This is a genomic window from Micromonospora salmantinae (assembly GCF_022230905.1).
GTDB lineage: Bacteria > Actinomycetota > Actinomycetes > Mycobacteriales > Micromonosporaceae > Micromonospora > Micromonospora salmantinae.
Map to the genome: position 1 here is coordinate 1 of NZ_JAKKFG010000019.1, position 55,393 is coordinate 55,393.

At 71.6% G+C, this 55,393-nt stretch carries 54 protein-coding genes and 1 pseudogene (1 of these 55 cut by a window edge); 26 read left to right on the top strand and 29 right to left on the bottom strand.

Annotated features, from left to right (window positions below):
- Positions 1 to 781: 781 nt before the first annotated feature.
- The gene (locus tag PSH03_RS15935; protein WP_210787521.1) at positions 782 to 1,201 is read left to right on the top strand and encodes a protein-tyrosine phosphatase family protein; all 420 of its coding nucleotides are present in this window, start codon (positions 782 to 784) and stop codon (positions 1,199 to 1,201) included.
- A gap of 204 nt (positions 1,202 to 1,405) precedes the next feature.
- On the opposite strand, the gene PSH03_RS15940 is transcribed toward PSH03_RS15935, so the two are convergent.
- Positions 1,406 to 3,700 (bottom strand): ATP-binding cassette domain-containing protein, encoded by a 2,295-nt coding sequence (locus PSH03_RS15940; protein WP_238689594.1) that lies wholly within the window; start codon positions 3,698 to 3,700, stop codon positions 1,406 to 1,408.
- 166 nt (positions 3,701 to 3,866) lie between these two features.
- Between PSH03_RS15940 and PSH03_RS15945 the strand changes: the two genes are divergently transcribed.
- The 3 genes from PSH03_RS15945 to PSH03_RS15955 all read left to right on the top strand — a co-directional run bounded on the left by PSH03_RS15945 (position 3,867) and on the right by PSH03_RS15955 (position 6,767).
- Positions 3,867 to 4,595: a MerR family transcriptional regulator gene (locus PSH03_RS15945; protein ID WP_210787519.1), complete on the top strand. Its 729-nt coding sequence runs from the start codon at positions 3,867 to 3,869 to the stop codon at positions 4,593 to 4,595.
- 47 nt (positions 4,596 to 4,642) lie between these two features.
- A complete protein-coding gene (locus tag PSH03_RS15950) occupies positions 4,643 to 5,851 on the top strand; it encodes a D-alanyl-D-alanine carboxypeptidase family protein (protein WP_238689595.1) in 1,209 nt (402 codons plus the stop codon).
- Positions 5,852 to 5,921: 70 nt separating this feature from the next.
- On the top strand, positions 5,922 to 6,767 hold the full coding sequence (locus PSH03_RS15955) for a peptidylprolyl isomerase (RefSeq protein ID WP_238689596.1): 846 nt from the start codon (positions 5,922 to 5,924) through the stop codon (positions 6,765 to 6,767).
- Positions 6,768 to 6,902: 135 nt separating this feature from the next.
- On the opposite strand, the gene PSH03_RS15960 is transcribed toward PSH03_RS15955, so the two are convergent.
- The gene (locus PSH03_RS15960; RefSeq protein WP_210787417.1) at positions 6,903 to 7,940 is read right to left on the bottom strand and encodes a LacI family DNA-binding transcriptional regulator; all 1,038 of its coding nucleotides are present in this window, start codon (positions 7,938 to 7,940) and stop codon (positions 6,903 to 6,905) included.
- 239 nt (positions 7,941 to 8,179) lie between these two features.
- Here PSH03_RS15960 and PSH03_RS15965 point away from each other — a divergent pair, with 239 nt between their 5' ends.
- Positions 8,180 to 9,013, top strand: a complete 834-nt coding sequence (locus PSH03_RS15965; protein WP_238689597.1) for a M15 family metallopeptidase — start codon at positions 8,180 to 8,182, stop codon at positions 9,011 to 9,013.
- Between the two features lie 18 nt (positions 9,014 to 9,031).
- Here PSH03_RS15965 and PSH03_RS15970 read toward each other — a convergent pair whose 3' ends face one another.
- Positions 9,032 to 10,219, bottom strand: coding sequence for a spore photoproduct lyase family protein (locus tag PSH03_RS15970; RefSeq protein ID WP_238689598.1), 1,188 nt, complete (start codon positions 10,217 to 10,219; stop codon positions 9,032 to 9,034).
- A 158-nt stretch (positions 10,220 to 10,377) separates the two neighbouring features.
- Here PSH03_RS15970 and PSH03_RS15975 point away from each other — a divergent pair, with 158 nt between their 5' ends.
- Entirely contained in the window at positions 10,378 to 11,685 is a 1,308-nt protein-coding gene (locus PSH03_RS15975) for an RICIN domain-containing protein (RefSeq protein ID WP_238689599.1), read from the top strand.
- Here the strand turns inward: PSH03_RS15975 and PSH03_RS15980 are convergent.
- Entirely contained in the window at positions 11,680 to 12,687 is a 1,008-nt protein-coding gene (locus PSH03_RS15980) for a helix-turn-helix transcriptional regulator (protein WP_238689600.1), read from the bottom strand. The genes PSH03_RS15975 and PSH03_RS15980 overlap by 6 nt on opposite strands.
- Before the next feature lie 109 nt (positions 12,688 to 12,796).
- Here PSH03_RS15980 and PSH03_RS32510 point away from each other — a divergent pair, with 109 nt between their 5' ends.
- Both PSH03_RS32510 and PSH03_RS15985 read left to right on the top strand, forming a co-directional pair.
- Positions 12,797 to 12,922, top strand: coding sequence for a hypothetical protein (locus PSH03_RS32510; protein WP_255750691.1), 126 nt, complete (start codon positions 12,797 to 12,799; stop codon positions 12,920 to 12,922).
- A 127-nt stretch (positions 12,923 to 13,049) separates the two neighbouring features.
- Positions 13,050 to 14,249 (top strand): RtcB family protein, encoded by a 1,200-nt coding sequence (locus PSH03_RS15985; RefSeq protein WP_238689601.1) that lies wholly within the window; start codon positions 13,050 to 13,052, stop codon positions 14,247 to 14,249.
- Positions 14,250 to 14,291: 42 nt separating this feature from the next.
- Here PSH03_RS15985 and PSH03_RS15990 read toward each other — a convergent pair whose 3' ends face one another.
- From PSH03_RS15990 to PSH03_RS16025, 8 genes are all read right to left on the bottom strand, one after another.
- The gene (locus PSH03_RS15990; protein WP_238689602.1) at positions 14,292 to 15,083 is read right to left on the bottom strand and encodes a maleylpyruvate isomerase family mycothiol-dependent enzyme; all 792 of its coding nucleotides are present in this window, start codon (positions 15,081 to 15,083) and stop codon (positions 14,292 to 14,294) included.
- 110 nt (positions 15,084 to 15,193) lie between these two features.
- On the bottom strand, positions 15,194 to 16,687 hold the full coding sequence (locus tag PSH03_RS15995; RefSeq protein WP_210786772.1) for an MFS transporter: 1,494 nt from the start codon (positions 16,685 to 16,687) through the stop codon (positions 15,194 to 15,196).
- Between the two features lie 33 nt (positions 16,688 to 16,720).
- Entirely contained in the window at positions 16,721 to 17,350 is a 630-nt protein-coding gene (locus PSH03_RS16000) for a TetR/AcrR family transcriptional regulator (RefSeq protein ID WP_210786774.1), read from the bottom strand.
- Positions 17,351 to 17,501: 151 nt separating this feature from the next.
- Positions 17,502 to 18,848 carry a glycosyltransferase gene (locus tag PSH03_RS16005; protein WP_210786776.1) on the bottom strand — a complete coding sequence of 449 codons (1,347 nt, stop codon included), beginning with the start codon at positions 18,846 to 18,848 and terminating at the stop codon, positions 17,502 to 17,504.
- A complete protein-coding gene (locus tag PSH03_RS16010; RefSeq protein ID WP_210786778.1) occupies positions 18,845 to 19,027 on the bottom strand; it encodes a hypothetical protein in 183 nt (60 codons plus the stop codon). Before PSH03_RS16010 ends, PSH03_RS16005 begins: the two co-directional genes overlap by 4 nt.
- A 380-nt stretch (positions 19,028 to 19,407) precedes the next feature.
- A complete protein-coding gene (locus tag PSH03_RS16015; RefSeq protein ID WP_238689603.1) occupies positions 19,408 to 20,307 on the bottom strand; it encodes a Gmad2 immunoglobulin-like domain-containing protein in 900 nt (299 codons plus the stop codon).
- Positions 20,304 to 21,707 carry a sensor histidine kinase gene (locus tag PSH03_RS16020; protein WP_210786782.1) on the bottom strand — a complete coding sequence of 468 codons (1,404 nt, stop codon included), beginning with the start codon at positions 21,705 to 21,707 and terminating at the stop codon, positions 20,304 to 20,306. The genes PSH03_RS16015 and PSH03_RS16020 overlap by 4 nt, the downstream gene beginning before the upstream one ends.
- 12 nt (positions 21,708 to 21,719) lie before the next feature.
- On the bottom strand, positions 21,720 to 22,400 hold the full coding sequence (locus PSH03_RS16025) for a response regulator (RefSeq protein ID WP_238689604.1): 681 nt from the start codon (positions 22,398 to 22,400) through the stop codon (positions 21,720 to 21,722).
- Between the two features lie 165 nt (positions 22,401 to 22,565).
- Here PSH03_RS16025 and PSH03_RS16030 point away from each other — a divergent pair, with 165 nt between their 5' ends.
- Both PSH03_RS16030 and PSH03_RS16035 read left to right on the top strand, forming a co-directional pair.
- Entirely contained in the window at positions 22,566 to 22,922 is a 357-nt protein-coding gene (locus tag PSH03_RS16030; RefSeq protein WP_238689605.1) for an L-rhamnose mutarotase, read from the top strand.
- Positions 22,923 to 23,143: 221 nt separating this feature from the next.
- Positions 23,144 to 23,971: a peptidoglycan-binding domain-containing protein gene (locus PSH03_RS16035; protein ID WP_238689606.1), complete on the top strand. Its 828-nt coding sequence runs from the start codon at positions 23,144 to 23,146 to the stop codon at positions 23,969 to 23,971.
- Between the two features lie 390 nt (positions 23,972 to 24,361).
- Here the strand turns inward: PSH03_RS16035 and PSH03_RS16040 are convergent, their stop codons facing one another.
- Positions 24,362 to 24,541: a hypothetical protein gene (locus PSH03_RS16040; RefSeq protein WP_238689607.1), complete on the bottom strand. Its 180-nt coding sequence runs from the start codon at positions 24,539 to 24,541 to the stop codon at positions 24,362 to 24,364.
- Between the two features lie 28 nt (positions 24,542 to 24,569).
- Here PSH03_RS16040 and PSH03_RS16045 point away from each other — a divergent pair, with 28 nt between their 5' ends.
- The 3 genes from PSH03_RS16045 to PSH03_RS16055 are packed head-to-tail and all read left to right on the top strand — an operon-like array spanning position 24,570 to position 26,718.
- A complete protein-coding gene (locus PSH03_RS16045; protein WP_112668588.1) occupies positions 24,570 to 24,923 on the top strand; it encodes a YciI family protein in 354 nt (117 codons plus the stop codon).
- Positions 24,924 to 24,943: 20 nt separating this feature from the next.
- Positions 24,944 to 26,143: an RNA polymerase sigma factor gene (locus tag PSH03_RS16050; protein ID WP_210786789.1), complete on the top strand. Its 1,200-nt coding sequence runs from the start codon at positions 24,944 to 24,946 to the stop codon at positions 26,141 to 26,143.
- The gene (locus tag PSH03_RS16055; RefSeq protein ID WP_210786791.1) at positions 26,140 to 26,718 is read left to right on the top strand and encodes a dihydrofolate reductase family protein; all 579 of its coding nucleotides are present in this window, start codon (positions 26,140 to 26,142) and stop codon (positions 26,716 to 26,718) included. The genes PSH03_RS16050 and PSH03_RS16055 overlap by 4 nt, the downstream gene beginning before the upstream one ends.
- A gap of 76 nt (positions 26,719 to 26,794) precedes the next feature.
- On the opposite strand, the gene PSH03_RS16060 is transcribed toward PSH03_RS16055, so the two are convergent.
- Positions 26,795 to 27,358 carry an AMIN-like domain-containing (lipo)protein gene (locus tag PSH03_RS16060; RefSeq protein WP_210786793.1) on the bottom strand — a complete coding sequence of 188 codons (564 nt, stop codon included), beginning with the start codon at positions 27,356 to 27,358 and terminating at the stop codon, positions 26,795 to 26,797.
- Positions 27,359 to 27,664: 306 nt separating this feature from the next.
- On the opposite strand from PSH03_RS16060, the gene PSH03_RS16065 reads away from it, so the two are divergent.
- Positions 27,665 to 28,780 carry a snapalysin family zinc-dependent metalloprotease gene (locus tag PSH03_RS16065; protein WP_372494780.1) on the top strand — a complete coding sequence of 372 codons (1,116 nt, stop codon included), beginning with the start codon at positions 27,665 to 27,667 and terminating at the stop codon, positions 28,778 to 28,780.
- Between the two features lie 126 nt (positions 28,781 to 28,906).
- Positions 28,907 to 29,557 (top strand): hypothetical protein, encoded by a 651-nt coding sequence (locus tag PSH03_RS16070; RefSeq protein ID WP_238689609.1) that lies wholly within the window; start codon positions 28,907 to 28,909, stop codon positions 29,555 to 29,557.
- 13 nt (positions 29,558 to 29,570) lie between these two features.
- Here PSH03_RS16070 and PSH03_RS16075 read toward each other — a convergent pair whose 3' ends face one another.
- Positions 29,571 to 30,401, bottom strand: coding sequence for a DUF3152 domain-containing protein (locus tag PSH03_RS16075; RefSeq protein WP_238689610.1), 831 nt, complete (start codon positions 30,399 to 30,401; stop codon positions 29,571 to 29,573).
- Between the two features lie 138 nt (positions 30,402 to 30,539).
- On the opposite strand from PSH03_RS16075, the gene PSH03_RS16080 reads away from it, so the two are divergent.
- Both PSH03_RS16080 and PSH03_RS16085 read left to right on the top strand, forming a co-directional pair.
- Entirely contained in the window at positions 30,540 to 31,040 is a 501-nt protein-coding gene (locus PSH03_RS16080) for a SigE family RNA polymerase sigma factor (RefSeq protein WP_210786799.1), read from the top strand.
- On the top strand, positions 31,037 to 31,795 hold the full coding sequence (locus tag PSH03_RS16085; protein ID WP_238689611.1) for a hypothetical protein: 759 nt from the start codon (positions 31,037 to 31,039) through the stop codon (positions 31,793 to 31,795). The genes PSH03_RS16080 and PSH03_RS16085 overlap by 4 nt, the downstream gene beginning before the upstream one ends.
- 14 nt (positions 31,796 to 31,809) lie before the next feature.
- On the opposite strand, the gene PSH03_RS16090 is transcribed toward PSH03_RS16085, so the two are convergent.
- Entirely contained in the window at positions 31,810 to 34,584 is a 2,775-nt protein-coding gene (locus PSH03_RS16090; RefSeq protein WP_238689612.1) for an ATP-binding protein, read from the bottom strand.
- A 203-nt stretch (positions 34,585 to 34,787) separates the two neighbouring features.
- On the opposite strand from PSH03_RS16090, the gene PSH03_RS16095 reads away from it, so the two are divergent.
- Positions 34,788 to 36,239 carry a M28 family peptidase gene (locus PSH03_RS16095; RefSeq protein WP_210787133.1) on the top strand — a complete coding sequence of 484 codons (1,452 nt, stop codon included), beginning with the start codon at positions 34,788 to 34,790 and terminating at the stop codon, positions 36,237 to 36,239.
- Between the two features lie 61 nt (positions 36,240 to 36,300).
- On the opposite strand, the gene PSH03_RS16100 is transcribed toward PSH03_RS16095, so the two are convergent.
- On the bottom strand, positions 36,301 to 36,999 hold the full coding sequence (locus PSH03_RS16100; RefSeq protein WP_210787131.1) for an SDR family oxidoreductase: 699 nt from the start codon (positions 36,997 to 36,999) through the stop codon (positions 36,301 to 36,303).
- 149 nt (positions 37,000 to 37,148) lie between these two features.
- Between PSH03_RS16100 and htpG the strand changes: the two genes are divergently transcribed.
- Positions 37,149 to 39,077, top strand: a complete 1,929-nt coding sequence (gene htpG / locus PSH03_RS16105; RefSeq protein ID WP_238689613.1) for a molecular chaperone HtpG — start codon at positions 37,149 to 37,151, stop codon at positions 39,075 to 39,077.
- Positions 39,078 to 39,179: 102 nt separating this feature from the next.
- Here htpG and PSH03_RS16110 read toward each other — a convergent pair whose 3' ends face one another.
- The 3 genes from PSH03_RS16110 to PSH03_RS16120 form a co-directional block, all read right to left on the bottom strand.
- Complete coding sequence (locus PSH03_RS16110) at positions 39,180 to 39,545, bottom strand: hypothetical protein (RefSeq protein WP_238689614.1); 366 nt, start codon at positions 39,543 to 39,545, stop codon at positions 39,180 to 39,182.
- Between the two features lie 122 nt (positions 39,546 to 39,667).
- Complete coding sequence (dinB, locus tag PSH03_RS16115) at positions 39,668 to 40,855, bottom strand: DNA polymerase IV (protein ID WP_210787125.1); 1,188 nt, start codon at positions 40,853 to 40,855, stop codon at positions 39,668 to 39,670.
- Between the two features lie 57 nt (positions 40,856 to 40,912).
- Positions 40,913 to 41,383, bottom strand: a complete 471-nt coding sequence (locus PSH03_RS16120; protein WP_210787118.1) for a VOC family protein — start codon at positions 41,381 to 41,383, stop codon at positions 40,913 to 40,915.
- A gap of 61 nt (positions 41,384 to 41,444) precedes the next feature.
- On the opposite strand from PSH03_RS16120, the gene PSH03_RS16125 reads away from it, so the two are divergent.
- Complete coding sequence (locus PSH03_RS16125) at positions 41,445 to 42,422, top strand: helix-turn-helix transcriptional regulator (RefSeq protein WP_238689615.1); 978 nt, start codon at positions 41,445 to 41,447, stop codon at positions 42,420 to 42,422.
- On the opposite strand, the gene PSH03_RS16130 is transcribed toward PSH03_RS16125, so the two are convergent.
- From PSH03_RS16130 to PSH03_RS16145, 4 genes are all read right to left on the bottom strand, one after another.
- The gene (locus PSH03_RS16130) at positions 42,314 to 42,910 is read right to left on the bottom strand and encodes a GNAT family N-acetyltransferase (protein WP_210787114.1); all 597 of its coding nucleotides are present in this window, start codon (positions 42,908 to 42,910) and stop codon (positions 42,314 to 42,316) included. The genes PSH03_RS16125 and PSH03_RS16130 overlap by 109 nt on opposite strands.
- Positions 42,907 to 43,431 (bottom strand): GNAT family N-acetyltransferase, encoded by a 525-nt coding sequence (locus tag PSH03_RS16135; RefSeq protein WP_238689616.1) that lies wholly within the window; start codon positions 43,429 to 43,431, stop codon positions 42,907 to 42,909. Before PSH03_RS16135 ends, PSH03_RS16130 begins: the two co-directional genes overlap by 4 nt.
- Before the next feature lie 479 nt (positions 43,432 to 43,910).
- The gene (locus PSH03_RS16140; RefSeq protein ID WP_238689617.1) at positions 43,911 to 45,485 is read right to left on the bottom strand and encodes an FMN-binding glutamate synthase family protein; all 1,575 of its coding nucleotides are present in this window, start codon (positions 45,483 to 45,485) and stop codon (positions 43,911 to 43,913) included.
- An 88-nt stretch (positions 45,486 to 45,573) separates the two neighbouring features.
- A complete protein-coding gene (locus PSH03_RS16145) occupies positions 45,574 to 46,683 on the bottom strand; it encodes a peptidoglycan recognition protein family protein (RefSeq protein ID WP_238689618.1) in 1,110 nt (369 codons plus the stop codon).
- A 207-nt stretch (positions 46,684 to 46,890) separates the two neighbouring features.
- Between PSH03_RS16145 and PSH03_RS16150 the strand changes: the two genes are divergently transcribed.
- The 3 genes from PSH03_RS16150 (at position 46,891) to PSH03_RS16160 (ending at position 50,203) form a co-directional block, all read left to right on the top strand.
- A complete protein-coding gene (locus PSH03_RS16150) occupies positions 46,891 to 47,361 on the top strand; it encodes a DIP1984 family protein (RefSeq protein WP_238689619.1) in 471 nt (156 codons plus the stop codon).
- Positions 47,362 to 47,719: 358 nt separating this feature from the next.
- Positions 47,720 to 48,613, top strand: a complete 894-nt coding sequence (locus PSH03_RS16155) for a mechanosensitive ion channel family protein (RefSeq protein WP_238689620.1) — start codon at positions 47,720 to 47,722, stop codon at positions 48,611 to 48,613.
- A 249-nt stretch (positions 48,614 to 48,862) separates the two neighbouring features.
- Positions 48,863 to 50,203 carry an MFS transporter gene (locus PSH03_RS16160; RefSeq protein WP_238689621.1) on the top strand — a complete coding sequence of 447 codons (1,341 nt, stop codon included), beginning with the start codon at positions 48,863 to 48,865 and terminating at the stop codon, positions 50,201 to 50,203.
- 46 nt (positions 50,204 to 50,249) lie between these two features.
- Here PSH03_RS16160 and PSH03_RS16165 read toward each other — a convergent pair whose 3' ends face one another.
- Positions 50,250 to 50,636 carry a VOC family protein gene (locus PSH03_RS16165; RefSeq protein ID WP_238689622.1) on the bottom strand — a complete coding sequence of 129 codons (387 nt, stop codon included), beginning with the start codon at positions 50,634 to 50,636 and terminating at the stop codon, positions 50,250 to 50,252.
- On the bottom strand, positions 50,633 to 51,049 hold the full coding sequence (locus tag PSH03_RS16170) for a hypothetical protein (protein ID WP_238689623.1): 417 nt from the start codon (positions 51,047 to 51,049) through the stop codon (positions 50,633 to 50,635). Before PSH03_RS16170 ends, PSH03_RS16165 begins: the two co-directional genes overlap by 4 nt.
- Positions 51,050 to 51,332: 283 nt before the next feature.
- Here PSH03_RS16170 and PSH03_RS16175 point away from each other — a divergent pair.
- The 3 genes and pseudogenes from PSH03_RS16175 (at position 51,333) to PSH03_RS32515 (ending at position 53,205) form a co-directional block, all read left to right on the top strand.
- Positions 51,333 to 51,800: pseudogene (locus PSH03_RS16175) on the top strand (recombinase family protein).
- On the top strand, positions 51,797 to 52,837 hold the full coding sequence (tnpB, locus tag PSH03_RS16180) for an IS607 family element RNA-guided endonuclease TnpB (RefSeq protein ID WP_308194386.1): 1,041 nt from the start codon (positions 51,797 to 51,799) through the stop codon (positions 52,835 to 52,837). Before PSH03_RS16175 ends, tnpB begins: the two are co-directional and overlap by 4 nt.
- A complete protein-coding gene (locus tag PSH03_RS32515; protein WP_255750694.1) occupies positions 52,768 to 53,205 on the top strand; it encodes an RNA-guided endonuclease TnpB family protein in 438 nt (145 codons plus the stop codon). Before tnpB ends, PSH03_RS32515 begins: the two co-directional genes overlap by 70 nt.
- 143 nt (positions 53,206 to 53,348) lie before the next feature.
- Here the strand turns inward: PSH03_RS32515 and PSH03_RS16185 are convergent, their stop codons facing one another.
- The 3 genes from PSH03_RS16185 to PSH03_RS16195 all read right to left on the bottom strand — a co-directional run.
- Complete coding sequence (locus PSH03_RS16185) at positions 53,349 to 53,765, bottom strand: YchJ family protein (protein ID WP_238689624.1); 417 nt, start codon at positions 53,763 to 53,765, stop codon at positions 53,349 to 53,351.
- 181 nt (positions 53,766 to 53,946) lie between these two features.
- Complete coding sequence (locus PSH03_RS16190; RefSeq protein ID WP_210787373.1) at positions 53,947 to 55,047, bottom strand: magnesium and cobalt transport protein CorA; 1,101 nt, start codon at positions 55,045 to 55,047, stop codon at positions 53,947 to 53,949.
- 102 nt (positions 55,048 to 55,149) lie between these two features.
- A protein-coding gene (locus PSH03_RS16195; protein WP_238689625.1) for a class F sortase crosses the window boundary here: on the bottom strand, positions 55,150 to 55,393 show its final stretch. It continues 368 nt past the right edge of the window; the window shows 244 of its 612 coding nt (coding positions 369–612); the start codon falls outside the window, past its right edge; the stop codon is at positions 55,150 to 55,152.

The window sequence follows — 55,393 nt, forward strand, 5'->3', positions numbered from 1 at the left end:
GCACGGCAAGACCACAGCACCACCGCACCGACCACTGGCCGGCACCCGCACTCGGGGTGCCGGCCAGTGGCACGTTCCGTTTCCGTGCGGCAGGCACATGCCGCTGGTCGCCGATGCCGCGACGCCGCGTGCCCGTCGGAAGCGGATGGCGCGGTCCGGTCGGTGGCTGCCAGCAGATCTTGGACATTTTCCGTCCGCCGCGCGTACGGATACGGAAAACGTCCAAGATCTCGTGGGTCATGGCCGAAGCGCGAGGCGATGGCGGGTGTCGTGGTCGTGAGGCGACCGGTGTTCAGCGATGGAACCCGTCGGCGCATCGGCCCGGCGAGCGGTGGGGCGTTGCGGCCGGCCGACCGCCGCCACCGGTGGCGCGGCGAGGCGTTGATGCCACCGCCCAATGCCGGCCACGGACGCCAGCGACGGCTGACGCCAGCCGGCGGTGCGGCGGGAGTAGGGCGGGCCTCGGCCCTCGGTGCGGTGCCACGGCGGTGCGGCGGGGCCGGGTGACCGCCACGTGGCGGGCTGCGGGGCGCCGATCGGATGGGTGGGCGGGGTGTGGGAACAACGGCGGCGGCGGGCTGGTTGTGGAGAGTGTCGGTGTGACTCAGTGTCCCCGGGCCTCACCTAATATCGCCCTCGCGGAATACCGTTTGGCTGGAGCCGCGTCGTGCCACTCGCCGAGAGGCGACCTGCACACCGACACCAGCGCCGCCCCCGGCCCACCGGCCGGGGGCGGCGCTGTCTGTGCTCACCCCTCAGAGCGTCGCGGCACAATGTCCGGATGACTGATGCGCAGCCGTGGTCCGAGCAGTCTGGCGTACTCGTACTCCCCAGTGGGGCGACGGTGCGCGGACGCCGCGTCGCTGCCGCGACCTCGCCCGCCGACTTCGCCGTGCTGCTGGCACCCGGCCCGGAGCCGGCCTGGCCGCACCGGCGGATCCGGTGGCCTGATTTCTGGGTGCCGCTCGACCGTGTCGAAGCCCTCGACGTCCTGCGGGAGGCCCTGCGACGCGCCCGTGACGGTGAACGTGTCGAGGTGGCCTGTCGGGGTGGAGTGGGTCGGACCGGAACGGCCCTGGCCGCGCTGGCGATCCTCGACGGTCTGCCGGTCGAGCGGGCGGTGCCGTGGGTGCGGGCCGGCTACCACCCGAAGGCGGTGGAGACCCCCTGGCAGCGGCGCTGGCTGCGCCGGGTCACCTGACACCGCCGCCGGGCCGCCGCCGGAGCGCTGCGGGAGCGCCGCCGCCGCCGTCGGCCGGAGCGATGCCGGCCAAACCACCGTCGCTCGTGCCGGCCACCCGTGACGCCGCGTCAGCCGACCGCCGCCGCTGGTACCGCCGGACCAGAGCCGCTCGTGCCGGCACCCGTCGCTACTGTGCTCCGGCCGGTAGCGGGGGCAGCGGTGTCAGCTCTGGCCGATCACCGCCGGGTTGTTGACGTACTCGCGGAGGTGCTTGGCGGTGAGGGTGTCGCCGGTGGCGACCAGCTCGGCCGGTGTGCCGGTGAAGACGATGCGGCCACCGTCGTGGCCGGCGCCGGGGCCGAGGTCGATGAGCCAGTCGGCGTGTGCCATGACCGCCTGGTGGTGCTCGATGACGATCACCGTGTTCCCGGCGTCGACCATCCGGTCGAGCAGGGCCAACAGTTGGTCCACGTCGGCCAGGTGCAGGCCCGTGGTCGGCTCGTCCAGGACGTACGTGGTGGTCTTCTCGGCCAGGTGGATGGCGAGCTTGAGTCGTTGCCGCTCCCCGCCGGACAGGGTGGTCAGTGGCTGGCCGAGGCTGAGGTAGCCCAGCCCGACGTCGACCAGCCGGCCGAGGATGAGGTGCGCTGCCCCGCTGGGGAAGAACGCGTACGCCTCGGTGACCGACATGGTCAGCACCTCGTGGATGTTCTTGCCGCGCAGCGTGTACGTGAGCACCTCGTCGGTGAAGCGTCGCCCCTCGCACCGTTCGCAGACGCTCGCGACGCCGGCCATCATCGCCAGGTCGGTGTAGATGAGGCCGATTCCCTTGCAGGTCGGGCAGGCGCCCTCGGAGTTGGCGCTGAACAGCGCGGCCTTGACCCCGTTGGCCTTGGCGAAGGCGGTGCGGATCGGGTCGAGCAGTCCGCTGTAGGTGGCCGGGTTGCTGCGTCGTGAGCCACGGATCGGGGACTGGTCGACGATGACGACCCCGGACCGGCCGCGCAGCGACCCGTGGATCAGTGAGCTCTTGCCGGAGCCGGCCACGCCGGTGACCACTGTGAGGACCCCGAGTGGGATGTCCACGTCCACGTCGTGCAGGTTGTGCAGGTCGGCCTGGCGGATGGCGAGCTGCCCGGTGGGTTGGCGTACCGCCTCCCGCACTGTCACCCGGTGGTCCAGGTGTCGGCCGGTGAGGGTGTCGGAGCGGCGCAGGCCGGGGATGTCGCCGGTGAAACAGATCCGACCACCGTCGGTGCCGGCGCCCGGTCCGAGGTCGACCACGTGGTCGGCGATGGCGATGGTCTCCGGTTTGTGTTCCACCACCAGCACGGTGTTGCCCTTGTCGCGCAGCCGCAGCAGCAGGTCGTTCATCCGGGCGATGTCGTGCGGGTGCAGGCCCACGGTGGGTTCGTCGAAGACGTAGGTGACGTCGGAGAGGCTGGAGCCGAGGTGCCGGACCATCTTCACCCGTTGCGCCTCGCCGCCGGAGAGGGTCGCCGACTCGCGGTCCAGGCTGAGGTAGCCCAGACCGATCTCGACCAGGGAGTCCAGCAGGTCGCGGAGGTTGGCGACGAGTGGCGCGGCCCCCGGGTCGTCAACGGTGCGGACGAACGCGGCCAGGTCGCTGATCTGCATGGCCGAGCAGTCGGCGATGTTGTGCCCGGCGATCCGTGATGACCGGGCCGCCGCGTTGAGTCGGGTGCCGCCGCAGTCGCCGCAGCTGGTGAAGGTGACCGCCCGGTCGACGAAGGCGCGGATGTGCGGTTGCATCGACTCGCGGTCCTTGGACAGGAGGAGCCGCTTGACCTTGACCGCCAGCCCCTCGTACGTCCAGTTGTTGCTGCCCACCTTGATCTTGGTGGCCGACTTGTGCAGGAAGTCCTCCCACTGTTGCGGGGTGAAGTCCTGGAGTTTGACGTCCGGGTCGAACAGGCCGGAGCCGACGATGGTCTGCCAGTACCAGGAGTCGACAGCGAAGTTGGGCACGGTGATCGCGCCGTCGTTGAGGGAGCGCTCGACGTCGACGAGTTCGTTGACGTCGAGGTCGGAGACCCGGCCCAGCCCTTCGCAGGTGGGGCACATGCCCTCGGGCAGGTTGAAGCTGAACGCCCCGGCGCCGCCGACGGACGGCTGGCCGAGGCGGCTGAAGAGGATCCGCAGCATGGCGTACGCGTCGGTGGCGGTGCCGACGGTGGACCGGGAGTTGACTCCCATCCGTTCCTGGTCGACGACGATGGCCGCGCTGAGGTTGCGCAGCGAGTCGACGTCCGGCCGGTTGAGGTTCGGCATGAACGACTGGAGGAACGCGCTGTAGGTCTCGTTGATCATGCGCTGGGACTCGGCGGCGATGGTGCCGAAGACCAGCGACGACTTGCCCGACCCGGAGACACCGGTGAAGACGGTCAGCCGGCGTTTGGGGATGTCGACCGAGACGTCGGCGAGGTTGTTCTCCCGCGCTCCGCGTACCTCGATCATGTCGTGGCTGTCGGCGGCGGACCATGCTGGCTGCGACATACGAACCCTTCACGGAATCGTGGCGGGACTTTGCCCCGCCGGGCACTGGCGGATTCCATTGTCTCATTCATCCTCATGTAGAGACTTTCGCCGAGATCCAAGCGCAGGCTTCAGCAGCATGCCCCGGAAAGTCTCAAATCACGTCGTAAGCGGTACGGTGGCTCGCGTGGACCTCGCCTCGAAGGATCGGCTGCGCGCTGTGGACCTGGCGGCCACCGTCGGGATCTCGGTGCAGCAGGTGCGCAACTACGTCGAGTTGGGGGTTCTCCCGCCGGTGCGCCGCACCGCCAGCGGCTACCGGATCTTCACCACCGAGCACGCCCGGGCGCTGACAGTGGCGCGGCGGTTGGCCGAGGGGCACGGCTGGAGCCGTACCCGGGAGATCATGGCGGCGGTGCACACCGGTGACCTGCCGGCGGCCCTGGCGGCGCTCGACGGCGGCCATGCCGAGCTGGACCGGGAACGCGCCGAGATCCGCCGGGTGCTCGGCGCCTTCGAGACCGTGCTGGCCGGCCCACCGGCGGCCCGGCCCGCGCCACGCCACGGCGCCCGCATCGGCGAGGTGGCCGCCCTGGTCGGGGTCCGGACCTCGCAGCTGCGGCTGTGGGAGGAGCGCAAGCTGCTACGGCCGGGCCGCACCCCGGGCACCAACTACCGGGTGTACGACGAGGCGGAGCTACGCGCGGCGCAGGTCATCGCGTTGCTGCGCCGGGGCGCGTACCCGTTCGAGATCATCGCCGCGGTGCTGGGCGAGCTGCGGACCACCGGCAGCGCTCAGCGGGTCCGCGCCGAGCTGGGCCGACGCGAGCAGGAGCTGCACACCCGCAGCCTGCGCCGGCTGCGGGGCACCGCCGCGCTGCACGACTACCTCCGCGGTCGCGGCGACGCGAGTTGACCGGCATCCCGTCCCACCGGGCGATCTTCCTGACTAGGGTCGGGCACATGAGAGCTGCGCTGCTGGCGGCCACGACGTCCGCCGTCCTGCTCGCTCCCGTGCCGGTCGGTACGACGGGAGCGTCCGCCGCGCCGACGGTGCGCTGCCCCCGGGTCCCGGCCCCAGCGGCGTCCCGCCCACCCCGGCCGTCGCCCCCGCCCGCCGTCGGTGAGCAACGGATGATCGGCGGCCCGGCGCTGGACACGGCCGGCCTGGTCGTGCCGGCCGGCGTCGCCGCGCCGCCGAGGGTCACCGCGACGTCGTGGCTGGTCGCCGACCTGGACAGCGGCCAGGTGCTCGGCGGCTGCGGCCCACACGAGTACGGCACACCGGCGAGCGTGCAGAAGCTCCTGCTGGCGGCGACAATGCTGCCCAAGCTCGACCCGAAGCAGACGGTCACCGTCACCGACGCGGACATGAACATCGAACCCGGCTCCTCGGCCGTGGGCCTGGTCGCGGGCGGCCGGTACACCATCGAGACCATCTGGCTCGGGTTGCTGCTCAACTCCGGCAACGAGGCCGCCAACGCGCTGGCCCGACTCGGCAGCGGAACGGACAGCGCCGCCGGCGTGCGCGCCATGAACGAGCAGGCGCACCACCTCGGCGCGCTCCAGACGCACGCGGTCACCCCGTCCGGGCTGGACGGCAAGGGGCAGTTCACCAGCGCGTACGACCTGGCGCTGATCGCCCGGGCCTGCTTCGCCGAGCCGACCTTCCGCCGGTACGCGCTGACCGAGCAGACGTCGATTCCGCCCCAGCCGGCGCAACGCACCAAGGGCTTCGAGATCCAGAACGAGAACCAGCTCATCTACCGGTACCCGGGGGCGCTCGGCGGCAAGACCGGCTTCACCGATCTGGCCCGGCACACCTACGTGGGGGCGGCGGAACGCGGCGGACGGCGGCTGGTGGTGACAGTGCTGGGCGCCGAATCGGCACCGGTACGCGGCTGGGAGCAGGGCGCGGCCCTCCTGGACTGGGGCTTCACGCTGCCCCGGGACGCCGCCGTGGGCCGGCTGGTCGAACCCGGCGAGCTGACCGCCACCCCGTCGGCGGCGCCGTCCGCGCTGGCGGCACCCGGCGCGCCCCGACCGGCGGCGGCCAGTGGGCCCGCGCGTACCGGCTCGGAGTGGCTCTGGTCGGTGACCGCGGTGAGCGGCGCGACGGTGGTGGCGTTGTTGGGCGGCCTGCTGTGGCGGCGTCGCCGCCGGATGCCCTGACGGATCGACATCGGGCGCTGCCATCCATAGACTCCGGTCTTTCTGGCACCACCAGTCCAGGAGGATCCCTGTGTCGAGTGAACTCGAACCGCGCCCCGCATTGGCGGCACCCCGCCGGCCGGTGCGCGCCCTGACCCGCCTCGCGGGGGTGACAGTGCTCGCCGGGGCGCTGGTCGTCGGCTCGTCCGCCACCGCGCTCGCCGCCCCGGGCCCGTCGGCCGACACGGTGCGCGTCTCCGCCGCGCCGCCCGCCGCTGTCGACACCGCCACCCGACCGCCGCGCACCACCCACGGTCCGTGCGCGTACACCGAGACTCCGGACGAACCAGCCGCCCGGCCGGTGACGCTGCCGCCCGACCCGCGACGAACCCCGGCCCGGGGCAGCGTCCGGGTGACCCTGGCGACCAATCATGGGCCTATCGGGTTGACAGTGGACCGGGCCGCCGCGCCGTGCACGGTGCAGAGCTTCCTGCACCTGGTGAACAAGCGGTTCTACGACCGCACCCCGTGCCACCGGCTCACCGCGTACCCGACGCTGAGCGTGCTGCAGTGCGGTGACCCGTCCGGCACCGGTGAGGGCGGTCCGGGCTACCGGTACCGCGACGAGTTGCCGACCGACCTGCCGCCCGCGCCCACCGACCCGACCGGGGAGCGCCGGGTGTACGCCCGGGGTGTGCTGGCCATGGCCAACGCCGGGCCGGACACCAACGGCAGCCAGTTCTTCCTGGTCTACGCCAACTCCGCGCTGCGCCCCAACTACACGATCTTCGGCGAGGTCGACGGTGCCGGCCTGGCCACGCTGGACCGGATCGCCGCCGGGGGAGTGGCGCCGACCGCCGAGGACCCGGCGCCGGTCGACGGCGCGCCCGCACTGCCGGTGACCATCCGCAAGGCCGTCCGCTGGCACCACCACTGACAGTGCGGCGCGGTGGGTGGCCGTCGGTCGCTCACCGCGCCGGCCGTGGGTGAATCTCGGTCGGGCGCGGCCTCGCCGGAATTTTCGGGAACGGACCGGAACGGGTCCAACCGGTTTCCGGCGCAGTTCCGGCCGTCACGTCGAGGCGGGCGACCCGGTCAGCGGGGCGGCGGTGCTGTCCCGAACGACCAACTCGGTGGCGAGTTCCACCCGGGGCGAGTCGATGCCCTCGCCCTGGGCCAGGCGCAGAACGGTCCGGGCCGCCAAGCGTCCCATCTCGACCAACGGTTGGCGCACTGTGGTCAGCGGCGGTGAAGCCCAGCGGGCTTCCGGTAGGTCGTCGAACCCCACCACGCTCACGTCGTCCGGCACGCGCAGCCCGCGGCGCCGGATGGCCTCGTAGACGCCGAAGGCCATCTGGTCGCTGGAGGCGAAGATGCCGGTCGGCGGGTCGGCGAGGTCGAGCAGCGCTGTCCCGCCGGCGAACCCGGAGGCGTGGTAGAAGTCGCCCGGGTAGATCAGCTTGTCGTCCACCGGCACCCCGGCGGCCTCCAGCCCGGCACGGTAGCCGTCGAGCCGGGCCCGGCTGCACAGCAGGTGCGTCGGCCCGGCCACGAAACCGATGCGCCGGTGCCCGATCGCGAGCAGGTGTTCGGTAGCGGCGAGCCCGCCGGCCCAGTTGGTGGCGCCGATCGTGGGCACGTCCATGGCCGGCACGCCGGCCGGGTCCACGACCACCACCGGCACGTTGAGGCGACGCAGCTGCGCGTGCAGCGGCGGGCTCAGGTGCGAGGTCACGAAGATGACGCCGTCGGTGGCCCGGGTGCGCAGGTTCTGCAACCACTGCCGGGCCGCTGTGGGCTGCCGGTGGATCGCGGAGACCACAGTGCCGACGCCCGCGCCGTGCCCGACATCCTCCACACCCCGGATGATTTCCACGGCCCAGGGGCTGTCCAGGTCGTTGAAGACCAGGTCGACGAGACCGGCACGGCGAACGCTGCGGCTGGTGCGACGCCGGTAGCCGTGGTGGCGCAACAACTCCTCGACCCGTTCCCGGGTGTCCGGGGCCACGTCGGAGCGCCCGTTGAGCACCCGTGACACGGTCGGCACCGACACCCCGGCCTCCCGTGCGATCGCGGTGATGGTCACCCTGCGTCCGTCGTCCGCGCCCACCCGCGTCTCCTTCACCGAGCCGGAGGAGCGACCATCAGGCGTCGCCCACCGTGTGTCCCGAAACGGCGTGCCCGTTCCACGCGTCATCTTGCCTCACCGGTAGGGGTTGACGACATGCCAGGCCGTTCGAAGCTTCGTTGGAGTTGCGGAAAAGTTCCGGAGTTTTTCCGGTTACTTTCGGTCGGCGGACCAACTGAATCCTGGGATGGTGACCCTGGTCGGGCTGATAGACAGGACTCGTGCGTCACCGCCTGGCCGTCGTGCTCGCGCTCGCCGGGCTGCTCGGCGGCTGCCCGCGGCCGGAGCCCCGCCCAGCGCCGCAGCCGACGTCGGCGAGCCCCACACCCGCGCCGACCCCGTCCACCTCGGCGGCAGCCCCGCTGCCGGGGTTCGTGGTGCTGACCGACCTCGACCCGCGCATCCACGCCGACATCCGGTACGCCACACCGCACAACTTCGTCGGCCGACCGATCACCGGCTACCGCGAGCCGCTGTGCCTGCTCACCCGGCAGGCGGCCGAGGCGTTGCGCCGCGTACAGGACGCCGCGCTGACCGGTGGGCACAGCCTCAAGGTGTACGACTGCTACCGCCCGCAACCGGCGGTGGACGACTTCGTCGCCTGGTCGAAGCGCCCCGATGAGCAGCAGACCAAGGCCGAGTTCTACCCGGACCTGGCCAAGAACCGGCTCTTCGCCGACGGTTACATCGGCGCGCCCACCGCGCACAGCCGCGGCAGCACCCTGGACCTGACACTGGTCGACGAGCCCGCCGCCAGCCAACCTCCGTACCGGGTGGGGCAACCGCTGGTCGCCTGCACCGCGCCGCGCGGGCAGCGCTTCGCGGACAACAGCATCGACATGGGTACGGGCTTCGACTGTTTCGACTCGCGGGCGCACACCGCCGACCCCAACATCACCGGGACGCCTCGGGAGAACCGCCGGTTGTTGCAGCGGCTGATGACCGACGCCGGGTTCGTCAACTACGACCGTGAGTGGTGGCACTACAGCCTGCGCGACGAGCCGTACCCGGACACGTTCTTCGCCGCCCCGGTAGCCCGCTCCTCGGTCGGCTGACCCGCCCGGGGCGCGAGGTCAGGTCCAGTAGAGGATCCGGCACCCTGGCACGCGGGCGGTCAGTTCGGCGGTGAACCAGTCGCGCAGCTCGGTCATCTGCTCAGGCGGGTAGACGTACTTCACCGCGCCGAACTTGCCGTGCTTGCGGGTGCGGGACTCCTCGTCCATCTCCAGCCGGGTACGCGGGTACCAGCCGAGCAGCACCTCCTTGCTGCCCGGCGTGAACCGGTGGGTGATCAGCTCGGCGGTCAGGTCCAGGTCCGGCACCCCGTCGACAGCCGCGCGGACCTGGTCGAGCAGTTCGCCGTAGCGCTCCCGCCAGTCCGGCAGCGCGATGATCGGCGCGATGGTCAGCCCGACCGGGTAGCCGTCGAGGGCGAGCCGGCGCAGCGCGGCCAGCCGGTCCGGCACCCGGGCGGTGCCACCCTCGAACCGTTCGCTTACCGGGGCGCAGTTGACGCTGAACCGGACCCGGGTCCGGCCGGCGTGCGGCAGCCCCACGAAGGTGTCCACGTCGGCGTACTTGGTGGTCCAGCGCAACTGCACGGGGGCGTCCCAGTCGGCGAAGTGCCGCACCGCGCGTCGCCAACTGCCGGTCAGGTGCTCCAGGGCGAGCGGGTCGGTGTAGCAGGACGCCTCGAAGGTGGTGCCTTCGTCGGCGCGCCGCGCGTTGCGGCTGGTCACCGTGCCGCGCCCGGCGTACGCGGCCAGCCCGGCCAGGATGTCGTCGAGGTCCGCGTACACCCGGGTCACCGGTGGGCCGGACAGGGATCCGGCGAGGTAGCAGTACTGGCAGTGCGCCGGGCAGCCCTCGGCCAGGTCGACCCGCCAGTCCGCGCTGGGCGCGATGGGTTGCAGCACGCGCCGCGAGGGTGGGCTCACCACGATCGCCATCGTCGACTTGGCCCGGTTGTAGGTCTCCCGGTCGGTCTGCCCGCGTACCCCGGTGAGCCGGTTGGCGCGCAGGTGTTCCACCTCGATGCCGAGTGCCCGCACCCGCTCGACGATCCGTTGGCCGTGCGGGTGGTCGAGGGCGGCGGGGGTGGCCACCACCCGGCTCGGGGTCCAGCGGCGTGCCGACCGGGCCGGCGGCGCGAGGCCGGCCAGGTCGCGGGTCGGCACCCACTCGCCGCTGGCGTCGTGCGGTGCGGCGGGTACGTCCTCGGCGAGCGGCTGGTCGACGTCGACGGCGTCCGGGCTGGTCATCCGGCCGGGGTACCCGTTGGCGCAGGAATCCCACCCGATCGGTCGCCCCGCGATTGACGCCGCCCAACCGGAGCGCATAATCTCTCATCTATCTGTAAACCTTGTGAACAGATGCACTTCGACGCGGCGGCGCGCGTCCCGACCGAAGGGACGATCAGGTGATCGCAGAACTCTCCTCCCGTACCAGACGGATCCTGTCGTTGTTCGTCGCCCTGGTCGTCGCGTTGACCGCCGGTCTCGCGGTCAACGCCTCGCGCAGTGCGCAGGCCGCGCCGACGTTCAAGGTCCTGGCCTTCTACAACGGCACCTGGGACGCCGCGCACATCGACTTCGTCAAGGACGCCCGCGCCTGGTTCCCGCAGGCCGCCGCCCAGCACGGTTTTTCCTGGGAGGCCACCAACAACTGGGGTCTGCTGAACACCGCCAACCTGGCCCAGTACAAGGTCGTCATGTTCCTGGACGACGCGCCGCCCACCGCGCAGCGCGCCGCGTTCCAGCAGTACATGCAGAGCGGCGGGGCGTGGTTTGGCTTCCACGTCAGCGCGTTCACCACCAACCCGTCGAGCTGGAGCTGGTACTACAACACCTTCCTCGGCACCGGCTCGTTCCAGACGAACACCTGGGGACCCACCCGGGTCACGATGCGCGCCGACAACCGCACCCACGCCGCCACCCGGAACCTCCCGGCGACGTTCCCGTCGTCGATCAGCGAGTGGTACTCCTGGAGCAACGACCTGCGGCAGAACCCCGACATCGACATCCTCGCCTCGGTCGACCCGTCCAGCTTCCCGGTCGGCACGGACCCCAACCAGTCCTGGTACGGCGGCTACTACCCGCTCGTCTGGAGCAACCGGCAGTACAAGATGCTCTACGCCAACTTCGGCCACAACGAGATGAACTACAGCACCAACACCGGGCTGTCGTCGACGTTCGACAGCGCGCAGCAGAACCAGTTGCTGATCGACGGGCTGCACTGGCTTGCCGGCGTCGGCACCGTCCCGCCGACCACGCCCCCGCCGTCCGACGGCATCTCGCCGACCGCCTGGCACACCGCTGTCAACCGGGCCAGCGGCAAGTGCGTGGACGCCCGCGCCGCGGCCAGCGCCAACGGCACGGCCATCCAGCAGTACGTGTGCAACAGCAGCACCGCGCAGCAGTACCAGTTCGTGCCGACCAGCGGCGGGTACCTGCGGGTCAACAACCGCAACAACAGCGCCCAGGTGCTCGACGTGACGAACCGGTCGACCGCCGACTCGGCGCCGATTCAGCTCTGGTCCTACAGCGGCGGCAACAACCAGCAGTGGCGGGCCGAGCCCGAGGGCGGCGGCTACTACCGCCTGGTCAACCGCTCCAGCGGCAAGTGTCTCGACGTGCCGGGTGCGTCCACAGCGGACAGCGTCCAGCTCATCCAGTACGCCTGCAACGGCACCGCGGCGCAGTCCTTCCGGCTGGTTCCGCAGTCATAGCTGCACTGCCGCGTCCGCGCCGGGGTGAACCGCGACTCGCCCCGGCGCGGGCCCGGCGGCGCGCACGAACCGGGCGGCGACGTCCCGGACGACGGTGCGCAGCTCCGGTGGGTCGAGCACGTCGAAGTCGACTGCCAGGGTGCCGAGGAAGGCGGCGAGATTGCCCAGCGACTCGCCGCCGGTGTGCAGCAGGCAGGTCCGCTCGTCGATCGCCTCCAGCAGGCCCGCCGTGGTGGGGATCCGTCGCGCCATCGCCTCGGCCGACGCGTGCAGGCGTACCCGGGCGGGGTGTGGCCAGGCCGCCGAGCCGACGCCGTGCAGCACGTGCGCGACCGCGTCGCCACCTGGCGGCTCCCGCGGCGCGAAGCGGGGGCCGGTCGGCACCCGGGGTTGGATCCGGTCGGCGCGGAACGTCCGCCAGTCCGCCCGGTCGGTGTCCCACCCCAGCAGATACCACCGCCGCCCGGTGTAGACCAGACGGTACGGCTCGACGTCGCGCACGCTGACCGTGCCGTCATGGCCGGCGTAGTCGAACCGCAGCCGCTCCCGACGGTGCGCGGCCGTGGAGACGGCGGTGAGAGTGTCGGCGTCCACTGTCGGGCCACCGCCCGCGGCGGAGACCGTCGCCGAGCGTAGGGCGTCCACCCGGTGCCGCAGCCGTGACGGCAATGACTGCTCCAGCTTGGCCAACGCCCGCAGCGAGGTTTCCTCGATGCCGGTCACCGAGCCGCCGGCCGCCGCCCGGAGCCCGACCGCCACCGCCACTGCCTCGTCGTCGTCGAGCAGCAGCGGTGGCAGCGCCGACCCGGCGCCGAGCCGGTAGCCGCCGGCGACCCCCGGGTGTGACTCGATCTGGTAGCCCAGCACCCGCAGCCGTTCCACGTCCGTGCGTACCGTGCGGGTGGTGACGGCGAGCCGTTCGGCCAACTCGGCGCCGGACCACTCTCGGCGCACCTGCAGGAGAGTCAGCAGCCGCAGCAGGCGCACGGAGGTCTCCACCATGCCCGCGAGTCTGCACTACGGCTAGCGGCGATATCCATTGCGGACGCGCCGCAGCCCTCCTACTGTCGTCGGTGCAAGGTCGACCGATCACACCCGAGGGGAGTACGCCATGTCGCGACGCGTCCGCACCGACGCCCGCCGGCGCCTGCTCTCCACCGGCACCCCTTTGCAGCTCACCGCCAATACCCGTGCCTACCGCCCGGCGCGGCGCAACGAGCCGGGGTGGCGCGACTGACGCCGACGCTGACGCGTCCGCCGGCCGCCCATCCCACCGGGATCGGGCGGCCCTTTCGTATCCGCGCACCGCCGCTGGCCGCCAAATACGATCATTAACGGTCACCGCACCACAGAAGGAGACCACGATGGGATTCACCCCCCTCGCCGGTACCCGGGCACCGGTCCGGGTCTGGACCGACCCGTACGCCATCGAGCCGCAGGCCGCCAAGCAGCTGCGCAACATCGGCGCGCTGCCCTGGGTGCAGGGTGTCGCCGTCATGCCCGACGTGCACTTCGGCAAGGGCGCCACGGTCGGCTCGGTGATCGCGATGCGGCAGGCCGTCTCGCCGGCCGCGGTCGGCGTCGACATCGGCTGCGGGATGTCGGCGGTCCGTACCTCGCTGACCGCCGCCGACCTGCCGGACGACCTGGCCGGGCTGCGTTCCGCGATCGAGGCCACCATTCCGGTCGGCTTCGCCCAGCGCAAGGACTCGGTCGACACGCGTCGGATCCGGGGCCTGGAGCAGGCCGGCTGGGACGACTTCTGGGGCCGGTTCGCCGGCCTGGACCGGCGGGTGGCGCAGCTGGAGACGCGGGCGCAGCGGCAGATCGGCACCCTCGGCGGGGGCAACCACTTCATCGAGGTCTGCCTGGAGCAGGGCGGCGCCGACGAGGGACGGGTCTGGCTGATGCTGCACTCCGGGTCCCGCAACATCGGCAAGGAGCTGGCCGAGCGGCACATCGGGGTAGCCCGAGGGCTGCCGCACAACGCCGACCTTCCGGACCGGGACCTGGCCGTGTTCCTCGCCGGGACGCCGGAGATGGACGCGTACCGGCGGGATCTCTGGTGGGCGCAGGAGTACGCGCGGCGCAACCGGGCGGTCATGCTGGCCCTGCTCTGCGGTGTGGTGCGTGAGCACTTCCCGCAGGTGTCCTTCCACGAGTCGATCTCGTGCCACCACAACTACGTCTCCGAGGAGAGCTACGACGGGGTGGACGTGCTGGTGACCCGCAAGGGCGCCATCCGGGCCGGCCGGGGTGACCTGGGCATCATCCCCGGGTCGATGGGCACCGGGTCGTACATCGTGCGGGGGCGGGGAAACACCGACGCGTACTGCTCGGCGTCGCACGGGGCGGGGCGTCGGATGTCTCGGGCGCAGGCCAAGCGGACGTTCAGCACGGAGGACCTGGCCGCGCAGACCGCCGGGGTGGAGTGCCGCAAGGACGCCGGGGTGGTCGACGAGATCCCCGGCGCGTACAAGGACATCACCGAGGTGATGGCCCAGCAGGAGGACCTGGTCGAGGTGGTCGCGCACCTCAAGCAGGTGGTCTGCGTGAAGGGCTGACGTGCCGTGCGGGCCGGGGAGACCGGCCCGCACGGCCGCTGGTCAGAAGCCGACGAAGACTCGGCGCAGGTCGTCGACTGTGACCGAGCCGGTCACCTGCACCCCGTCGGGAGTGTGCTGGGGGCCCAGCCGTCCGGTGGCCAGCCGCAGCCACGCCTCGGCCGGGGCCACCAGCTCCCCGTCGGGGCGCTCCGGCGCGTCGACGATCTCGACCTTCTCGCCCAGCCGCAGCCCGAACGTCCGCTCGGGCGCGTGCAGCCGGACCAGCAGCGTGGCCTCCCGGCCCGCCAGCTCCTGGGGTCGGCTGGTCCAGGCCAGCATGCCGCCGATCTGGTCGAGCAGCAGCGCCACCGCCCCCGGCGTCACCGCCGCGAACCTGTTGAACGCGACCTCGGCGTCCCACTGGTGCAGGGCGAACTCGCTGAGCCGGAACCGGGCCGCGGTGGCCACGTCGACCGGCTCCGGCAGGAAGCCGAGGTCGATCCGCATCGAGGCCCGGGTCTCGGCGTCCAGCGCCTCGTACGCCTCGACCAGCCGTTCGTTGGTGGCGAGGAACCCGGCGGCGTGCTCGGCCGGGGACATCGCGTCCCAGCGTGCCCAGACGCCACGGTTGAAGTCCCCGTCCGGGCCGGGCGCGCCGGAACGGGCGGCGTCCAGCGTCGCCAGGTTGATCTCGGCGCCGCTGCCCAGGTGGCTCAGCACCTGGGAGACCTGCCACTCGCTGGCCCCCGACGGCCGGAGCAGGTCGTCCTCCTTGAGGTCCCGTACGAGCGCGGCGAGCTCCTCGTGGCCCGCGCGCAGAGCCGTGATGATCTGGTCAGCAGGGGTCGACATGGATCTCCTCAAACGGATTTTCGGCTATGGTCCGGACGCTACCGGACGTGGCCGCCGGCGGGCCGGCCCCGGGGTCGGGCCGCTCCGGCCGTCGGCCACGTCGGTCAGGCTCAGCCCATGTGCACTGTGTTGCCGGTCGGGATGTCCTCCTTGCGGACCTTCACCAGGACCAGGGTGGCCAGTCCGGCGAGCACGATCAGCGCCGCGCCCCAGGCGAAGGCCACCCGGTAGCCGTGCACGAGCGCCTCGACCTGGTTGACCGGGTTCGGCGCCCGTCCGACCAGATAGGCGGCGACCGCGCTGGTGTAGAAGGTGTTCAGCAGCGCGGTGCCGAGCGAGCCACCGATCTGCTGGGTGGCGTTGAGCGTCGCGCTGGCCGCACCGGCGTCGTGCTCCGGCACCCCCACCAGGGCGAGGCTGGACAGCGGGACGAAGGTGAAGCCCAGCCCCAGGCCCAGCACGACCTGCGCGGGCAGCAGGTGGGTGAGGAACGAGGTGTCCACGTCGATCTGGGTCAGCACCAGCATGCCCAGGGCGGCGAGCGCCGAACCGGCGACCATCAGCGGCTTGGCACCCAACCGGGGCATGAGCTGGCTGGCCCCACCCGCGGCGATCAGCACGCCGACGGTGACCGGCAGGGACGCGAGACCGGCTTCGAGGGGCTTGTACTGCAGCACAACCTGGAAGTAGAAGGTCAGGAAGAGGAACGCCCCGAACAGGCCGGCGCCGATCAGCGTCGAGGTGAGGAACGCACCGCCCCGGTTGCGGTCCAGCAGGATCCGCAGCGGCAGCAGCGGGTGGCTGGAGCGCAGCTCGATCACCACGAAGACGGCGAGCAGCACCACGCCCGCGGCGATGAAACCGAGCGTCGCGGTGGCGTCCCAACCGTCCTCGGCGGCCTTGGTGAAGCCGTAGACCAGGGAGACCAGGCCGGCGGTCACCACGATCGCACCGGGTACGTCGTAGCGGGTGTTGCCGTGGGCCCGGCTCTCCGGCACCAGCGGCAGCGCGAAGGCGATGGCGATGGCGGCGACCGGGATGTTGACCAGCAGGCACCAGCGCCAGTCGGCGTACTCGGTGAGCACCCCGCCGAGCAGCAGGCCGACCGCGGACCCACCGCCGGCGATCGCGCCGTACACCGCGAAGGCCTTGGCCCGCTCGGTGGCCTCGGTGAACAGGACGGTGAGCAGCGCCAGCGCGGCCGGGGCGAGCAGCGCGCCGAAGGCGCCCTGCAACGCGCGGGCGGCGAAGAGCATCTCACCGGTGGTGGCCAGACCGCCCAGGGCGGAGGCGAGCGCGAAACCGGTCATGCCGACCAGGAAGGTGCGCTTGCGCCCCCAGTAGTCGGCGATGCGACCGCCGAGCAGCAGCAGACCACCGAAGGCCAGCGTGTACGCGGTGATCACCCACTGCCGGTTCGCGTCGGTGATCCCCAGGTCGGCCTGGGCCTGCGGCAGCGCGATGTTCACGATCGTGGCGTCCAGGACGACCATCAGCTGTGAGACCGCGATGACCGCCAGCGCGATCCAGCGCCGCGGGTGCGGTGCGCCTGTCGACGCCCCGGCGTTGGGCGCGCCGGGCGCGGTCGAGGTGGTTCCGGGCATGGTGAAGCCTTCCGTGTTGCGAATATCGGTGAATCAGGCCGGCGACGGACGGTCGTGCTGATAGCGGAGTACCGGGATCAGCACCTGGTCGACGACCTGGGTGAGGAACGCGTCATCGGCGGGTAGGCCGTGCGCGACGATGCGGGACATGGTGAGCGCGGGTGCCAGATCGTGGAACAGCTCCCGTTCGCCGGCCTCCGGCGGGATCTCCCCGCGGGCGGCGGCCCGGACCAGGATGGCGGTGCTTGCCACCCGCCCGGCCGGCAGCACCTGGTGACGCACCAGACGTTCCAGCTCGGGGTTGGTCCGCATGGCGAAGGTCAACGCCTGCATGAGGTCGCAGTCGGCCGTGCAGATCGCGGCCGTGGCCCGCAGCAACTCGATCAGGTCCCCGCGCAGGGAACCGGTGTCGGGCGGGTTGTGGACACCCACGTGCCGGTCGCGCAGGGCGGCGACGACCAGCTCGGCCTTGCCGTCCCAGCGTCGGTAGATGGTGGCCTTGCTGACGTGGGCGCGGGCGGCGACGGCGTCGATGGTCATCCGGTCGAAGCCGACCTCGCGCAGGGTGTCGATGACGACGGTGAACAGGTCGCCGTCCGTGCAGCGCGGGGCCCGGGCTGCCGGAACCCCGGCGCCCGCGCCCACCTGCTGACCACCCAGCATGCCGACCCCCCGCGAAACGATGTCGTACTGACCCTAGTTCGCGGTTGGCTGATCGTGCAGGGTTTCGTGAGTTGCCTCGCACCCAGCCGACGAAACGGTCACGTTTCACACGGCGTCATGCCAGGTGTCAGGTTCAGCACGGGTCGCGTGGTCAGGAACCCAGCGCCACTTCCACCTTCTTGCGGGTGCCCCAGCCGGTGCGCCAGCAGGTGGCGATGCCGTACCAGCGGATCGCTCGCAGCACGACCAGGGCGAACACCACAGCGACGGGCGTGAGGAGCCAGGTGCCCCACTGGTAGGCGGTCGACTGGTCCGATCGTCGCACCGTCATGTAGCGGAGCGCCTGCCCGTACCCGACGATCAACGGCACAGCCACCAGCCACGGAATCGCCCGCGGGTCGGGGTCGATGATCGGCGACAGGATCGCGACCGCCACGAACAGCACCGTCGCGACCACCGTGGCAGCCCAGCGCAGCAGATGCAGCCACCACGCGATCGACAGCAATGACAGGTACCGGACCCGCCACCAGGTCCTGATGAAGCTGCCGCGCATCCAGCGCAGGAACATCCGGCAGAAGTGCCCGGTGTTCTCCGGCATGAGGGAGAACGCGAACGCCGACGGCTGCTGTACGGTGCGTCCCCGGACCATCGCGAAGAGGGTGAGGAGGGAGTCGTCGGAGAAGGGCACCCGCTGGCCGAAGAACGTCTCCGTCAGATACGCGCCGAGGTTGTCGCGAACCACCTCCGCGCGGTAGGCGGCGATCGGGCCCGAGTTCACCCACACGCACCCGAACACCGACAGCGACGACCGGTCGGTGAGCTGCCCGGTCACCAGCCACAGGTCGGTGAACCGGGTGAGGAAGCTGCTGCGCACATTCGCGGCCATCACCACCCCCGCGACGGACTGCACCGCCGGATCGGCGAAGGGCTTCAACAACTCCCTGAGGGCGTTCGGGTCCGAGATGGTGTCCGAGTCCACCGTCCAGTAGACGTCGGCTGCCGGTGTCGACCGCACCGCGGCGGCCTGGGCGTGCCGTTTCCCGGCATTGGGCTGAATGTGCCAGGCGGCGATGATCCCGTGGACGGGGGCGACGTCGAGAAACCACCGCTTGATCGGCTGGTAGCCCTCGGTCAGCTTCGACCCGTCGTCCACCACGTAAATGGTGTCCGGTTTGCGGGTTTGGAAGATCATGGATTCGAGGCAGGCCCGCAGCGCGCCCGGATCCTCGTTGTACGCCGGCACGATGCCCACCACGTGCAGAGCGTCTAGGTGCCCCTGCATCCGGTCGGTGACCACTGCGGGCTTCTCCAGATAGGAGGTGCCGAGCTGCCAGATCAGCAGCAGGAACATGGCGGCGTACGCGAAGGTGAAGCGGTGACCGCCTCCGTTGATGGCGCCGATCACGGCGAGGACGTGATGGGCGCTCCACGCCGCCGCGGCGGCCAGGACGACCGCCGCGGCGAACAGGACACGACCTTTCGTGACGCTAGCGGTCACTGGCCGACCGACTGCTTACGACGGAACGTCATCCGGATCATGATGAAGCCGATGAGGACGGCGGTCGCTCCGGTGAGGGCGATGGTGAGCGGCAGGGGAAGTGCGTAGCTGCCGATACCGGCCGCGCCGCCGATCGTGACGACGCCCATACCGGTACGGGGAAGGCTGCCACCGGACATGATGTATCTCCGCTCTGCGAGGGATGGTGAGGCTGTCGCGGCGACCGGTACGACTCCAGTGTGGCCCGGCCGTCACGGGGCTGAACAGCGAATATGACTGTGCGCAATGACGCGCTCACGTTGGCAAACATGTCCACCCAGGTCAATCTCGAAGGTCAGGGGAACGGTCGTCCGGCCAAGCCCGACGAGCCGTCCCGCTGCCGGCGTGTCGGAGACGTTCCCACCGGCTCCACGGCACCTGGCCTGCGCTTTCACCGCGTGGCCGCGCCAGCCCGGTGAATGCCGGCGAGGATCTGCGCTGTCGGGTAGACGTCAGCGCCGCGCGTCGCTGTCGACAAACGGATGACGCACCGGGTTAACACCCTCTTTGGGCGAGGCGGTCAGTCGCGGGGTGCGAGGACCACCGGCACCGCCATCGTTTTGATCCGCGCGCCGTTCTCGGCGGACACCTCGTACACCTCGACAGTGCCCTTCTGTTCGCGGACCGGGCGCCAGCCGACCACCACGCGGTACCCGCCCCGGCAGCCGCTGCCGCAACTGGCGGTGCCGAAACCGGTGGCCACCTCCCGGCCGGCGGCGTCCAGCACCCGGACGCTCACAGTGGCCTCGAACACGGTGGCGGTGCCGGTGACGACGAGCGGGGCGGACACGCGCTCGCCGGGGATCGGGCCGGTGACCACGATCGGTGGCAGCAGGTCCGCGTAGTCTGCCCGGTCGACCGGGGCCGCGCCGTCGAGGCGGACCTGACGCACGCTGGGGAACTGGGTGAGCGTCCACACCACCTGCGCCTCGCGCAGCCGCCGGGTGGACGGGTCGCCGACGGACGGCACCCGCAGCGTCGCCACCTCGTCGGCGATGCGGGTGACCTCGACGCCGGTCGGAAGGAGGGTGATCATCCCGGCGGCCGCCTCGGCCGAGCTCGGCCCGGCGGCCAGTTCGGTCAGCGCCAGCCGGGACGTCGCGACAGTGGCCGGCCGGGTGCGCCGGGTCGGCACGAGCAGCCCGGCGCGGACGTACCACAGCTCGATGGTCACCGGATCCGGTCGGCGCGTGCCGGTGGACGCCGCCGTCGGCGGACCCGGCGGCCGGTTCGGGGGTGGTGGCGTCGGTGCCGCGGCCCGGGTCGGCGTGCGCTCCGGGCGGTCGGTGGGTGCGACGCTGGGCGGCGGCGCCGTGGGCGCCGGGCCGAGGTCGCCGGAGCGGGGAGTGCCGCAGCCGCCGAGCAGGAGCGCCGCGACCAGCGCCGACACGCCCGGCCCGACCGCGCCACGGCCGGTCATCCCGCACCGCCCGGCGGGCCGGCGGGACCGGCAGTGGGCAACTCCAGCCGGAACCGGGTGCCCTCGCCCGGGTCGCTGCGCACGCTCAGCGCGCCGCCGAGCAGCTCGGCGTGCTCTTGGGCGATGGCCAGCCCGAGCCCACTGCCGGGCGCGGAGCGGGACGGATCGACCTGGTGGAACCGGTCGAACACGCGGGGCAGATGCTCGGCCGGGATGCCCGGCCCGTCGTCGATCACCTCGAAGACGACCAGTGATCCGGCGCCCGCCACGCTGGCAGTGATCTCGCCACCGCCGTGCTCGACCGCGTTGGCGACCAGGTTGGCCAGCACGCGCTCCAGCCGACGCCTGTCGGTGCGCGCCGCGACCGGATCACCGGTGACCCGCACGCGCGGCGACCAGCCGCGCGCGGCGACGATGCCGTGCAGCAGCGCCAACGCGTCGACCGGCCCGACAGCCACCTGCTCCCGCCCGGCGTCCAACCGGGAGATCTCCATCAGATCCTCGACCAACCGGCGCAGCCGGACCACGTCGCCGACCAGCAGCCGGGCCGCCGGCCGGGCGTCGTCGGGTAGTTGGTCGAGGTGCTCGCGCAGCAGCGACGCCGCGGCCACCAACGCGGTCACCGGGGTACGGAGCTCGTGCGCGACGTCGGCGGTGAACCGCCGCTCGCGGGCCTGCGCGGCCGACAGCGCCGCGATCTTCGACTCCAGTGCCTCGGCCATCTCGTTGAACGTCGCCGCCCAGACGCTGAACTCGTCGCGCCCGCGTACCGGCAGGCGGGTGGCGAGCAAACCCTCGGTGAGCGCTCGGGCGGCCCGGCTCGCCCGGCCCACCGGCTCCAACGTGCGGCGGGCCAACGCGTGACCCACCGCGGCGGCGAGCAACACCACGAGCACCCAGCCGGCCACCAGCGCGGTGCGTAGCTGACCCAGATCGGTGGCGACGTCGTCTTCCACGGTCAGGACGTACAGCTCGGCGGTCGAGCCGGGAATGCGCCCACCGATCACCAGCAGCCGAGGACGCTCCTTCGGCGCGGAGCGCTGATAGCCGAGCCGCCCGTCCGCGACGACGGCCCGCAACCGGGTGCCCAGCTCCGGGGCGTACGCGGGGTGCGATGCGCGGGTCGGGCCGTCGACGAGCAGCACGTGCCGACCGCTGGCCTCGAAGCTGGTGAGCAGTTCGGTGCTGCGTTGCTCGGTCAGCGGCAGGAACTGCCCAGCGAGAACGAGGTGGTAGCGGGCGTCGGCGGCGGCCTCGTGCAGCGACGCGTCCAACCAGGACTGCCGCAGCAGCAGCCCGGTCCCGCCGGCGAGCAGCCCGGCCGAGACGCCGGCGACCAGGACGAACGCGATCGTCAGCCGGCGTCGCAGGCGCCCGGGGAACACCGCGCGTCCGGCCATCGCCGCCCCCCGTCAGCCCGTCGAGAGTTTGTAGCCGGCACCGCGTACGGTCCGGATCAGCAGTGGCTGCGCCGGGTCGTCCTCGATCTTGGCCCGTAACCGCTGCACCGCCACGTCGACCAGTCGGGAGTCGCCGAGGAAGTCGTGGTTCCAGACCAGGTCCAGCAGCAGCTCCCGGGTGAAGACCTGACCGGGCCGGCGGGCCAGCTCCAGCAACAGGCGGAACTCGGTGGCGGTGAGCGCCACCTCCTGGCCGTGCCGGCGGACCACGAAGCCGCCCGGGTCGATCTCCAGGCCGCCGACCTCGATGACTGTCGAGGGGGCCGGCACGCTCACCCGGCGCAGCACCGAGCGGACCCGGGCCACCAGCTCGGGCAGGTCGAAGGGCTTGCGCAGATAGTCGTCCGCGCCGCACTCCAGCCCGACCACCACGTCGATGGTGTCGGTGCGCGCGGTCAGCATCAGGATCGGCACCTGGCTGGTCCGCCGGATCTCCCGGCAGACCTCCAGACCGTCCAGCCCCGGCAGCATGATGTCGAGCACGATGAGGTCGACCGGGTGGGCGCGGAACGCGGCCAGGGCCTGCCGCCCGTCGACCGCGGTGTCGACCCGGAAACCGGCGCGGCGCAGACCGAGGGCGGTGATCTCCCGGATCGAGAAGTCGTCCTCGACCACCAACACGCGGCCCTCCATCACCCGAGGGTAGACCTGGCGCCACGGTGCGTAGTCCTGGCGAAACGGCCGACATCGGTGGCCGGCTGGTCACCTCTGGGCACTGCCCAACCGCTACTTTCAGGTGCCTTCGGCACCCCTGAAACAGCTCACACGAAAGGGCACGACGTGAAACGTCATGGCTGCGTGATCCGACTCCGCCCCGAGCAGCGGGAGACCTACCTGCGGTTGCACGCCGCCGTCTGGCCGAGCGTGGAGAAGACGCTGCGCGAGGCAAACTTCCGCAACTACACCATCTTCCTCCACGACGACCTGCTCTTCGGCTACTACGAGTACGTGGGCGACGACTACGAGGCCGACCTGCGGCTGATCGCGGCGGACCCGCAGACGCAGGAGTGGTGGAAGCTGACCGACCCGTGTCAGGAGTCGATCGCCGAGCCCGGCTCGGGGGACTGGTGGGCCCCGATGCGCGAGGTCTGGCACCTGGCCGACGAGGCGGTCGGGCAGGCACCCGACCCGATCCAGCAGGGTTCTGGCAGCTAGCTGACGGGAGCTGCGACGGCGGCCCACCGACCTGCGACGGACGTGGGTCGGATGGGCGCCACCGGATGGTCGGGGCCGGCTGGTCCCGACCATCCAGGTCGACCGGCGGGAGGCGAACCCGAGGACATTCGTACGCCCCAGCGGGGTGACAACTCAGCTCCGTGCATTGAAGAATAGCTTCATTCCGTCATGCCAATTTGTCGATATATTGCGGAGGAAGCGTGCTCACGAGAAGGAACCTGCTCGTCGCCGCAGGTGCGGCGGTGGTCGGTGCCGTACCGCTGGCCGGCCCGGCCACGGCCGCGTTGCCGCAGCTGGACATGGAGGCGCTGATCAAGGCGGCGCAGATCGACCCGCGTCGGGCGGACACCGCGCTGACCGAGGGGGCCAAGGACAGCGTCCTGCTGGTGGAGCGCGCACTCCAGGCGAGAGGGCTGCTCTCGTCGGCGTACGTCGACGGTCATTTCGGCACCAGCACGATCGCCGCGTACGCCGCGTACCAGCGGTCGCTGGGCTACACCGGTCTCGACGCCACAGGTCTTCCCGGCCCGTCGTCGCTGCGGTCGCTCGGGGAGGGCCGCTACACAGTCATCAGGGCCATCTCGCCCGGCAGCGTGGTGACTCTGCGGGGCGTGCAGGTCAACACCCGCACCAGGTCGATGCTGTTCGAGGCCGAACGCCTGCTCGGCCGGCAGCTCGGCATCACGCAGGGCTCGTACAGCAGCGGTGTGGGCGCCTCCGCCGGCACGCACGACGGCGGCGGCGCGCTCGACCTCTCGGTCAGCGGTCTCTCCTCGGCGGTCCGGACGGACGTGTTGCGTCGACTGCGCACGGTGGGCTTCGCCGCGTGGCTGCGGACCCCGGCCCAGGGGGACTGGGGCTACCACATCCACGCCATCGCGCTCTCCGACACCGACCAGTCGACAGGTGCGCAGAACCAGGCCGGTGACTATTACCTCGGTCGTAACGGCCTGGCCAACCGGGGTGTCGATGATGGACCGGCGGTCAGCCCGAAGCGGACCTGGGAGGAGTACCAGCGCACGCTCTGAGGCACACCGGTTCTCGCACTTCGATGCCGGCTGCACGACAACGTCCGCAACGAGGACGTCTCGGTCGCCTCGGTCCACTGGCCGACCAACACCTGGCACGGCCCCGTGCGCCGACGAGAACATCAAGGAGGCCGACGAGGCGAGGGACCGCCTCGGCGGCGACCTGAAGACCGTCGCGGGTGATGCCAACGCCGAGCCTGAGGACGCCGGCTGGTCGAACGACGGCAAGGCCGACGGGTACCGCGACCTGACCGCCTACGCGAACTACTGACGACCCACCCAGCGGCACCGCACGCCGAGCGGCGTGCGGTGCCGCAGCCGCTTGAGCTGCGAGAATCGGTGGTCGGGCTCGTCCGCTATGTCCCGAGACTCCGTCGTCTCACGCCGACGTCAAAACTCGTCGACAAAAAGTTTGGGCGTGCTGTCGATCGGGATCGGTTCAGTTCGTAGCCCTGGTGAGAGCCCGGCATCGCAACCTGCCGCACACCCACTGGAGGGCACGATGACCGCCACCGCGAACACGACCCGCGCCACCACGTCGAACGTCGTGGCCGCCTGACCTGTACCCATCCCACCATCGAGCTACCGGAGGATCGTCATGAAGCAGTACCTGCTGTCAGTGCACTTCGTCGAGGGCGCGCCGACGCCGTCCGACGAGGAGACGCAGACCATGTTCAGGGAGACGGGCCGGATCAACGACGACATGCAGGCAGCGGGCGCCTGGGTCTTCGGCGGGGGACTCACCTCGCCGGACAGCGCCACCGTCGTCCGGGTCGAGAACGGCACCACCGCGATGAGCGATGGGCCGTTCGCCGAGACGAAGGAGCACATCGCCGGGTTCTGGGTCATCAGGTGCGCGGACCTGGACGCGGCGCTGGCCTGGGCCGAGAGGTGCGCGGCGGCCTGCGGCCCGGTCGAGGTGCGCCCCTTCGACGACCTGTCCCAGGCCTGACCGGCAGCCGCTCTCCCGACATGGACCTGGCGAGCATCTACCGCGCGGAGTACGGCCGCTGCGTCGCCACCCTGGCCCGCCTCCTCGGTGACATCAACCTCGCCGAGGAGGCCGTCCAGGACGCCTTCACCACGGCGCTGCAGAAGTGGCAGACGCTGCCGCCGAACCCGGGCGCCTGGATCGTGACGACCGCACGCAACCGTGCCGTCGACCGGCTTCGCCGGGAGTCGACCCGCGAGGCCCGGCACGCCCAGGCCCTGCTGCTGTATCACCAGGATGAGCCCTCGGAGGTGGGACCGGTGCGGGACGACCAGCTACGACTCATCTTCACCTGCTGTCACCCGGCGCTGGCCCCGGAGGCGCGGACGGCTCTCACCCTGCGCCTGCTGGGCGGCCTCGAAGTACCGGAGATCGCCCGTGCCTACCTGGTCCAGGAGGCGACCGTCGCCCAGCGGATCGTGCGCGCCAAGAAGAAGATCCGCGACGCCGCCATCCCGTACCGGGTTCCGGCCGGACATGAGCTGCCGGACCGGCTGCCGCCCGTCCTCGCGGTGCTCTACCTGATGTTCAACGAGGGCTACGCGTCCACCGCCGGTCCGTTGATCAGAACGGACCTGTGCGCCGAGGCGATCCGGCTCGCCCGCGAACTCGCCGCGTTGATGCCCGACGAGCCCGAGGTTCTGGGCCTTCTCGCCCTGCTGCTGCTGACCGAGGCGCGCCGCCCGGCCCGGCTCGGCCCGACCGGCGACCTGGTGCTGCTGGCCGACCAGGACCGATCACTGTGGAGCCGGCCGCTCATCGCCGAGGGCCACGACATCGTCCGCCGTTGCCTGCGCCGTAACCGGCCCGGCCCGTACCAGATCCAGGCCGCGATCAGCGCGGTGCACACCGACGGCGCCGCCACCGACTGGCCGCAGGTCCTGGCACTGTACGACCAGCTCCTCGCTCTCGCGCCGACCTCGGTCGTGGCGCTCAACCGCGCGGTCGCCGTCGCCGAGGTGCACGGGCCGGCGGTGGCCCTCGCCGCGTTGGAGGGCCTCGACCTTCCGGGCTATCACCGGCTGCCCGCAACCCGGGCCGAACTGCTCGCCCGACTCGGACGGAACGACGAGGCCCGAGCCGCCTACGACCGGGCCACGGCACTGGCCACCAACGAGACCGAGCGGGCCCACCTGCAGACCCGTCGGACCGAACTCACCCGTGAACGGAGAACATCATGACCGCCACCTACACCGTCGACGTCTTTTCCAGCCTCGACGGCTTCGGCACCACCAGCGGCAACTGGGGCGGGTACTGGGGTAAGCAGGGCCCCGAACTGCTCGCGCACCGCCTGTCCGGGTACAGCGCGGAGCAGCGCATGGTCTTCGGGGCCAACACGTACCGGGTGTTCGCGCAGATGCTGGCCGTGAGCACCGAGGAGTCCGAGGTCCGCGACGCGTGGGTGACCCAGATGAGGAACCTGCCGGCGACCGTGGTGTCGAACACGCTGGAAGGCCCGCTCGACTGGCCGGACGCGACAGTCGTGCGCGGTGACGCGGTCGACGTCGTCGCCCGGCTCAAGGAGGAGTCCGCCGTGCCCCTGCGATCGCACGGCAGCCTGTCGTTGAACCGGGCGTTGATGGCCGCCGGACTGGTCGATTTCGTCCAGGTGACGCTCTTCCCGGTGATCACCGGACAGACCGGCACCGAGCCGATCTTCCAGGGCGCGGCCGACTTCGACCTGGAATTGATCGAGAGCCGGACCCTCGACGGTCGCACCCAGGAACTCGTCTATCGGCCCACCCTGCACGCCTGACTGATGCCCGGGTCAGTGCGCACCATGGCCGTCCGCCTGATGTCGGCGGACGGCCAAGCGGATCGGCCTGCTTCGACTACCACTGGTGGGCGACGTCGAGCACGACCCGGCTGTGGGTGCCGGGACCGGCGAGCACGAGCACCCGGAACGGCAACCGCGCCCGTACGCCGACGGCGAAGGTGCTGTAGCCCTCGAAGCTGCCGCCGAACACCACGTCGCGCAGCGTCGGGTAGCGCAGCAGGTTCGCCACGTGCTCGCCGACCGCGTAGGGCACGGTGCCCAGGTGGTCGTCGTCGTACGCCGGTGCCCGCAGCGAGACCCGCAGCAGCGCGCCGCCGGCGGTGTACGGCGACAGCGCCAGCCCTTCGCCCTCGGTCCACGTCTCCCCGTAGCCGATCGCGTAACCGTCGACCGGGCCGTTGAACTCGAACACCACCCGGTCGTAACAGTCGTGCCGGCCGGTTCGTACGTCGACCAGCGGGGCGTCGCTCAGCGCACCGGCCGCCTTCTCCGCGCTGCCCCAGGTGATCCCGCAGTACGCCGCTCCGGTCGTGGTGCCCGCGGCGGTGCTGCTGCCGGCGCTGGCGACCAGCCCGGCGAGGGCGACCGCCAACGCGGTCAGTGCGCTCCTGATCCTCATGGTTCTTCTCCGTCCGGTACCGGGGTCACGTCGCGGCGGCGCTGCCGGTGACCCTCTGCCGCCACCGTCGTCCTGCCCCGGCACGGGCGCTTCGCCGCGGCGTAACCGCTGGGTAACAGCCTCCACGTCGCCGGTATGACGCTTCCGCTATGCCGAACATCGGCCGCCGTCACATTAATATCGGTGCGCATCGATGAACCGGTGGCCGACGGTCGCCGGACGACCGCAGGGGAGTACCCGATGTTCCGAGGACAACTGAGACGCGCGGCGCTGGCCATGCTGGTGGCGATCCTGGCGGCGGCCGGGATGCAGCTCGCCACCGGTACGCCCGCCGCCGCCGTCCGGACCGTCTACTACGACGCGAGCCGGACCGGCGAGTTCCGCACCAACTTCGACCAGGCGGCGCAGATCTGGAACAGCCGGGTCAGCAACGTCCGACTCCTGGCCGGCACCCCGGCCAGCATCACCATCTACGTCGACGAAGGCTGGCCCCGCGCGCAGCCGACCGGTCTCGGCTCGGGCCGGATCTGGATGGGCCGCACGGCCGTCAACCAGGGCTACGACCGCACCCGCATCGCCACCCACGAGGTCGGCCACATCCTGGGCCTGCCGGACCGGCGCACCGGCCTCTGCTCCGACCTGATGTCCGGCAGCAGCGCACCGGTCTCCTGTCGCAACGCGAACCCCAGCGCCGCCGAGGCGAGCCGGGTGAACTCGCTGTTCGCCGGCTCCCTGGCCGCGCCGGCCAGCACGACGTACACCTGGAACGGCGACTCGGACATCAGCCCGCTGGTGGTCGGCGGCCGGCCGGCCACGGAGAACTACCCCTTCATGGTCTATGTCTCCGGCTGCACCGGCACGCTGATCAAGGGCAACTGGGCGGTCACCGCCAAGCACTGTTCGACGCCGTCCTCGGTGCGGGTGGGCAGCATCAACCGTTCCAGCGGCGGGACCGTCGTGCGGGTGACCCGGGCGGTCAACCACCCGAGCGTCGACGTCAAGCTGCTGCAACTGGCCAGCTCGGTCACCTACGCGCCGGCCCCGATCCCGAGCACCTCCGGCGCGGTCGGTACCGCCACCCGAATCATCGGCTGGGGCCAGACCTGCGCCCCGCGGGGCTGCGGTTCGGCTCCGGCCGTGGCCAACGAACTCGACACGTCCATCGTGGCCGACAGTCGGTGCTCCGGCATCAACGGCCCGTACGAGATCTGCACCAACAACACCAACGGCAACTCCGGCGCCTGCTACGGCGACTCGGGTGGGCCGCAGGTGCGCCGGGTCAACGGAGTGTGGAACCTGATCGGCGCCACGAGTCGGGCCGGCAACAACAACTCCACCTGCGCCACCAGCCCGTCCATCTACGTCGACCTGCCGTCGATCCGATCGTGGATCTCCACTCAGGTCGGTGGCCTGCCGGTCTGACCATCAGCGACATCGCGGGCGGGGGCGAGCGCCAGACGCGCCCCCGCCCCGGTGCGCCGGTGTCACCCACGCGATCCCACGATGCGGTACGGTGCGTGGCATATCCGGCACATCGGAGGTGGCGTCATGCCTACCGTCGTCGTCCTCGCGCTGACCCTCGCCCTCGCGCCCGCGCCGTCCCCGTCGGCCACCTCAGATCCGCTCGGTGACATCGTCGGCGGCGTCGGCCAGATCGTCGACGACCTGCTCGGTGGCGACACGCCGAGTGCCGCCCCGACGCCGAGCGACACCCCCACCGGAGCGGCCACGCCGAGTCGGCCACCGGTCGTCGGTCGGCCCAGTCCGGCGGAACCCATCGCGATCCCCGCGCCCGCCGGGTCGGCAGGCGGTGGTCTCCCCGCACCCGCAGCCCCCGATCGCCGCAGCGATGGCGTAGGCACCGGCACCCGCGAGGCCGGCGTGCCCTGGCGCGACGGCGACACCCCCGCACCGACCCAGCCGTCGGCGCTCGCCAACCCCACCCGCGATGCCTGGCCACCCGTGTCGTACCTGCTGGTCGTGGCCGTCCTCGGGGTGCTGGCACTGCTGCTCCTGCGCCGCCGGGCCCCGGCCCTCGCCGCCGCACCCGACCCCGGTCCGGTACCGGATTCCGGGCCGGCGCCGGATCCCGGCCCGGTGCCGGAAAACGTCAGCCGCCTGCCGACCAGCCTCAACGCCATCTACGAGATGGGCCGGCAGGACGAGCGACTCGAACAGGAGCGCCGCCGCCGCACCTGAGGGCACGCCGTCCTCACGATGCCGAGTAGGCGCCCTCACGCCGGGGGATCGCGTCGTCGTACGCCCCGACCGGCCCGCTGTAGCGGGCCTTGCCCTTCGGGTACGGCCAAGCGTTCGCGGAGCAGCCGTGCAGGCCCAGCGTCTGCTGCTGCATCACCGGCGCCGGCCGGCCCCGCCCGGGACACCGCTCGTGGCCGTACCCGAGCTTGTGCCCCACCTCGTGGTTGACCATGTACTGCCGGTAGGTCTCCACCGTCGCGCCGTAACCCGGCACCCCCTTGACCCAACGCGCCACGTTGAGCACCACCCGGCCACCGTTGCGGCAGGAGGTGTAGGCGTCCGGCACGTCTTGGCAGAGGGTGTCGCGGGTGCCGGGGGTCGCCAGGTAGATGGTGAAGTCGGTCGGTTCGCCGGCACCGACCCGGCGCAACCGCCACGCCCCGCCCGCCGTCCACCCGCGTGGGTCGTTCAACGTCGTGGTGATCGCCGTGGCGATGTCCTTCGCCGGCAGGCCCCGAATGTCGCGCTCGACGGCGACCCGGTAGCGCAGCAACCGGCCGGCCGTCGCGCGCCCGGGGGTCGTCTCGCCAGGCGCCACCGACCAGCGGTTACCGCCGGTGGCGGGGTAGCTGACCGGGACGACGGGCGCGGAACTGGGTCGGACCTCGGCGGCCCCGGTCGGCCGACCGGTAGATGTCGCCGGTCCGCTGGGCAGCGGCCCGGCGGCGACCGGTTCGGTGGCGGGTTGCCCGGCGGCGGGCAGACCGCACCCGGTGAGCAGCACCACCACCAGCAGCGACGCCATCGAGGTGGGACCCCAGCGGCGGGTAGCCTTCGTCGACATGTCTCTCCCCTCGCGCGTCGCTCGGCGGCGGCGCGGAGGAGAAGACGGGTGACAGTGGCGAAAAGTTGATGTGACCCAGGGCTCAACCTTTTGCCGACCTCGCCCGTCTCTAGCTCTGTGGCACGGGGAGGGTTCGCGGTGGCGCGGGGTGACGCCGATTTCGTCGAGTTCGCGCGGGCGGCGTCCGCGCGACTGGTGCACGCCGCGTACCTGATGACCGGCGACCACCACCAGGCCGAGGATGCCGCGCAGACCGCACTGGTGCGCACCTACGCGTCGTGGTCGCGGATCCACGACGACGACGCCTACGGGTACGCCCGCCGCACGCTGGTCAACCATCTGGTCGACGGGTGGCGACGGCCGATGCGGGAGTACCCGACCGACGAGGTGCCGGAGCAGCGGCGTGGCGACGTGGCCGACGACGTGGCCACCCGGCGCTGGTTGATCACCATCCTCGGTGCGCTCAGCCCCCGGGAGCGCGCCATCGTCGTCCTGCGCTACTACTTCGACCTGCCGGAGGCGCAGGTGGCCCGGGAACTCTCCGTATCCGTCGGCACGGTCAAGAGCACCAGCTCGCGAGCTCTGGAGAAGTTGCGCACCGCCGCGCCCCGCACGGCCGATGAGAGGGCGCGCCGATGAGCGAGCTGGAACGGCTCCGCCACGCGATGCGGGCGACCGAGCGTCCCGACGCCGTGCTCGATCTGGACTCCGTGATGCGCGAGGGACGTCGGTTGCGTACCCGTCGACGCGTCGCCGGAGCGGGGGCGGCGACGCTCGCGACCGGCCTGGCCGCCGTGGTCGTCGTGGTGGCGGTCGGCGCGTCCGGGCCGCGCGATCCGGCGCCGACCGAGCACCCGCCGCCGGTCGCCGTCGCTCCACCGTCGGTCGGTGTCTCGCCGTGGGCGGAGAAGTCGCTGGGCTCCACGCCACCGCCGACGGTGGGCCGCGACGAGCCGCCACCGAAGCCGCTGGGCCAGATCGTGGACAGCGGGGTGCGGCACGGCGCCGAGCGTCGGGTCTACTACTTCGTCGCGGTGTCCGTGCCCGGTGAGCCCAAGGTGTCCATCGGACTGGCCGCCGGTCGCCAGGCTCCGGACGGCTCGTTGAGCACCGACATCCTGGTCAACGACGTCTACGGCAGCGACCGCAGCGCCGGGTTCCACCAGATCGGCTACGACGAGGGCTTCGCCGTGCCGGTGCCCACCTTCGGCTACTTCGTCGGCCCCGCCAAGCGGATCATCGGCACCGTCGACGGTCGGCAGGTCGACGCCCGAATGGCACCATGGAGTGGCGACAAGCAGGTGCTGGTCTTCTGGTTCGACCCGGCGCGGCTCACTCCGGGGGAGCGGCTGGACGGCATCATCGCCCACGACGCCAGCGGTCGCCGACTCTGACCCGTCGCCGGCACTCAGGCCAGTCGACGCTCGATGGTCACCGTCGTCCCCTCGGCGGTGGAGACCAGCCGCACGTCGCCGTAGGCGTTCATCAGCAGCGCGCCGCGCCCCCGGTCCATCGCCGGCCGGCGGTCCCGCCAGGTGCCGAAGTCCCGTACCGAGATCTGGATCAGCCCGTCGCCCACCTGGACGCGCACCCGTACCTCCGGACGGCTGGGTCGCTGTGCGTGCTCGACGGCGTTGTTCATGGCCTCCGAGGCGGCGAGCAGGAGGTCTTCCAGCACGTCCGGGTCGACGTCCAGCTCGCCCAGTGCGCCCCGGACGTCGCGACGCATCGCGGCGGCGGAGGTGGGCGCGGACGGGTAGGTCCACCCGACGTCCAGGAGGTCGCCCAGACCGTCCGGCTCGGGCGGCGCCTGCACGGCCACTGCCACGTCGCGGACGGTTTCGACAGCCGGGGTCGGCGGAACGGGCCCGACCGGGGTGGGCCGAGCCGAGGGAGCTGCGGCAGTGGCAGTCGCCGGGTCGCCGACGACGGCCGCGGCAGGGGTGCGGTCGCGGGCTCGGCGGATGCTGGCCCGGATCCGGGCGATCAACTCGGCCGCGGCGAACGGTTTGACCAGGTAGTCGTCGGCGCCCAGGCTCAGGCCCTCCACGCTGGCCTCCCCGCCGGCACGGGCGGAGAGCACCAGCACCGGCAGCGTCCGGGTCGTCGGGTCGGCGCGTAGTCGGCGTACCAGGTCGAAGCCGTCCAGCACCGGCATCATCACGTCGGTCAGGACCAGGTCGGGCAGATCACTGTGGATCTCGTCGAGGGCCTGCCGGCCGTCGGTGACGGCCCGCACCCGCCAGCCCTGCCCGGCGAGCAGCCGGGTGAGGTACGCCCGCATGTCGGCGTTGTCGTCGGCGAGCAGGATCCGGGCTCCGGTCAGCTCGTCCGTGGCCGCCCCGGACGCGGGATCGGGCTCGGTCAGCGCGTCGTCCGGTTCGGTGAGCCAACCCATCGCCTCCTCGACGGCGGCGCGGGCCGCGTCACCCCGCCCGTCCACCGCCGGCCCGGTGACCGCGGTGCGGTGCGCCGCCGACCAGGGCAGCGTCACGGTGAACCTGCTGCCGACGCCCACCTGGCTGGTCACGCGCACGTCGCCGCCCTCCAGCCGGGCCAACTCGTGCACCAGGGCCAGGCCGATGCCGGTGCCCTCGTGACTGCGCGAGCGGGTGCCCCGCACCCGGTGGAAGCGTTCGAAGAGTTTCGGCAGGTCGCGTTCCGCGATGCCGATGCCGGTGTCCGCGACGGTGAGGCGCACCTCCTCGTCGTCGGCGTCGAGGGTGACCCGGATGCGGCCGATGAACGTGTACTTCAGCGCGTTGGAGAGCAGGTTCGTGACGATGCGTTCCCAGTTGACCGGGTCGACCGCGACCGGCCGGGGCAGCGGTGGGCAGCTCACCTCGAGGGTCAGCCCGGCCCGCTCGACGGCGGCCCGGAACACCCCGGCCAGCTCGGCGGTCAGCGCGGCCAGATCCACCACCCGGGCGTCGCTGCGCGCCCGCCCGGCCTCCAGGCTGGAGAAGGTGAGCAGGCTGTTGACCAGCGTCAACAGTCGGGTGGCGTTACGCCAGCCGGTCTCCACCCGCTCCCGCTGGACCGCCGCCAACGGCGCGGTGGCGTCGGTGAGGGCGTCGGTCAGCGGGCCGAGGATGAGGGTCAACGGGGTACGGAACTCGTGGCTGACGTTGGCGAAGAAGTCGGTCTTGACCCGGTCCAGTTCCGCCATCGCCTCGACCCGGCGCCGCTCCTCCTCGTACTCCTGGGCGTTGCGCAACGCCACGGAGATCTGCTGGGCGAGCAGCTGGTGGAAGGAGCGGTACGCCTCGTCGAGCCCTCGGCTGGGGCTGACCCCGGCGAGCAGGACGCCGAGCGGCTGGTCCTCGTCGGCGGAGGGCAGCGGCAGCGCCAGCGCGGTGCGGACCGGGTCGTTCCACGGGCCGGCGGGCAGCGGCAGCCGGTCGGCGACGTCGGTCACCTGGGTCGCCCGGCCCTCGGCGGCGTCCGCCAACCCCCAGGCGTACGCGGGCGGGCCCGGGTCGGCCAGCTCGACGGCGTCCGGCAGGGCCCCGGCGTGCCCCTGGTCACCGCCGGTGCAGGCGACCCGGCGCAGCGCCGTGCCGTCGCGCAGGTAGATGGCGGCGAACGGCACGTCCAGAGGGTGGCCGTCGATCACGTCGATCAGCCGAGCACCGGTGGCGTCCACGTCGACGGTGCGCCCGTCGCCGAGCACGGACAGGTCGCGCAGGAGGCGCAGCCGGCGTTCGCCGACCACCTGCTGGGTGACCTCGCTGCACACGGTCAGTACGCCGACGGTGCGGCCGTCGTCGTCGCGCGCCGGGGCGTGCGAGACGGTGAAGTACGCCTCCTCGCGGTAGCCGGCCCGCTCCAGCAGCAGTTGCAGCGCGGGGACCCAGCTGGCCACCCCGGTCGCCATGGCCTCCTCGATCAGCGGGGCGAGCACGTGCCAGCCCTCGGCCAGCGTCACCCGTACGTCGTCGCCGAGCGCGGCGGGGTGCTTGTCGCCGATCAGCGCCGAGTACGCGTCGTTGTAGAGCTGCGAGTAGCTCTCGCCCCAGAGCAGCAGCATGGGATACCGGGAGGAGAGCACCATCCGGACGGCGGCGCGCAGGCTCTGCGGCCATCCGTCGACCGGGCCCAGCGGGGTGCCGGCCCAGTCCAGCTGTGCCATCAACCGCCCGGTGTCGCCGCCGAGGAACAGGTCAGTGCTGGGTCGTGTCACGCTCGATCCGACCCCATCGCAAGCCCCCCGTTCCGGGCCCGTCGACCCCTGCCGCGTTACCTACCCATCCTGACACCTCTACTCACCTGTGCCGACGCCGGTACCCACCGTCGAACCGGCGGCGGTTCGGGACGAACGACCGATGCTCAGGAAATAGATATCTGTAAGTGTCTCGGGTATCTCTCCAACCCCGAGGAGCCCCCATGAGAGGCAGAACGCTGAGCGCGGGAATCGCGCTCGCCGTGTTCGCCGGGATGACGGTGCCGCTGGCCGCCCAACCGGCGACCGCGTCACCTCCGACCGCCACGACGGTGACCCGGCCGATCGCCGCGTCCGCCGCCGCGTTGGCCGCGCCGGACATCTCCATCACCAATGTCCAGGCGCACCTGACCCAGTTCAACGCCATCGCCACCAGCAACGGTGGCAACCGACGGGCCGGCTCGGCCGGCTACACCGCCTCGCTCAACTACGTCAAGACCAGGCTCCAGTCGGCCGGCTACACAGTCAGCGAGCAGTACTGCTCCAGCTGCCGGTACCCCTCGAACAACCTCATCGCCGAGTGGCCCGGCGGACCGGCCGACCAGGTGGTCATGTTCGGCGCGCACCTGGACGGCGTCGCGGCCGGTCCGGGCATCAACGACAACGCCACCGGCTCGTCGACCCTGCTGGAGAACGCGCTGGTCCTGGCCGCGCAGAGCCCGACAATGACCAAACGGGTGCGGTTCGCCTGGTGGACCGACGAGGAGCAGGGGCTCAACGGCTCCCGGTTCTACGTCAACTCGCTCAGCGCCACCCAGCGCGGCTACATCAAGGGTTACTACAACTTCGACATGGTCGGCTCGACCAACGGCGGCTACTTCATCAACCGGGTCAGCTCGACCACGGCGGCGCCGCTGAAGGCGTACTGGGACTCGTTGGGCCTGCAACCGGAGGAGAACGTCGAGGGCCAGGGTCGCTCCGACGACTACTACTTCCAGCAGGCCGGCATCCCCACCTCGGGCTACGCCGCCGGCGCCAGCGCCCGCAAGACCAGCGCCCAGGCGGCCAAGTGGGGCGGCACCGCCAACTCCGCGTACGACCCCTGCTACCACCGGTCCTGCGACACCACCGCCAACGTCAGCGCCACAGTGCTCAACCGGGCGGCCGACGGTGTCGCCTACGCGCTGTGGCAGCTCGCCGTGGGCGGCGGCACCCCGACCTGCACCGGCGGCCAGGTGGTCGCAAACGGTGGCTTCGAGAGCGGCAGCACGCCGTGGACCGCGTCCTCCGGCGTGATCACCAACGCCAGCGGCCAGCCGGCCCGGACCGGGTCGTACAAGGCGTGGCTCAACGGGTTCGGCAGCACCCGCAGCGAGAGCCTGTCGCAGTCGGTGACAGTGCCGGCCGGCTGCGCCACGTACACGCTGTCGTTCTGGCTGCACATCGACACCGCCGAGACCACCAGCTCCACGGCGTACGACCGGCTCACCGTGCAGGCGGGCTCGACCACCCTCGCGACGTACTCGAATCTCAACGCCGCGACCGGTTACGTGCAGCGCAGCCTCAACGTGGCCGCGTTCGCCGGGCAGACGGTGACGCTGCGGTTCACCGGCACCGAGGACTCGTCGTTGCAGACCACCTTCGTGATCGACGACGTGACGTTGCAGGCGAGCTGACCGCGTACCCGACAAAGGGCCGCCACCGGTTCTCTCCGGTGGCGGCCCGTCGCGTCGTGGGTCAGGGGAGCTGTGGGTAGAGCGCGGCGACGCCGCCGGCCAGTCCGGCCTGCACCTGTCGGCTGAGGTCGTCGGCGAGGATCTCGTACGCGTCGGCCTCGACGCCGTCCACACCGATGCGGGCGATCGCCGCCGGGTCGGACTTCGGGCCGGTGATGTCCGCGGCCATGTCGGTGTCCAGGTATCCGACGTGCAGGCCGGCGACCCGGACGCCCCGGTCGGCCAGTTGGACGCGCAGCACGTTGGTCATCGCCCACTCGGCGGACTTGGCGGCGCTGTAGGCCGCGTGGGTCGGGGAGCCGAACCAGGACAGGACGGAGAGCACGTTGAGGATCGTTCCGCCGCCGTTGCCGGTGATGACCGGCGCGAACGCCCGGATCGTCGAGAGGGTGCCGATGTAGTGGGTCTCCAACTCCAGCCGGACGAGGGCCAGGTCGCCGTCGAGAAGGTCGGTCCGGGTGTCGATGCCCGCGTTGTTGATCAGCAGGTTCACGCCGCCGGCCAGCTCGGCGGCGGCGGCCACCGAGGCGGGATCGGTGATGTCGAGGCGGACCGGTGTCACGCCGGGGAGGTCGACGCTGTCGGGGTTGCGGGCGCCGGCGTAGACGGTGGCGCCCCGGGCGAGGAGTTCGGCGGCGAGGTGCCGGCCGAGGCCACGGTTGGCGCCGGTGACGAGGGCGGTGCTTCCAGCGATCTTCATGGCCGTCACGCTATCCGACCTGACTTCTGTTAAGCAAAGTCAGCTACGTCACGGGGGTGGACGACCGGATCGGGAATACGACCCGGACGCGCCCACACCCCGACCGGTGACGACTCGTATCCTTTCCGCGAACCTTCGTACGAGCCGAGATGGGAGACGGTGTGAGCAACCAGGCCGAAACGTTGGAATTCCAGGCCGAGGCGCGTCAGCTCCTCCAGTTGGTGGTCCACTCGATCTATTCGAACAAGGACGTCTTCCTGCGGGAACTCATCTCGAACGCGTCCGACGCACTGGACAAGCTCCGGCTGGCCACCCTCGTCGACAAGGACCTCGTCGCCGACACCGACGACCTGCACGTCGCCCTGGAGATCGACCGCAACGCCCGCACCCTCACCGTGCGCGACAACGGCATCGGAATGACCCGCGACGAGGTCGTCCAGCTGATCGGCACGATCGCCAAGTCGGGCACCGCCGAGCTGCTGCGCCAACTACGCGAGTCCGCCGACGCCCACGCCAAGCAGGACCTCATCGGCCAGTTCGGCGTCGGCTTCTACGCCGCGTTCATGGTCGCCGACCGGGTCACCCTGCTGACCCGCAAGGCCGGGGAGACCGGCGGCACCCGCTGGGAGTCCACCGGCGAGGGCACCTACTCGATCGAGGCGGTCGACGAGGCGCCGCAGGGCACCACTGTGACGCTGCACCTCAAGCCGGCCGACACCGAGGACAACCTGCACGACTACACCGCCGAGTGGACCGTCCGCGAGATCGTCAAGCGCTACTCCGACTTCATCGCCTGGCCGATCCGGATGAGCGTCGAACGCCCCGGCGCCGACGGTGAGCCCACCACCCGCGAGGTGCAGACCCTCAACTCGATGAAGGCACTCTGGGCGCGGCCCCGCGACGAGGTCGACGCCGCCGAGTACAACGAGTTCTACAAGCACGTCAGCCACGACTGGGCCGACCCGCTCGAGGTCGTGCACATGAAGGGCGAGGGCACCTTCGAGTACGAGGCGCTGCTCTTCCTGCCCAGCCACGCCCCACTGGACCTGTTCTCCCCGCAGGGCCGCCGAGGCGTCCAGCTCTACGTCAAGCGCGTCTTCATCATGGACGACTGCGAGGCGCTGGTCCCGACCTACCTGCGCTTCATCAAGGGCGTGGTCGACGCGCACGACCTGTCGCTGAACATCTCCCGGGAGATCCTCCAGCAGGACCGGCAGATCCAGATCGTCCGCCGCCGCCTGGTCAAGAAGGTCCTCGCCACTGTCAAGGACCTCAAGGCCAACCACGCCGAGCGCTACCGCACCTTCTGGACCGAGTTCGGCGCGGTGGTCAAGGAAGGGCTGATCGACGACACCGACAACCGGGACACCCTGCTGGACGTCCTGTCGGTGGCCTCCACCAACGACCCGGCCGAGCCCACCGACCTGGCCGGCTACGTGTCGCGGATGAAGGACGGCCAGAGCGACATCTGGTACGCCACCGGCGAGTCCCGGGCCGCCATCGAGAACTCTCCGCACCTGGAGGCGTTCCGGGCCAAGGGGCACGAGGTGCTGCTGCTCACCGACCAGGTCGACGAGGTGTGGGTCGAGCGGGTCGGCACGTACGACGGTCGGCCACTGCGCTCGATCGCCAAGGGCGAGATCGACCTGGACACCGACGAGGAGAAGCAGCAGGCCGAGGCCGAGCGCGAGCAGCAGCGACAGGAGTTCGCCGGGCTGCTCGACTGGCTGGGGACCACCCTCACGGACAGCGTCCGGGAGGTCCGCCTGTCGTCGCGGCTGACCACCTCGCCGGCCTGCGTCGTCGGCGACGCCCACGACCTCACCCCGACCCTGGAGAAGATGTACCGGGCGATGGGGCACGAGATCCCCACGACCAAGCGGATCCTGGAGATCAACCCCGGTCACCCGCTGGTTTCGGGGCTGCGCAAGGCCCACGAGCAGGGCAGCGACAGCGCCGCCCTGACCGAGACCGCCGAGCTGCTCTACGGCCTGGCGGTGCTCGCCGAGGGCGGTGAGCTGACCGACCCGGCCCGTTTCACCCGGACGCTCGCCGACCGGCTGGCGCGCACCCTGTAGACGGACCGGGCCTGGCTCCGCCACGACAGCTGAACGCTCGGCCGGACAACCGGCCGAGCGCTCGCCTGCGTGGTGCGGATCAGTTCAGGGTCTGGTGACCCGTCACGCCGCGGAGGCGGCCTTCGACCCTCGGTGCGACGCCAACGGGCCGGCGTTCCAACCCCAGCGGGGGGCCGGTACCGCCGGGTCGCGACGCCCATCCGTGTCGGCGTCGTCGCTGTCGGTCCCGTCGATGGTCAGCTCGACCGAGGCGGGAGTGCTGCGCGCCAGTCGCAGTGAGTGCTCGGCGCCGGTCCGTGCCGCGCACGGCCAGGACTGTCCGGCGCACTGGAGATTGCGGCACTGGCCCTCGTCGTCCGGCTCGTGTGCGCTCAGCACGTCGATCGCCAACTGCCACAGCAGCGGGTCGGTCACGTCGTGCGGGCGCTCGGCGGTGCGACTCGGTCGGTTGCTGGTGTCGTCGGACATGGTGGGCCCCCCTCGTCAGGCTGTACCCCACAAGGGTCACCCGTCAGCCGCCGGCTAAACCGCCGACCTGCTGTGATGTGTCTCTGATCGCAGCTCGACCGCGGACGCCGCACGCTTATCGGTCAGTCCGGCAGAAGCGGCATCTCCACGCCAGGCTCCCGGCCGAGCAACACCGCCCGCGTGAGCGCCGCTGATCCGAACCGGTCGCGGACCGCGTCGACCGCAGCGTCCAAATCGGACCCGGGATCCGGCTGGAACGGCAGCTCAGGTTGGACCGGGTTGTCGTCGAGATTGCCCACGGAGACACCGATCAGTGTGACGCCACGGCGATCGATCTCGGGCAGCGCCGCGCGGAGCAGCGCACGCGCGGCGGCGAGCAGCAGCGTCGTGTCCGCCGTCGCCTTGCCCACCGTGTGCGAGCGGGTCGCCCGCGTGTAGTCGCCGAAGCGCAGCCGCAACATCACGGTGCGGCCGGCCCGCCCGGCCGTCCGCATCCGCCGGCTGACCCGGTCGACCAGGCCGGCGAGGATGGCGTCCAGCTCCGTCGAGGCATGCGGGGTACGACTCAGCGCGTGCTGCGCGCCCATCGAACCGCGCCGCCGCCCCACCTGCACCGCCCGGGGGTCGCGATTGTGCGCCAGCGCGTGCAGGTGCCGCCCGGCCCCCGCACCGAGCAGCGACACCAGCGCCGCCTCACCGAGGCGGGCCACCTCCCCGACGGTACGGATCCGGCGTTCCCGCAGCTTGGCGGCCGTGACCGGGCCGACGCCCCAGAGCCGCTCCACCGGCAGCGGGTGCAGGAACGCCAGCTCGGCGTCCGGCGCGACCACCAGCAGGCCGTCCGGTTTCGCCACCCCGCTGGCGACCTTGGCCAGGAACTTCGTGCGGGCCACCCCCACCGTGATCGGCAGATGGACCCGGTCGCGGACCTCCCGGCGCAGTCGTTCGGCGATCTCGGCAGGTGGCCCGACCAGCCGCCGCAGCCCACCCACGTCGAGGAACGCCTCGTCGATGGAGAGTCCCTCGACCAGCGGTGTGGTCTGCCGGAAGATCTCGAAGACCGCGCGGCTCGCCGCCGTGTACGCCGACATTCGCGGCGGCACGACGATCGCGTCCGGGCAGAGCCTTCGCGCCTGGTGGCCGCCCATCGCGCTGCGGACGCCGCGCGCCTTCGCCTCGTAGCTGGCCGCGAGCACCACGCCGCCACCGACGATCACCGGCCGCCCGCGCAGGCGCGGGTCGTCGCGCTGCTCGACCGACGCGTAGAACGCGTCCAGGTCGGCGTGCAGGATGCTGGCGCCGGGCGACACGTACACATGTTCGCATGACGCCCGGCGAGTGCGGCAGTGAGCTGGGCGAACGCCCGGTCAGTCGAGGCAGAACTCGTTGCCCTCGGGGTCGGCCATGATGAGATGACCGGCGCCCAACGGGGGAGTGGGCTCGTGCCGACTGAGCCGCCTGGCGCCGTGCGAGACGAGCCGTTCGGCTTCGGCCTCCAGGGCCGCCATCCGCTCGTCACCCTCCAGCCCGGGGGCCGCGCGTACGTCGAGGTGGACGCGGTTCTTCACCTGCTTGTGCTCCGGCACCCGCTGGAAGAACAGCCGTGGTCGCGAGCCTTCGGGGTCGACCACCGCCGACGCGTCGTTGCGGTTCTCCGGCGGCACACCCATCGCCTCCAGTGCCTGGTCCCAGGACTCGAAGTCTCCGGGTGGGGCCTGCACCTGGTAGCCGAGCGCCTCGGCCCAGAACGTGGCCAACCTGGCCGGGTCGGCGCAGTCGAACGTGATCTGGACGTCGCGGGTCACTGCGGATCCCTGCTTCCTCTTCTGGTCGGTCATGATCCCAGCCTCTCGCTGATAGCGGACAGGGTTGTTCCGCTATCCGTGAAACGATCGACGGGTGACCGTCGAGGCGACGACCGAGCGGGTGCTGCGCCTGCTGGCGCTGCTGCAACGACGCCTGTCCTGGACGGCCACCGAACTCGCCACCGAGTTGGGGGTCACCGGCCGTTGCGTGCGCCGCGACGTGCAGCGTCTGCGGACGCTCGGCTACCCGGTGCACGCGGTGTCGGGCGTCGGCGGCGGCTACCAACTCGGTGCGGGCACCCGGCTGCCGCCGTTGCTCCTCGACGACGAGGAGGCGATCGCCACAGCGGTGTCTCTGCGGCTCGCCTCCGGGGGCACCGTCGCCGGGGCGAGCGAGGCGGCGCTGCGGGCCCTCGCGAAGCTCGACCAGGTGATGCCGTCGCGGCTGCGCGCCGAGGTACGGGCGGTGCACGGCTCCACCGACACCCTCATCGGCCCGGTCGCCGAGATCGACGCCGAGCTGCTGGTGACACTCGCCCGCGCCTGTCGGGACGGGGTACGCGTTCGATTCCACTATCCCGACCGGGACGCTGCTGAGCGGGAACGGACGGTCGAGCCGATCCGGATGGTCACGACCGGCCGCCGCTGGTATCTGATGGCCTGGGACGCAGACCGCGCCGACTGGCGGACATTCCGGTTGGACCGGATGCGGGCGGCGGTCGCGACGACCTGGCGTTTCCCGGCGCGCGAGCACCCGGATCCGGTCGCCTTCGTGCAGCGGGCCGTGACCGGTGCGCCGTACCGCTACCTCGCCCGGGTACGGGTGCACGCCCAACCGGAGCGGTTGCGGGAGGTGGTCCCGCCACAGGTGGGGCGGGTCGAGGACGACCGCGACGGATGGTCCGTGCTGGTCGTCGGCGGCGACAACCTGGACTGGCTCGCCGCGCACCTCGCCCGGCTGGATCACGAGATGGAGGTGTTGGAGCCTCCCGAGCTGCGCGAGGCCGCAGGCCGGCTCGCCCGTCGCCTCGCGGTGCTGGCCGGTGCGACGTCGGAGCCCGGCGCGCGGTGACGCAGCGTGTAGTGGCGCAGCGACACCGGGCTGCCGTCGGGAGCGGTCCAGGGTGCCGTGCTGGTGCCGACACACCGCCATCCTGTGCGCTCGTACAGCGCGGCGGCCGCGGTGCCACCGGCGGCCAACTCCAGCACCAGGTCCGTTGCGCGTTTGTCCGCCCACCGGCGGGCCCGGTCCAGCAGCGTGCTGCCCAGCGCCAATCCACGGGCTCTCGGCACCACGAAGAGACGAGCCACCTCGGCCGTCGGCCGGCCGGGCGGCCCGTCCACCTGATCGGGGATCCGATGCACCGCGACGTGTCCGACGACGGCCGCGTCGGCGTCGACGGCGACCCAGGCTCGCGCCGGGTGCGGCTCGCGCAGCCAGCGGTGCGGGTCGGCGGGCCAGTTCAGCGGGTACCCGTCGACCCGGTGAACCTCGGCGAGCGCCGCGACGCAGCCGTCCAGGTCGGTGGCGCGCCGCCGACGGACAGCGGGTCGGTTCACAGGTCGTCGAACGGGCCGGCGTAGCGGAACTCGCCCCGGATCGACTCGCGCCACGCGTGCGACGGCCGCGCCATGAAGTACTGCGGCCCCCACGGCTGCGGCGGGATGACACCCAGCTCGACGGCCGGCCGGAACCCGAAGCGCGGGTAGTAGTCGGGATGCCCGAGCAGCACCACCAGCGGTTCGTCCCGCGCGTCGGCCGCGCCGAGCACCGCGTGCATCAACGCGCTGCCGACCCCGCGCCGCTGCCAGTCGGGCAACACGCCCAGCGGCCCCAGGCCCAACGCCACCGGCGCACCGCCCACCCGGCCGCGGGTGGCCACCACGTGCCCCACCACCTGGCCGTCCGAATCGGTCGCCACCAGGGAGTACGGGGGCAGCCAGCCCTCGTCGGCGCGCAGCGCGTCGACAAGGGTCGCTTCGACCGGTGCGCCCTCACCGCCGTCGGCCTTGGCGAAGGCTGCGGAGTGCACCGCCCGAATGGCGTCGACGTCGGCAGGTGTCTCGCGTCTGATCAGCACCGCGCCACCATACGGGTGCCCTCGGCAGCGGCTCCACGCGTTATTCCGTCGCATGGCGTCCTCGGCCCGCCCCACCCGAGGCGCTGGCGGCGATCGTCAGGATGTCCGCGGGGTGTCGCGGCAGGCCACGCGTCCAGCACCGCACCGCCGAGCAATGCCGGATCGCGCGGGCCGGTCGGTCGCTGAGCCGGGGTTGTTGCCGCATCGGCGGGGGCTGGAGGGCATGTCGCGGAAACCGGCTATACCTCTGAGTCATAAATATGACTCAGAGGTATATCGCTCAACGGCGAATGTGGCTCCCCGGTCGGAGACCAGCGGGTCAGAGCCCAGGCCCGGTCGGAGAGCAGCGGGTCAGCGCCCAGGCCCGGTCGGAGAGCAGCGGGTCAGCGCCCGGGCCCGGTCGGAGGCTGCGCGGCTTAGCGACCAGGCCCGAGCCGAGGTCAGGCCCGAGCCCAGGCCGGCCAGGTTCGGGCGTTATTTCAGCCGACGGCGGTGGCGGAGGGCGGGGCGCTGCCGCCCTGGGGTGCCTCCGGGACCATCAAGCGGATGATCTCCGCCTGGTCGGCGGGCGAGGGCAGTCCCCATTCGGGTCGGTAGCCGTACACCTGGTGCAGTGGGGTGGAGCTGGTGCGGCCGTCCAGGATCTCCACGGCGTCGGTGCCGATCAGGCCGGGGTGTTCGACGCCGCAGGCCTCGGCGACCTTCGTCAGGTCCCGGCGCAGCGTCCGCAGGTAGTTGGCCGCCCGGACCGACTTCAACGTCGGGTCCAGGCCCCGGGCGAGCCACGCGTTCTGGGTGGCGACGCCGGTGGGACAGGTGTCGGTGTGGCACTTCTGCGCCTGGATGCAGCCGATCGCCAGCATCGCCTCCCGACCGACGTTGACCAGGTCACAGCCGAGCGCGAACGCCACGATCGCGTTGTCCGGCAGGCCGAGCTTGCCGCCGCCGACGAAGACCACCTGTTCGTGCAGGTCGTGCTCGGCGAAGATCTTGTACACCCGGGAGAAGCCCTGCTGGAACGGGAGCGACACGGAGTCGGTGAAAATCAGTGGTGCGGCCCCGGTGCCGCCCTCGCCGCCGTCGATCGTCACGAAGTCCACACCCCGGCCGGTGTCCCGCATCAGGGTGGCGAACTCCTGCCAGAAGCCCAGGTCACCGACCGCCGACTTGATGCCGACCGGCAGACCCGTCTCGGCGGCCAGCAACTCCACCCAGTCGAGCAGGCTGTCGCAGTCGGAGAACTCGGCGTGCCGGGACGGGCTGACGCAGTCCCGACCGGCCGGGATGCCCCGGGTGGCGGCGATCTCGGCGGACACCTTCGCCCCGGGCAGCAGCCCACCGAGGCTCGGCTTGGCGCCCTGGCTCAGCTTGATCTCCAGCGCTCGCACCGGTGCGCCGGCGACCAGGTCCTTCAACCGGTCGAGGCTGAACCGGCCGTGCTCGTCGCGGCAGCCGAAGTAGGCGGTGCCGAGTTGGAAGACCAGCTCACCGCCGTTGCGGTGGTACGGCGACAGGCCACCCTCGCCGGTGTTCTGCAGGCAGCCGGCGAGCGCCGCCCCCTTGTTGAGCGCGGTGACGGCGTTGCCGGAGAGCGAGCCGAAGCTCATCCCGGAGATGTTGACGACCGACTCCGGTCGGAACGCGCGGGCGCGACCCCGTGCCGCGCCGAGCACCTTCGCGCTGGGCAACCGCACGTCGTGCCCGGCGGTCGGTGACGACGGCGGCACGGCACGACCGAAGGTGCGGTGCTTGATGATCGGATACCCGGGGGTGTACTCGATGTCGTTGTCGGTGCCGAAACCGAAGTAGTTGTTCTCCTGCTTGGCCGACGCGTACACCCAGCGGCGCTGGTCGCGGGTGAACGGCCGCTCCTCGTTGTTGCCGGCCACGATGTACTGCCGTAGCTCCGGCCCGATCGTCTCCAACAGGTAGCGGGCCCGGCCGAGGACCGGAAAGTTGCGCAGCAGCGCGTGGTCGCGCTGGATCAGGTCCCGCGCGGCGAGGGCCGCGAGGGCGGCGGCAACAGCGGGTACGGCTCGACGGGCCCAGGTCATGCTCGGGACTCTTTCCGCCGGGGCGACGGATCAAACCGGTGAGCCGGCTGGTGGCGGTGCGGGTGCGCCCCGCACCGCCACCACGCGCTCAGCGGTGCCGGAACGATTCGCGGACCGACCCGCCGACGACAGTGCACCACGTGCTCGTGCTGAGCTTGCCGTTGCGGGGCAGCCCGTGCAGCGCCTGAAGGTCCTGCACCGCCCTCCGGGTGGCGTGGTCGTACGCCCCGGTGACGGTGACCGCGTACCCCTTGGTGAAGAGGATTTCCTGCACGGCCGTGACCGGCGCTCCGGCGGCGTGCTGGTCCAGCTCCGGCGCCAGGGTCTCCCAGGTCGGCGTGGTGAGTGTGGCGTCCACGTCCACAGCGATGCCGTTGCGGGCCTGCCAGTCCTGCACCGCCGCGACGGTCGCGGCGTCGAACGTGCCGCTGACGGTCACCGGGTAGCCCCGGTAGGCGAGCAGGTGCTGCACCACCCGGACGGAGGGGGAGTTGACGAAACGCCACAGGTCCGGCCAGCGGCGCGCTGGCACGTCACCGAGCTTGGTGCCCAGGGCGGCGTGCACCCGCCGCCGCAGCTCCGGGAACTGCCGGTAGAAGGCAGCGCCCGGGCACTCGGTGGTGCGGAAGTCCCAGTGGCCGAAGATGTCGTGCGCCTGCAGCCCGTACTGCCGGCAAATCGCGACGCAGAGCTTGACCAGCGAGTCGGTCAACGCCTTGGGTGGCGTCTCGGTGACGTAGGTGCCCTCGTTCTCGATGCCGATGGCCCGGCCGTTCTCACCCGGGCAGTGCGCCGAGATCATCTGCCGGTCGCCGGCTTCGAGGCGCTCCAGGCTGCCCCGGCGGCCCTCCAGCACGTACCCGCCACGGCTGACCGTGAAGTGCTGGCCGGTGTCGGACCAGCCGTTGCCGTCCATGTGCAGGTCCTGGCAGTCGTGGGCCAGCTTGACCGCCTGCTCGCGGGAGTAGTCGGTGACGTTCGGGAACGCCATGTGATGCACGATGATCTTGTTGGTGGCGATGGCGCTCACCGACAGCGGGTCCTTCGGCGGGCGAGCGGCCCACTCGTCACAGCTGATGATCCAGTCCAGGTCGGTGCCCGGCGCGGCCTGCGCCGCGCCCGGGAAGGCGAGTTCGCTCCCGACGACGGCGACCGTGGCGGCGCCGAGACCGGCCCGCAGCAGCGTCCGGCGATCCACTTCGGAATGGTCGACGTGCATTGCATCTCCTCCTGCGGCCGACGGCGGGGGGATGAAAAGTAGCTCCAGTGGCCGCACGTACTTCGGAGAATATTGCCAAGACTCGTCCGCGCGCTAGAGGGCGCCCACCCCCAACGGGCAGCCGGAAAACCGGTCGGCCAAAAGATCAACGTTCCGCTAACCTGGCCGCTGACTCGGGGGTGGGAGATGAAACTTGGTGAGGCGCTGACCGAACGCGCCGAGGCGGCACGACGGGTCGAGCAGCTGCGGACCCGGATCAACGGCAGCGCCCGGTACCAGGAGGGTGAGCTGCCTCCGGAGGACGCCACTGTGCTCATGACCGAGCTGGACCAGGTCCTCGACAACCTGGAGACGCTGATCCGGCGCATCAACCGGACCAACGCCACGGTGCCGGTCGACGACCTCGGAACGCTCACCGACGCGTTGGCCCGGCGGGACGTCCTGCGACTGCGGCACGCGGCCATCACGGCGGCCGCCGACGCCGCCGCCGGTAGCGGCCGTGGTCACCTGGCCCGGCAGCTCCGCTCCGAGCTGAAGATGCTCGCCGCGTTGCCGGTCGCCGAGCTTCGGGAACGCGCCGACGGGCTCGCCGGACAGCTCCGCGAGCTCGAGGTGCGGATTCAGCGCACCAACTGGGAGGCTGACCTGCTGGACTGACCTACCCCAGAAGCATGTGGAGCAGGTAGCCGTCGTGGAGGCGTGTACACACAGGTCCGGGCTGCAACCCCGGCACCCTTCTTGGCGCGCGGTGGGCAGCGCGGGGTTCAACTCCCCAAGCACAATGCAGCCCAGCACCGAGGACAGGTAACACCGCAACACGCACACCTCATCACCACGTACAGATCCTCGACGGCGAGGGCGGGTTCGGGGCACTCCACATCCGCGCGGCCGCGTGCTGGTCGCTCACCAGCACCCGGTCTGGAGGGCGACCCCGCCTGGTCGGCGTTTCCGCGCGTCGGGTCGCGGGTAGGTCCGGTGCTGACCGTTCCGGCTGCCCCACTTAAGGAATGACCAGATGAGTGACAACGTCAGCGACGCGGTGGGCGACGCTCTCCGCTCGGTGATGCTCTTCCTGCCCAAGGCCGTCGCCTTCCTGGCGATCCTGGTGGCCGGATGGCTGATCGCCAAGGCCGTACTGAAGATCGTGGAGAAGGTCCTCGAACGGGTGGGCTTCGACCGCGCCGTCGAACGCGGCGGCATCCGCCGCGCGTTGAGCCGCTCCCGGTACGACGCCAGTGACATCGTCGCGAAGCTCGTCTACTACGCGGTGCTGCTGTTCACCCTTCAGCTCGCCTTCGGCATCTGGGGCCCGAACCCGATCTCCGACCTGCTCGGCGCGGTGATCGCGTGGCTGCCCCGCGCCTTCGTCGCGATCGTCATCGTCGTGGTCGCCGCCGCCATCGCCAACGCGGTCAAGGACATCATCAGCGGCGCGCTCGGCGGCCTGTCGTACGGCCGGGTGCTGGCCACCATCGCCTCGGTGTTCATCCTCGGCCTCGGCGTCATCGCGGCGCTGAACCAGATCGGCGTGGCCACCGCGGTCACCACTCCCGTGCTGATCGCCGTGCTGGCCACTATCGGTGGCATCCTCGTCGTCGGTGTCGGCGGCGGTCTGATCCGTCCGATGCAGAGTCGTTGGGAGTCGTGGCTGACCCGCGCCGAGCAGGAGTCGCAGCTGATCGCCGAGCACGCCCAGGCGTACCGGGCCGGTCGCCGCGACGCCGAGGCCGAGGCCGCCCGCCGGTCGGCCACCACCAGCGGCGCGGAGGCCACCCAGGTGGTGACCCGGCCGGCCGACGCCGACGCCACCCAGGTGGTCACCGGCGGCACCGATCGCGCGGTGCCCGGGCAGCGCACCAGCGACGACGGTGAGACCACCACTGTCATTCCGCCGGTCGACCGGCACTGACACCAGCGGTACGGCGGCGGGGCGGGATCGATCTGATCCCGCCCCGCCTCTCGTTGTCCGCCCCCCGCCTCGCTCACCTGGCACGGTTCGCGCTGCTCGGCACGCCGAAAGCGCTGGCCGCGGCCGCGCGGGTTGTCTAGCATCGCGGGCATGACCTGGCGACATTGATCCAGCAGCGTCGGCCGATCCCGTGGGCCACCACGGGCACCGCACGTCCGGTGTCCGTCTCCACTCCCACGGGAAGGCCCCATGACCCTCATCGCTTCGCGCGTCCCCGAGCCGGCGGTCCGTCGGCTGACGGCGACTCTCTACGGGTACGCGTTCCTCAGTGACCTCGTCCTGCTCTACCCGCTGTACGTGGTGTTCTTCGCCGACACCGGGCTGTCGGTGGGGCAGATCGCGTCGCTCTTCGTCATCTGGTCCGCCGCCGGCATCCTGTTCGAGGTGCCCTCCGGCGCCTGGGCCGACGTGCTGTCCCGCCGGCTGCTGCTGTGCCTCGCCCCGCTGGTGGCCGCCGCCGGTTTCGCGCTCTGGGTGCTGCTGCCGTCGTACCCGGCGTTCGCTGTCGGTTTCCTGCTCTGGGGCGCCGGTGGCGCACTGGTCTCCGGTGCGCTGGAGGCGTTGGTCTGGACCGAGTTGGACCGGCTCGGCGCTGTCGGCCGGTACGCCCGGGTGCTCGGGCGGGCGCGGACGGCGGGTGTGCTGGGCGTGGTGGTCTCCGGAGTGCTCGCCGGCCCGGTGCTCGCCGTCGGCGGGTACCCCGTGGTCGGCGCGGCCAGCGTGCTCGCCTGCCTGCTCGCCACGATCGTCGCCACCCGCTTCCCGGAACACCGCGCGCCGAGGGCCGTACGCGTTCCGGTGGCCGAACCGGCGACGGCCGCTCGCTCGGTGGCTGCCGCGCCACCCCGGCTAGACGAGCCGGACACCGTCCCGCCCGGGAGCCCGGACGACGATGGTGACCTGGGGTGGTGGGACACGCTGCGGGCCGGGGTGTCGCAGGTCCGCACCCGTCCGCCGGTACGGGCCGCCGTGCTGCTGGTGGCCGTGGTCGCCGCCGACTGGGGCGCCCTGGACGAGTACACCCCGCTGCTCGCCCTGGACACCGGCGTCGGCGCGCAGGCCGTACCCCTGCTGCTCCTGCTGCTCTGGGCCGGAGTGACAGTCGGCGGGCTGCTCGCCCCGGCGGGGGAGCGGCTGGGCGGCCGAGGGTACGCCGCACTGTTGGGGCTGGTCGGCGTCGCGCTGGCCGGAGGTGCCCTGCTGCGGCACCCGGCCGGGTTCGTGTTGCTCGCGGTAGCCTTCGGCGCCGCGCAGTTGGCCACAGTGCTGGCCGACGCGCGACTCCAGGCCCGGATCACCGGCACCAGCCGCGCCACCGTCACCTCCCTGGCCGGGATGGCCACCGACGTGCTGATCATCGTGACGTACGCCGGTTACGGTCTGCTCGCCACGACGGCCGGCAACGCTGTGGCGTTCGCGCTGACCGCCGGGGCGTACCTCGTGGTGGCGCTGGTGCTGCTGACCCGCCGCCGGCGCCGGACGGCAGTGCCCACCGGTGTGGCCGCGGCCGTGCCGGGCGGCCCGGATTGACCGGAGCCCGGCGGCGGCCTCCTCGGGCCGTCGCTGGGCCGCGCGGTCAGCCGGCCATGTGCAGGAACGACCACTGGTGGCCGTCGAGGTCCCGGAAGCCGCGCATGTACATCGGCCCGTTGGCCATCCCCGGCCCGAGCGACTCCCCACCGGCGACCGCCGCCTGGTCCACGAGTTCGTCGACCTGCCCCCGGCTCGGCGCCGACAGCCCGACGACGACCTCACGGCTGGTCGCCGTGTCCGGCGTCGCGACCCCGGTGTACGCCTCGAAGCCCGAGCGCAGGTGCAGCACCAGCCGGGTGGTGTCGGAGATGGTGAGCACCATGCTGTCGCCGTCCGGCTCGGCCTGGTCGCTGGTGAAGCCGATCGCCCGGTAGAACTCGGTCGCGGTGGTCAGGTCACGCACCGGCAGGTTGATGAATGTCATGGTCATCGGTCGTCTCCGTCCGTCTCGAGCAACACCTTCAGCGCGGCGAGCCGATCCCGCCAGTACGCCTTCAGCTCCGCGGCCCGCTCGGCTCCGGGCAGCTTCTCGTGCACGACGTTGACCCGGGCCTTTGACTCGCCGACAGCGTCGATGCCGACGACGATCCTGGTGGGGCCCCCGGCCCAGTCGGCCCGGAAGCTGCGCGGCGCGGTGGCGGTGCGGACACGTACCTCGACGTCGGGCAGCCAGCGGGCGCGTGCCGTCTCGTCGGCGAACGCCTCGAACAGTCGCAGCGCCGGCACGGCCACCGTCCGGCTCGCGCTGGCCTCGAAGCCACCGCCGCGTCGTTGACCCGGCGCGCGCAGGCCGCGTGCCTGCTCGTACCCGACGGTGATGGTCTGTGCCCACCAGCCTGGCACCTCGTGTTCGGTGGCGAGGTGACGGGGACGCGGCGGTGGATTCCTGAGCCGACTCGACGGTCCGATTGATCAGGTGCCGGCGGGCGGTGGTGTAACTCTCGCCGGTCTTCTCCATCCGGGCCCGGACCCGGGCCTTGAACGATCTCTGGGTGGTCATCACATGCTCCCGGTCAACGGCACGGTCACCGGGACTCACGCTCCCGTCGACCCCGCCGGAGTGGGGTTGACTGCTGCTAACACATCGTTGGTCATTAGTGCTTACTAGTTGTCTATGGTGGGCAGCGTGAACTTGAAGGAGTGGGCGGCGGCTACCGGCATCTCGTACGCGACCGCACGGCGGCGTTACGAGTCCGGGACGCTGCCTGTTCCCGTGTATCGACTCGGTCGGCTGATCATGGTCGGTGAACCGTTGACGGGTGCGACCACTGAGGCCGGGTAGACCGTTGTGTACGCGTGCGTGTCGTCGGCCGAGCAGAAGCCGGACCTGGACCGGCAGGTCGCGCGGGTCGCCGTGTGGGCGACCGGGCAGCGCCTGGCGGTGGACCGGGTGGTGACCGAGGTCGGTTCGGCGTTCAACGGGCACCGCAAGGAGTTCCTCGCGTTGCTGCGCGACCCGGCCGAGGTGGACGACGATCTCGTGCGTGATGTCACCGAGATCCTGACGTTGCTGTGCGCCCGCCTGTATAGCCGCCGCGCCGCCGCGAACCGTGCCGGTCGCGCGGTCGAGGCCGCCGCTGAGGGCCGGGCGTGAAGACGATCCAGGCGTACCGGTTCGCCCTGGACCTCACCCCTGGTCAGGAACGTGGCGTGCTGGCGCACGCCGGGGCGGCCCGGGTGGCCCACAACTGGGCGCTGGCCAGGGTCAAGGCGGTCATGGATCAGCGGGCCGCCGAACGCACCTACGGCGTGCCGGAGGAGATGCTGACCCCGACCTTGTCGTGGACGCTGCCCGGCCTGCGTAAGGCGTGGAACGTCGCCAAGCCCGACGTCGCGCCGTGGTGGCGGGAGTGCTCGAAGGAGGCGTTCAACACCGGCCTCGACGCCCTCGCTCGCGCGTTGAAGAACTGGGCCGACTCGCGCTCAGGTAAGCGCGCCGGCCGGCCGGTCGGGTTCCCGGGGTTCAAGTCCCGCCGCCGCAGCATCGCGTCCGTGCGGTTCACCACCGGGACGATCCGGATCGAGTCCGACCGCAAGCATGTGGTGCTGCCCCGGCTGGGCCGGCTGAAGCTGCATGAGTCCGCCCGCAAGCTCGCCCGCCGGATCGACAACGGCACCGCCCGGATCATGTCCGCCTCCGTGCGACGTGACGGCGGCCGGTGGCACGTCGCTTTCTGCGTCGAGGTCGAGCGCGGCGAGCGGCTACCCGCCCGGCCGGGCGCGGTGCTCGGCGTCGACGTCGGCATCAGGCACCTGGCGGTGCTGTCGACCGGCGAGCTGATCGACAACCCGCGATACCTGACGACAGCGCGCCAGCGGATGCGGGCGCTCGGTCGGGCACTGGCGCGCAAGACCGGCCCGGACCGGCGCACCGGCCGACGCGCCTCGAAGCGGTGGGAGCGAGCGGCAGCCCGGCTCGGCCGGGCGCATGCCCGGGTGGCGAACCTGCGCCGCGACGGACTGCACAAGCTCACCACCCGGCTGACCCGCGAATACGCCACGTCCACTTGCCGCCGATCACCTCCATCGCGGTCGTCATCGAAGACCTCAACGTCACCGGGATGCTGCGCAACCGCAAGCTGGCCCGGCACATCGCCGACGCCGGGTTCGCCGAGATCCGCCGGCAACTGACCTACAAGACCAGGTGGAACGGCGGCCGGCTGATCCTGGCCGACCGCTGGTATCCCTCCTCCAAGACGTGCTCGGGCTGCGGCGCGGTGAAAACCAAACTCGCCCTGTCCGAGCGTGAATACCAGTGCGAATCGTGTGGCCTGGTCCTCGACCGGGACCTCAACGCCGCCTACAACTTGGCCGCGCTCGCGGCTGACGCAACAACCGCCGGGAGTGGCCCGGCGGCTGGACGTGGAGCCGACCGCAAGACCCCACTCGCGGGGCTGGTGGCATTGAAGCGTCAACCCGGCACCGCGCCAGCGGGTCAGACCGGGACCGTCTCACCGCAAGGCGGGACTGCCAACCGCGTGCTCACTAGAGCACCCTGAGAGGCAACGGCATGTGGCACCACGTCCCGGGCTCCAGGCCCCCTTTGCCTCCGCGTTGCCGACGGCGTGAGCGTCGGGAGGGAGATGCGGCGCAGGACTACGCCGACGTCATCGTACGCCCCGCCCGGCCGTCGGCGCAGCCGTCAGACCTGGTCACCGTCGACGTAGACCCACCTGCCGTCCTCGCGGACGAACCGGCTGTGTTCGGTCATCGTGCCGGGCCGGCCCGCGTCCCGGTAGTGGGCGTGGAAGGTCACAGTGCCGGCGGTGTCGAGCAGGCCGCCCCGCTCGGTCTCCACGATCTCCAGTCGGGTCCACCGCTGCCCCGGGTCGAGCTCAAGGGAGGCGGGTCGGGTCGAGGAGTGCCAGCTGCGCAGCAGGTAACCGGAGTCGCCGAGGGCGAAGGCGCTGAACCGGGAGCGCATCAACGCCTCGGCCGTCGCCGGGGCGTCGCCGCCGTGCACCGGGGCGCAGCAGTCCGCGTACGCCCGGCCGGAGCCGCACGGGCACGCCCGTCCCGTCGTCGCGTTCCCCCGCCGACGTTTTGCACCCTTACCCACATTCGTCATCCTGCCCCACGCACCCCCGACCCTCGCCCCTGCCCCGCCCCCGCGTCCGGTCACCGCGATCTTGCACTTTCTGTCGCGACATAATTTACAAATAGTGCATATTGACGACACAAAGTGCAAGATCGCCGGGCCGGGCCGGGCCGGGGCTCGCCGGGGCCGGGCCGGGCGGAGGTTAGAGCCAGCCGGAGCGGCGGAACAGCCGGTACAGGAACAGGGCCGCCGCCGCCATCAGGGTGAGGGCCCCGGCGTAGCCGTAGCGCCAGGCCAGCTCGGGCATGTGGTTGAAGTTCATGCCGTAGATGCCGGCGATGCCGGTCTGGGTGGCCGCGATGGCCGCCCAGGCGGCGATCTTGCGCATGTCGTTGTTCTGCTCGACCGCGAGCTGCGCCAGTCGCGACTGGACGATCGAGGTGAGCAGGTCGTCGTACGCGGCCACCCGGTCCACCGCCCGGCTCAGCCGGCCGTCGACGTCGACGAACCAGCGGTGCAGGGCACGCGGCGGGCCGTCGGGTTCGAGCAGCGTACGCATCGGCGCCTGCAACGGCAGGACCGCCCGCTTGAACTCCACCACCTCCCGTTTGAGCTGGTAGATGTGCTGGATGTCGGTCGTGCGGTCGCGGGCGAACACCGCCTCCTCGACCCGCTCCAGGTCCCGTTCCACGTGCCCGGCCACCTCCAGGTAGGAGTCGACCATGCGGGCGCAGACCGCGTACGCCACCGCCCACGGTCCGGCGGCCAGCAGCGCGGGGCGGCGTTCGATGTCGGCGCGGACGCTGCGCAGTGCCCCGGCGGCGCCGTGCCGCACAGTGATGGCGAAGCGGTCGCCGAGCAGCACCATGACGTCCCCGGTGTCGATCACCTCGGAGGTGTCGGTCAGCTCGTCGTGCTCCACGTACCCGGCGGTGCGCAGGACCAGCAGCGTGACCGGCCCGTGGCGCTGCACTGTGGGCCGGTGCCCGTCGGCGAGCGCCTGTTCGACTGTCAGCTCGTCGAGGCCGAAGGTCTGGCCGACCGCGGCGAGCACCGCCGGGCCGGGGTCGTGCAGTCCCAGCCACACGAAGGCGTCGCGGCTGTGTCGTGCCCGGGCGTACGCGTCGGCGTAGTGCGGTTGGCCGGGCTCCCGGCGGCCGTTGACGTAGACGGCGCAGTCGACCACGGCGTCCGGGTTGGACCGACGGGGGGTGGGGGAGCCGTCCTCGACCCGTCCGAGCAGTCTCCGGGCCAGGGCGCGTACGCCCCGACCGGTCCGGTCCCGTACCGGTCGTTGATCCACCGCGTGCCTCCCCGTCGCCGGCGCACCGTCCCGATCAGGGGATGGTGCCACCGCATTCTGCCGACCAGGGTCCGGCTCCCGACAGCGGGGAGGCGGCTCGGTTCAGGCGGTGCGGGTGGCGAAGACGACGACGTTGTCGACGTAGTTGCCGGTGGCGGCGTCGAACCGGCCGCCGCAGGTGATCAGGCGCAGCCCGGCGGCGTCCGCCGGGCCGTAGACCAGGGTGGTGGGGAAGTGCTCCTTGGGGTATGCCCGGACGTCGTCCACTGTGAACGTGGCGACCCGTGCGTCGGCGCGGGTGACCTGTACCTGCTGCCCGGCGCGGAGCCGCCCGAGGTCGAAGAAG

What these genes read in the sequence shown, in the direction of transcription:
- PSH03_RS15935 (WP_210787521.1), top strand. Translation starts at nt 782, where the DNA reads ATGACTGATGCGCAGCCGTGGTCCGAGCAGTCTGGCGTACTCGTACTC.
- PSH03_RS15940 (WP_238689594.1), bottom strand. Translation starts at nt 3,700, where the DNA reads ATGTCGCAGCCAGCATGGTCCGCCGCCGACAGCCACGACATGATCGAG.
- PSH03_RS15950 (WP_238689595.1), top strand. Translation starts at nt 4,643, where the DNA reads ATGAGAGCTGCGCTGCTGGCGGCCACGACGTCCGCCGTCCTGCTCGCT.
- PSH03_RS15970 (WP_238689598.1), bottom strand. Translation starts at nt 10,219, where the DNA reads ATGACCAGCCCGGACGCCGTCGACGTCGACCAGCCGCTCGCCGAGGAC.
- PSH03_RS15980 (WP_238689600.1), bottom strand. Translation starts at nt 12,687, where the DNA reads ATGGTGGAGACCTCCGTGCGCCTGCTGCGGCTGCTGACTCTCCTGCAG.
- PSH03_RS32510 (WP_255750691.1), top strand. Translation starts at nt 12,797, where the DNA reads ATGTCGCGACGCGTCCGCACCGACGCCCGCCGGCGCCTGCTCTCCACC.
- PSH03_RS15985 (WP_238689601.1), top strand. Translation starts at nt 13,050, where the DNA reads ATGGGATTCACCCCCCTCGCCGGTACCCGGGCACCGGTCCGGGTCTGG.
- PSH03_RS15990 (WP_238689602.1), bottom strand. Translation starts at nt 15,083, where the DNA reads ATGTCGACCCCTGCTGACCAGATCATCACGGCTCTGCGCGCGGGCCAC.
- PSH03_RS15995 (WP_210786772.1), bottom strand. Translation starts at nt 16,687, where the DNA reads ATGCCCGGAACCACCTCGACCGCGCCCGGCGCGCCCAACGCCGGGGCG.
- PSH03_RS16000 (WP_210786774.1), bottom strand. Translation starts at nt 17,350, where the DNA reads ATGCTGGGTGGTCAGCAGGTGGGCGCGGGCGCCGGGGTTCCGGCAGCC.
- PSH03_RS16010 (WP_210786778.1), bottom strand. Translation starts at nt 19,027, where the DNA reads ATGTCCGGTGGCAGCCTTCCCCGTACCGGTATGGGCGTCGTCACGATC.
- PSH03_RS16015 (WP_238689603.1), bottom strand. Translation starts at nt 20,307, where the DNA reads ATGACCGGCCGTGGCGCGGTCGGGCCGGGCGTGTCGGCGCTGGTCGCG.
- PSH03_RS16020 (WP_210786782.1), bottom strand. Translation starts at nt 21,707, where the DNA reads ATGGCCGGACGCGCGGTGTTCCCCGGGCGCCTGCGACGCCGGCTGACG.
- PSH03_RS16025 (WP_238689604.1), bottom strand. Translation starts at nt 22,400, where the DNA reads ATGGAGGGCCGCGTGTTGGTGGTCGAGGACGACTTCTCGATCCGGGAG.
- PSH03_RS16040 (WP_238689607.1), bottom strand. Translation starts at nt 24,541, where the DNA reads ATGGGTACAGGTCAGGCGGCCACGACGTTCGACGTGGTGGCGCGGGTC.
- PSH03_RS16045 (WP_112668588.1), top strand. Translation starts at nt 24,570, where the DNA reads ATGAAGCAGTACCTGCTGTCAGTGCACTTCGTCGAGGGCGCGCCGACG.
- PSH03_RS16050 (WP_210786789.1), top strand. Translation starts at nt 24,944, where the DNA reads ATGGACCTGGCGAGCATCTACCGCGCGGAGTACGGCCGCTGCGTCGCC.
- PSH03_RS16055 (WP_210786791.1), top strand. Translation starts at nt 26,140, where the DNA reads ATGACCGCCACCTACACCGTCGACGTCTTTTCCAGCCTCGACGGCTTC.
- PSH03_RS16060 (WP_210786793.1), bottom strand. Translation starts at nt 27,358, where the DNA reads ATGAGGATCAGGAGCGCACTGACCGCGTTGGCGGTCGCCCTCGCCGGG.
- PSH03_RS16065 (WP_372494780.1), top strand. Translation starts at nt 27,665, where the DNA reads ATGCAGCTCGCCACCGGTACGCCCGCCGCCGCCGTCCGGACCGTCTAC.
- PSH03_RS16070 (WP_238689609.1), top strand. Translation starts at nt 28,907, where the DNA reads ATGCCTACCGTCGTCGTCCTCGCGCTGACCCTCGCCCTCGCGCCCGCG.
- PSH03_RS16075 (WP_238689610.1), bottom strand. Translation starts at nt 30,401, where the DNA reads ATGTCGACGAAGGCTACCCGCCGCTGGGGTCCCACCTCGATGGCGTCG.
- PSH03_RS16085 (WP_238689611.1), top strand. Translation starts at nt 31,037, where the DNA reads ATGAGCGAGCTGGAACGGCTCCGCCACGCGATGCGGGCGACCGAGCGT.
- PSH03_RS16095 (WP_210787133.1), top strand. Translation starts at nt 34,788, where the DNA reads ATGAGAGGCAGAACGCTGAGCGCGGGAATCGCGCTCGCCGTGTTCGCC.
- PSH03_RS16100 (WP_210787131.1), bottom strand. Translation starts at nt 36,999, where the DNA reads ATGAAGATCGCTGGAAGCACCGCCCTCGTCACCGGCGCCAACCGTGGC.
- htpG (WP_238689613.1), top strand. Translation starts at nt 37,149, where the DNA reads ATGGGAGACGGTGTGAGCAACCAGGCCGAAACGTTGGAATTCCAGGCC.
- PSH03_RS16110 (WP_238689614.1), bottom strand. Translation starts at nt 39,545, where the DNA reads ATGTCCGACGACACCAGCAACCGACCGAGTCGCACCGCCGAGCGCCCG.
- PSH03_RS16120 (WP_210787118.1), bottom strand. Translation starts at nt 41,383, where the DNA reads ATGACCGACCAGAAGAGGAAGCAGGGATCCGCAGTGACCCGCGACGTC.
- PSH03_RS16140 (WP_238689617.1), bottom strand. Translation starts at nt 45,485, where the DNA reads ATGACCTGGGCCCGTCGAGCCGTACCCGCTGTTGCCGCCGCCCTCGCG.
- PSH03_RS16150 (WP_238689619.1), top strand. Translation starts at nt 46,891, where the DNA reads ATGAAACTTGGTGAGGCGCTGACCGAACGCGCCGAGGCGGCACGACGG.
- PSH03_RS16155 (WP_238689620.1), top strand. Translation starts at nt 47,720, where the DNA reads ATGAGTGACAACGTCAGCGACGCGGTGGGCGACGCTCTCCGCTCGGTG.
- PSH03_RS16160 (WP_238689621.1), top strand. Translation starts at nt 48,863, where the DNA reads ATGACCCTCATCGCTTCGCGCGTCCCCGAGCCGGCGGTCCGTCGGCTG.
- PSH03_RS16165 (WP_238689622.1), bottom strand. Translation starts at nt 50,636, where the DNA reads ATGACCATGACATTCATCAACCTGCCGGTGCGTGACCTGACCACCGCG.
- PSH03_RS32515 (WP_255750694.1), top strand. Translation starts at nt 52,768, where the DNA reads ATGCTGCGCAACCGCAAGCTGGCCCGGCACATCGCCGACGCCGGGTTC.